A 49429-nucleotide genomic window follows, 5' to 3' on the forward strand; every position below is an offset into this window, starting at 1 on the left:
CCACCGCCACCCCGGGTACAAGGGCAGGTGAACGCCTTCACCACGCACGAAGGTCTCGAACTCCTCCGGCGTAGGTCGCGCTCGACTGTCGATGACCTCCAAGGCTGATCAGCAGGTCGCGGACTATGCCATGCGGGCGTTTCGACGGGGATGGCCGTCGCGGCCAGGGCGAGCACACCGGCCGCCGTCAGCCGCAGCAGGCCGCGACGGCTCAACCCCCGGCTTGCGCCCGGCACACGGATTCAGCGCGGGTTCGGCTCCGGCGGGCGATCACAGCCACCGCCCGGTGCCGCTGCGAGCCCGCCGGGTTCACCACCAGCCGCCGTGGTGGCCAGCCGCCGCTGGAGGTCGAGCACGGCCTTGGCCCTGGCGAACTCCGCCGGGGCGAACGGCAGCAACGGCCGGGTCACCACCACCACACCGCCGTCGGTGTCCACCAGCCGCAGCACCGTTCCGTCGATGCCTTCACCGGCCCTCTTGCCGCGACGCCCGGCGGGCTTCCGTTCGATGCCGCAAGTCCCCAGCACCGCCGACAGCAACCGGACCAAGTCCGGTTCCTCCGCGGCCGCCATCGTCAGCACGCGGGTCGGCAGGTCGACGAACTCGTGCACGTCCGCGGGTACGACCCGCACGTCCCGGCCACCGCCCAGTTCGGTGACCGTGGCGATGCCGGCGGCCGTCGCGCCGTCCGGCGCGCGGACGAGGAACTCGTCCACCACCCCCTCCGGAACCGCGAGCACCTGCAACGAGACGATGTCATAGCGGTGCGCCGCCAACGCGGCCGTCACCCCCGCCAAACTCCCCGGCACGTCACGCACCGTGGCACGCACCCGCCACGCCACCCCGGTCCGCAGCGGATCCTCGTCCGCGGTGCCGCGCGCCCGCTCCGGTCGCGGACGGCGAGTCCACCACCGGCGCCACCCGGCGGTGACCACCAGCAGCCCGCCCAACGCGAACAGCACGACCGGCCCGACACGGTTGTGGGACAACGTGCTGACGAACAGATCGGCGACCCCGGTGGCGATGAACAACGCCGCCAGCTCGATCAGCTCGCGGCTGATCGAGGTCCTCACTCGCTGGCCGGTCTTCGGCGGTACCTCGGCTTCGGTCATCCAGCCAGCGTCCGGTCTTTCCTTTACCCCGCCCTCGCCGTCCTGTCACGATTCAGTTAATCCGCCCGCCGCGTCAGCGGTGTGCGGGCGAGCCGTTCGCGCAGGCGAGCCGCGAGTTCCGCCCCGGCGGCCGTGACCAGCCGGCGCGGCCCCGCGGCGGAACCCGCCGTGGCCATCCCGAGCACGGTGCGCGCGGGCAGCTGCGGCCCTGCGAGGCCGGAGACCCGGAGGGCGAGCCGCGCATCGGCGAGCAGGTGCCCGGCATCGTTGCTTGGCCTGGGTCCGGCGGCGCAGGCCGTGGCGGGCCGCGTGGGGAACTGGTCGCTGCCCGCCTGGCCGGCCGCTTACCCGGCGGCCGCACCTTCAACACCTGTCCCAAGCCGGAATCTGCGCCCAGGCGTGCTACGCCCGCTTTGCGCGGATTTCAACGAATGAAAAGCTTCCGCAGAGTCCGAGCTGTGAACTAGCGGTTTCGCTTCGAGCTACTACAGCCCGATCCGGCCCGAAACTCCCGAAGCTGCCCCTGCCGCAAGGTCAGCCTGATGGGTTATGGCTCGGTGAAGTGGTGTCGGTAGGCGTAGCGGATGGTGCTCCTCTTCCCAGAGCGGGGCAATCTCCCAGCGGTAGACCACGACGGCAGCACGACCGTTCCGGCGGACGAGCCGGTCACCGATGTCCAGCCGGGAACCTCTGGCCCTCACGAGTTCCCACGTGCGAGAAGTGAGCACCAAGCGCCCTCCACGGCGCAGAAGCCGTGACATCGACGCCAGAGCAGCCACCCTGCCTCGCGCACCCACGGCATGGTGCAGCGAGTTGCCCACGCAGAACACCACGTCGAAAGTGGCGTCATCGAAATGGCCGGGCAACTCTTCCCAGTCCGCCCGCACTGTCCGGACAGCTGCCCGAACTCCCCGGACAACTCCGCAGTCCGGCGAACCATCGCTTCGCTGGCGTCAGTGGCGACCACCTGCATACCGAGACCGGCGAGGACAACCGCCAACTGCCCGGCAGACTTCTCGTTGGCACATCAGTACATCAGCGGAGCAAGTCCGTTCACCAATGGTTTCGCAGGGGCAGCGCGCGCCGAGCTTCGGATCCGGGCTGCGCGCGCTGCCCGTCCTCGTCGCGTTCTTGCGAGCGCTGAGCGACCGGGGCGAAGCAGCATCCTTCCCGACAGCCGCCGTTCTGTGGCGTGGTTGCGGCCTCCCGAATCAACGTGTTCGTTGCCGAACTCCCACTCTGACAGCCTAACCCGTTCGGCCGATCCAGTCGATCATCGTCCGCGCCGATCGTGGGGCATGGAAGTTGACGGCAGATGCCTTACCAATGGCTGGAGCATTGTCGCCGCGGCGCCGACCAACTCTCAACTGGCGGGCGTGCTGGCCGGATTCGTCTTCACAGCCATGATCATCTTGTTCGCGCGTTCCGGGCCGGCAAATACCAAGACGCTGGGCTTGTTCTCTGCGTCTTTCGTGGTCCTGGCATTTGACAGCTACCTCTTCAGCTTCATCGCAGGTGGAAGCTCTGACCCCCTCTGCCGGCGAGTGTGGACGGAAAGCATGGCCGCGCGCGGAATGCTCGCCGTCGGCGCCACCGCGCTCATAAGCGGCATCGCCTGGCTCCTGGCCAACTACACTCAGGCTGAGAACCTGTCGGCGCAGACCACGGAGCACCCTGGGGCCCGGGCCGTGAACTTGCAGAAACTCGCGCAGTTCATCGTGCTCGGCGTGGCGGCAGGCGTATGCCTGATCCTCGGAATGACAACGCTCAACTTCATGTACGTGGCCTTGGGACGACGACCACCCGCCCATTGGGTGTTACTGGCGTACGCAATTCCGCTTGCCGTGGTGACCATGGCCGCGATCCTGAACAGAACCAGGACGGTCCGCCTGCAAAAGAACAGCGAGGCTGACTCCAACGCGTGGCCGACCAAATCCCTGTCGGTGGCCGTATTCGGCACGGCCAGTTACGGTATTGTCGGACCCGTCTTCGTCGGTGCCATCGTCAACATCGGAGATGCGCCCTTTGCCGCCCCGTCCTGGATTTTGACGACTTGCGCCATCTCGATCGGATTCTTGACGCCGATCATTCTGATCGTTCTCCTGGTCTACGCCGTGCCGCGAACCCCACCGCCATCGAGACGGATCGGCGCGCAGAGCTCCGGGAAAACGACGTCGACTCCTTCGCCCAGTGACAATGCTCAGGATCTCCCCCACTCAGCACTCCCTGGCACGGTTGCGATACCCCTCCCCGCCGCACCAAGCCCACCTGACTGAGGCCCGCCGGACCCGACTCAACGAGCACTACCGGCCGGCTGTCGAACTCGCCCGGCTCATCCTCACTGATCCCGAGACCTGACGGCGCAGCCATGCTGCTCGAGCAGCGATGGCGTCCTGCGAGATGACCGCATGCGGAACCACGACGTCGAACCCGTGGAACCCGCCGGGCCAGACGTGCAGCTCGACGTGGCCGCCCGCCTGCCACATGCGGCTTGCGTAGGCGACGTCCTCGTCCCGGAACGTTTCGGCCGACCCGACGTCGACGAACGTGGACGGCAGGCCGGAGAGGTCGGCAGCCCGGGAAGGCGCGGCGTAGGGAGACACGTCCGGTCCTCCGCGGACGCCGTCGCCGAGGAGCGCGTTCCATCCGGTCTCGTTCGAGGAGCTGTCCCAGATACCGACGCCGCGCATCTGCCGAGCAGAAGGCGAGTCGTTGCGGTCATCAAGCATCGGTGACAGCAGCAGCTGGGCCAGGATGGCCGGGCCGTGGCGGTCGCGGGCCAGCAAGGCGACACCTGCCGCGAGGGGAGACCACGGCCATGGCCATCGGTTCGGCCAGGTCCATCGGTTCGGCCAGGTCCACCATCTCGACCAGGCCGAACCGGTTGTCCCCGACGATCATGCCGCCGCCGTGGATGTGGTAGATCGCCGGAGTCGGGGTCGCCGCGTGCTTCGGGAGGCAGATCAGCAGCGAGACATCCGGTTGCCCGGCAGGCCCCGGCACCGCCCGCTCCTCCACGCTGTAGGCGCCACCGCGCGAGAGGACCTCGTCGGTCGGGGTCTCCACCCCGGGGACGGGCTTGCGCATCTCGACGATGTTGTCCGAGCGATACGCGTCGGGTGCGCGCACGCTGGTCAGCATCTCGACGACGGGAGCGAGCTCCGGATCGAAGGGTGGCGGGGGTCCGACCGGCTGGGCGGTCGACCGGTCCGTGACTTGCGTAGTCATGTGTTCTCCTGGCTCAGACCGTCGGAACGGTTCCGCCGTCGATCACGTACTCGGCGCCCACGATGGCCGAGGCGCGGTCCGAGACCAGAAATCCGACGAGGTCCGCGATTTCCTCGGTGTTCGCGAACCGTCCCAGGGGAACTCCCCCGAGCGAGTCGTAGATGGTCTGCTTGGCTGCTTCACGGGTGAGACCGTTGCCCTCGGCGATCCGGTCCACGAACCTTTCGTAGGCCTCGGTCTCGATTCCGCCGGGGCTGACTGCGTTGACACGCACGCCGCGCGGCGCGAGCTCGTTGGCCAGTCCCTTGCTGTACGTGCGCAGAGCGGCCTTCGCCGCGGCATACGCCAGGGACGCGTCGTACTGGGGCAGTTCGCGCTGGATCGAGGTGAAGTGCAGCACCACGCCCGCCCCGGACTCGATCATCGCCGGGAGAAGAGCTCGATCGAGCCGCACCGCTCCCAGGAAGTTGAGGTTCAGCTCATTGAGCCACTGATCATCGGTGATGACCGCGAATCCGCCGGCCGGCGTCGACGCACCTCCGACGACGTGCACCAGGATGTCGAGGGCGCCGCCGGCCTCGGCGATTCGAGCGGCCACCGCGTTGGTGCCTTCGATCGTCATCAGGTCCGCTTCGATGAACCGGTCGGGGTGCTCGTACCCGTCGGGCATCGTTCGCGCCGTCACGTACACGTCGGCACCCAGCTCTCGCAGCCGCTCCACGACGGCCTTGCCCGAGCCCTTCGAACCGCCCGTGACCAGGGCCCGGCGACCGTCGAGACGGTCACGATTCGTACTAGGCATTTCTCTCTCCAGTGAAGTGTTCGGTCAGGCTGTGTGGTTGGCGATGACGAGTTCGGCGATGAGGTCGTCCCGCAACGCGAACCGGTAGTCGAGCTCGGCGACACCACCCGGGAAAGTGCCCTCGAGCCGCACGATCACCACCCAGTGGGCGTCATCGACGCGGCGAGCGCCGATCTGCTCGGTCGTGTACTCGAACTCGGACCCGGCGTCCCGCAGGAACGCGCGGGCTTCCTCTTTGCCGCGGAAGGTCTCGCCCTGGTCGACGAGCACCGCGTCCTCGGTGAGGAACGACGAGGCGGTGTCGGCGTCGCGGGCGACGTGGGCGGCGAAGAACTCGCGCACGGTGGCCGGGAGCAGATCGGACGGGAGATCGGTGTGCTGTGTCATGAGCCCATCGTGTGATCTCGCGGCGTGGGAGGGTCAAGCCGTGGACTCTCCCCCAGGGAGAGAGTCCAGAATGGAGACGTGCTGAGCATCGGGGAGTTCTCGCGGCTGACCCACTTGAGCGTGCGCACCCTGCGCCGGTATCACGACGCCGCCCTGCTGGAACCCGCCGTGGTGGACGAAACCACCGGTTACCGCTACTACGGCCTCGACCAGATCCCGGCCGCGCAGGTCATCCACCGCCTCCGCGAACTCGACGTCCCCCTGAGCGACGTCCAGCGAATCCTGCGGACCCCCGACCCCGGTGTCCGGGCGGCCCTGGTCGCGGACCACCTCCAACGCCTCGAGGACGAACTCGACCGCACCCGGGCCGCGGTCGTGTCGCTGCGGCGCCTGCTCCAGCCCGACCCCGCACCGATCGACGTCGAACTGCGTGCGGAACCCGCCCGGACGGTCGCGGCGGTGGAGGCCGTAGTCGGGCATCGCGACGTCACGACCTGGTACGCCGGCGCGATGGCCGAACTGCAGGCGGCCGTCGGCACCGCCGTGACCGGACCGCCGGGCGGCTGCTACGACAACGCCCTCTTCGAACAGGAACGCGGTCACATGCTCGTCTACCTGCCCACCGCTGCGCCACCTCGCACCGGACGCGTGCACCCCGCCGTTCTTCCGGCCGCGGAACTGGCCGTCACCACCCACGTCGGCGAGCACGACGGCATCGAGGTCACCTACGGCGAACTCGGGACCTGGGTGGTGGAGAACGCGATGTCGGTGGCCGGACCGGTGCGGGAGGTCTACCTGGTCGGCCCTCGTGACACAAGCGATCCCGCTGCGTGGCGCACCGAGATCGGGTGGCCGGTCTTTCGGGTCAGCTGAAGCGGCCTGAGCGGAGTCCGGTCCGGTAGCCTGAGGTCCGCGTTCACGAAGTGAACAGCCGTACCAGACTTCCGGCGGAGGCCCCCGTGACCAAACCGACGCGGTCCTCGGACGCCCGCGCCGACCAGGCCGACATCCAGGCGGTGAGCCGGGTCAGCCAGATCCTGTCGCTGTTCGACCCGGCCACCCCGGAGGTGACGGCCGGCGAGGTCGCCGAACGGCTCGGGCTCAACCGCACCACCGCCTACCGGTACTGCACGTCGCTGGTCGCGGCCGGGCTCCTGGAACGCAGCGCCGACGGCGGCTACCTGCCCGGCGCGCTGCTGCTGCAGCTCGGCGCGTTCGCCATCGGGCACCGCCGCGTGGTCAACCTGGCGCCGCGGCACATGCAGGCGCTCTCGCGCGCCACGCAGACCAGTGTCGTGCTGAGCCTGTGGGGGCTCACCGGCCCGGTGGTCTCGCGGGTGGAGGAGAACCCGTCGACGATCGTCATCGTGTCCGTGCGGGTCGGCAGCCACCTGCCGCTGGACACGGCGCAGAGCAAGGTGTTCCTCGCCTACCACGCTGACCAGCTGTCGATGGAACGCCTGATCGGCAACCTCTCCGGCACCGCGCGCGACGAGCTGCGCGCGGACGTCGACCGGGTCCGCGAGGTCGGTCACTGCTCCGCGATGAGCACGCCCGGCATCGTCGCGGTGGCGGCGCCGGTGTTCGACGAGTACGGCATCTGCGCCACGATCGCGATCGTCGGCCCGGACAACACCCTGTCGATGGGCGACGATACCCCCGAGCTGCGGGTCGTGGTCGACACCGCGCGGGAGCTCACCCAGGAGCTGGGCGGCCACTACCGGCCCGACGACCTCCGGCGGGCGGTGTAGGGCAGACCTCGGTCCGGTCCATTCAGGACAGGGCGGGGATGGTGCTGTCGTCGGCCATGTCGACGTCCTTCGTCTCCGGGCCGAGGAAACCGCCGAGGCTGATCAGCACGCCGGCCAGGGCGAGCAGGATCGCCGGGGCCACGTGCGCCGGCACGACGCCGTCGAACCGCTGCAGGTAGAACTGGTAGAACGCGGGTGCGATGAGGGCGAGGCTGTAGCCGACGCCGTAGCCGGTCGACCGGATGCCCGCCGGGAACCGCTCGGTGAGGTACGCGGCGATCGGGCCGAACGTGCCGACGGTGAACACGCCGATCAGAACGCCGAAGCCGAGTGCGGTGCCGAAGCCGCCGTTCGACGTCATCAGCAGCAGATAGGACCCGGATCCGAAGACCAGCACCGCGAGGCCGTAGCCGATGTAGAACCGGCGCCGCCCGATGCGCTGGGACAGCAAGCCGAACAGCGGGTAGGACAGCGCGGCGGAGGCGTTGATGACGAGCATCGTCATCGTGACCTCCTTGCTCGAGAGGTCCAGGTGCACCTTCAGCTGGGCGGGGGTCACGGCGGCTTCCATGTTGGTCGCCAGCCACGTGCCGGTCATCAGCACGAACACCTGGCCCAGCGCCCGCGGGTACTTCTTGACCAGCCGGACGAACGGGAGCTTGTGCTTCTCGCCGGTCAGCTGAGCCGGGGGCTCGTGGACCTGCTTGAGGTAGTAGCGGAACAGCACCGCGGCCAGCAGCGCGCCGACGAAGAACGGGATCCGCCAGCCCCACTGGACGTACGCGCTGTGCAGTCCGGCGGCGGGAAGCAACTGCAGCATCAGCAGGGTGATCGCGGCGATGACCGCGTACGCGGCGGGCGAGGTCGACGTGATGATCGAGGCGTAGAGCCCCCGTTTGTGCTTCGGGCTCCACTCCATCGCCAGCGGCACGGCCGTCGTGTATTCGCCGCCGAGGAAGATCCCGTCGACGAACCGCAGCGCGATGAGCGTGCCGACCGACCACATGCCGATCGTCTCGTGTCCGGGCAGGCACGCGGTCAGCAGCGTGATGGTGCCGAACCCGCCGACCGCGACCAGCGTGGTCCGCTTGCGCCCGACGGTGTCGGCGAAGTGGCCGAAAACGATCGCGCCGAGCGGCCGGCCGATCAGGGTCGAGGCGAACACCAGGGAGGCCAGCACCGCGGTCGTGCTCGCGCCGAGGTTCGCCGCCTGGAAGTACGCCGTCGCCGGCGCCAGCACGACGATCGGCAGGTAGATGTCGAACTGGTCGACGAAGTAGGCGAGCGTCCCGCCGCGGACCGCGGCACGCACCTTGGTCATGTCCGGGCCGTGCGGGGTGCCGGGACGGGCGGCCGCCTCCGCGGCAGTGGGCGGTGTGGACATCAGTGTCCTCCGTTGCTCCGAACTGAGTGTTCACCAAGTGAACGGAAGACACTCTAAATATGCGTTCGGCGATGCACAAGAGCGGTCACAGGCTTGACAAGCGGTCTTATAGTGAACTTTGACTTCATAATGCGAACGGAAAGGCCGCTCATAAGCCCGCGCCCTGCCATCGCCGCCGTCCTGGACGGCCTGGTCGACATGCACGTCCACTCCGGTCCGAGCCCGTTCCCCCGGCGCTTCGACCACGTCGAGGCCGCGCAGGACGGCGCGCGCATCGGGATGCGCGCCATGGTCGCGAAGTCCCACCACCACAACACCCAGATGGACATCCTCGCGATGAAGGGCCGCTTCGCCGACGTCAAGGCGCAGGCCTTCGGCGGCATCGCGCTGAACAGCACGGTCGGCGGGCTGAACGTCCACGCCGTGCGGATGACCCTGCGGATGGGCGGCAAGGTCGTCTGGTTCCCGACCATCTCCTCCGGCCGGCACCTCGACTGCCACCCCGAGGACGGCGCCTTCCCGACCACCACCGTCCCGCTGACGCTGGAGCGCATCGACATCGTCGACGGCGAAGGCGCGCTCAAGCCCGAGGCGATCGAGATCCTCGACGAGATCAAGGAACAGCAGGCCGTCCTCAACGGCGGGCACATGTACCCCGAGTACATCAAGACGCTGTTCCAGGAGGCGCACGAGCGCGGGATGAAGCGAATGGTCGTCAGCCACCCCGACTTCGTCATCGGCGCCGACCCGGCGCTGTGCCGAGAGCTGATCGAACTCGGCGCGTTCGTCGAGCACGAGGTCGGCATGTACGACCCCGAAGGCACCCAGAAGTGGGCCCCGGAGAACCTGCTGACCTGGATCGAGGCGCTCGGGCCGGAACACACCGTGCTGGCGTCGGACTTCGGCCAGAAAGCCAACCGAAGCCGGTCGACGCGTGGCTGCGGGTCGGCGAGGCACTGCTCGACCTCGGCCTGCCGGAAAAGGACCTGCGGCGGATGGTCCGCGACAACCCGGCGTACCTGCTGAACCTCGACGCCTGAAAGGACCCGCTCGTGTACGAAAAGGACGATCCCCGCTCGGCCCTGGCCACCGCGGCCCGGCCGGACAGCGGCGACGCGATCGCGGCCGCGCAGTACCTCGACTTGCGGGAAACGCCGGTCGTGCGGGCGCAGAACGTCATCCTCATCCACACCGACGCCCACGACGGCGACGACCTCGACAACGGGACCCTCGAGGGCGAGCTGGCGATCATCGTCACCGACGCCTCCCCCGCGTTCACCGTGCTGACCGGCGACGGTGCGACCAAAGTGGACTCCCCCGGGCTCGTCGTGGTCCCGCCGGGCGCGTCGCGGATCGGCGTCCACGGCGACGGGCCGCTGGTCCGCCTGGTCGAGGCAACCGAACCCGCGTGGCGGGATCGCGTCGCCAACGCGGCCGCGTACGCCGAAGAACACCCGCGTGTCACGCTGCTGGAGCGCTGGCCGGCGCCTGCCGAAGAGCGGGTCCGCTGCTACCCGCTGTCCGAGGTACCGGACGACCCGAAGCGGTTCGGGCGGATCTTCCGGACGCGGTCGTTCATGGTGAACTTCCTGCCGCTGCAGGACGGCCCGCGCGACCCCCACAAGCTCTCGCCGCACCACCACGACGACTTCGAGCAGCTTTCCCTGGCCGTGCAGGGCGAATACGTCCACCACATCCGGACGCCGTGGCTGCCCGACAGCACGACGTGGCGCGAGGACGAGCACGTGCGGATCGGCAGTCCCTCGGTGACGGTCATCCCGCCGCCGACCGTGCACACGTCCGAAGCGAGCGACCCGGGCGTGAACCAGCTGATCGACATCTTCAGCCCGCCGCGGGTGGACTTCTCGGAGAAACCGGGGTGGGTGTTGAACGCCGACGACTACCCGATGCCGTGAGCGCGCGCACCGGTGGCGGGCTGTTCACCCGCTCGCAGACTCCCGTGGGGACCTGGCTGAAGATCGCCTCGACCGAGCCGGCCGAGATCATGGCGTTCGCCGGGTTCGACTTCGCCGTCGTCGACCTCGAGCACGCACCGCTGGACCTGGTCACGGCGTACCGGCTGATCAACACCGCCGCCGCGCTGGGCCTGACGCCGATCGTGCGGGTGCCGGACAAGACGCCGTCGACGATCCAGAAGATCCTCGACGCCGGAGCGATGGGCATCCTCGTGCCGCACGTCGACACGGTCGAAGAGGCGGCGGCGGTCGGGCGCGCGTGCCGGTTCCCGCCGCACGGCGTCCGCGGCGCCGGCGGCACCAGCCGGGCCGGGGCGTGGGGGCTGAAGCCGAACGCCGAGTACCTGGCCACCGGCAACGACGACGTCCTGTGCATCCCGCAGCTGGAGAGCGTCGAGGCGATCAAGGCCGCGCCGGAGATGCTCGCCCTGGACACCGTGGACGCCGTGTTCGTCGGCGCGGCGGACCTGTCGATGTCGATGGGCTCGACGCCCGCGTCCCCCGACGTGCTCGACCTCGTCGCCTCGGCGATCGCGGCCGCGCACGACGCCGGGAAGCGCTGCGGGCTGGCGTTCGGCGGGGTGCCGGAGAAGGCCGCTCAGGCGGTGCGGGACGGCTGTGACTTCGTCCTGCTCAGCAACGACACGACGATGCTGGCCGAAGCCGCGCGCGGCCTGGTCCGAGCCTTCCGGGCCGCGACGGCATGACGCTGTCCCTGCCGCGCACGGCGTTGTCGCTGCCGCGCACGGCGTTGTCGATCGCCGAGCTGGACGACTTGGACCACGACGGCGTGGTGCGGTTCGTGCGGGCGCTCGAGGAGTACGGCCACCGCATGGTGTGGATCCCCGAGGTCGCCGGGCGGGAGGCGTTCACGACGGCTTCCCTGGTCCTGGCGTCGACCTCGCGGCTGATCGTCGGCAATGGTGTCGCGCGGGCTCTCGAACGCGGGGTCGGACCGCTGCCATTCCTGCGGGAGTACCTCGACGGGGTCGACAAGGTGGCGCACGGGGTACCGAAGGTGCTCGGGGCGTATTCGGCCGGGATCACCCGGCTCGCGGCCGCGCGCGTCGCCTGCGGCACGCCGTCGCAAGTCCGCGAAGCCGTGCAGGCGCAGTACGAAGCGGGCGCCACCCAGGTCGCGCTGCCCCTGGTCGGCCCGCTCGACGACACGAAGCTCGACGCCTACCGGGCGCTCGCGCCCCAGGAGGATTGATGCGCACGGCCGAGAAAGTCATCATCACCACCGCGATCACCGGCTCGGTGAACATCCCGTCGCAGAGCCCGTACCTGCCCCTGTCCGCCGACGAGGTTGCCGACGCCGCCCTGGAAGCCATCGAGGCCGGGTCGGCGATCGTCCACCTGCACGCCCGCGAGCCGGACGGCCGGCCGACGCCCGATCCCGGCGTCTTCGAGAAGATCGTCGGGCGGATCACCGCCGAGTCCGACGCCGTCATCAACATCACCACCGGCGGCGCGTCCTCGATGACGATGGACGAACGGCTCGCGGCCGCCTACCGGCTGCGGCCCGAGCTGGCGTCGATGAACATGGGGTCGATGAACTTCGTCTACTCCGGCATCGCCGGCAAGGTGACCGAGTGGAAGCACGAGTGGGAGAAGCCGTACGTCCTCAACACGTACTCGAAGCCGTTCGTGAACACCTTCGACAAGATCGAGCACACGCTGCGGACACTCGGGGAATCCGGGACGCGGTTCGAGTACGAGTGCTACGACATCGGGCACCTGTACTCGCTGGCGTACTTCGCCGAACTCGGGCTGGCGAAACCGCCGCTGCTGATCCAGGGCGTGTTCGGCGTTCTCGGCGGGATCGGCGCCGACCACGCGAACCTGGAGCACATGGTGCGGATCGCGGACAAGCTGTTCGGCGACGACTACGCGTTTTCGGCGTTCGCCGCCGGGCGCGACCAGCTGAGCTTCGGCACGCACAGCGCGTGGCTCGGCGGACACGTCCGCGTCGGCTTGGAGGACAGCCTGTGGATCGGCAAGGGACGGCTCGCGGAGAGCAACACCCAGCAGGTCGAAAAGATCCGGGCAGTGTTGGAGGACCTCGGGAAACCGATCGCCACGCCGGCCGACGCCCGCACGATGCTCGCACTACGAGGAGGAACGGCATGAGCTTGCTGACCGGCAAGGTGGTCCTGGTCGTCGGGGCCAGTTCGGGCATCGGGGCGGACGCCGCGCGGGTGTTCGCCTCCGACGGCGCCTCGGTGATGCTGGTGGCGCGGCACGAGGAACCGCTGGCGAAGCTGGCCGCGGAGCTGTCCGGCTACGACGTCGCGTACACGACGGGCGATGTGTCGTCGGCGTCCGATGTGGACGCCTTCGTATCGGCGACGGTCTCCCGCTTCGGCCGGCTCGACGGCGCGTTCAACAACGCGGCCATGGGCGGCGCCGGCCGGCTCGACCATGTGCCCGAAGCCGACTTCGACCGGATCATGGCGGTGAACGTCAAGGGCACGTGGCTGTGCCTGCGCTCGGAGGTCGCGGCCATGGAGCGGCAGGGGTCCGGTTCGATCGTCAACGTCAGCAGCATCGGCGGCCTGCGCGGCAGCCCGGGCATGGGCGCGTACCAGGCGAGCAAGCACGCGGTGATCGGTCTGACCCGCACCGCCGCGCACGACTTCGGGCCGCTCGGCATCCGCGTCAACGTGCTGGCCCCGGGCCCGACGGAGACCCCGATGCTCGACGAGCTGCGCCGCACGATCCCGGGCGGGGTGGAGGCGCGCATCGCGGCGACGCCGTTGCGGAAAGCGGGCACGGGCACGGAAGTCGGCTCGACGGCGGCGTTCCTGCTGAGCGACCGGGCGAGTCACTTGAGCGGCGTGGTCGTCCCGGTCGACGGCGGCTTCACGGCGTGAGCCACCGGGCTCCAATGGGCCCACCAAGCGGTTGGGACGACCGGGTGCGCCGACGGTCCTGCCGAGGTGCCGTATCCCCGGTAAGCTGACGTCCGATGCAGAAAACCCGCCAATCTTCCGCGCTGCCGGGCGAGCGGACGCCGCAAGGCGCGGGCTGGCTCCCGCACGGCTATCACCTCGAAAGCCACTCCCACCGCGACGGGCAGCTGGTCTACGCGGCGGCCGGAGCCTTCGCCACCACCACCGAGTACGGGACCTGGATCGCACCCGCCGACCGGATCACCTGGACACCGCCGGGTTTCGAGCACTCGCACCGCTTCTACGGCCGGACCGATGCCCGCATCCTCGCCGTACCCGCCGACGAGTGTGGCGATCTGGTCGAGCACCCCTGCGTGTTCGCGGTGTCGCCCCTGTTGCGCGAGGGCATTCTGGCGCTGACCGGCGACCGGACGAAATCCGGCGACGCCGCCCGGCGGCTGCGCGCGGTGGTGCTCGACGAACTCGGCGAGATTCCCGAGCAGTCCTTCCACCTGCCCGAGCCGCGCGACGACCGGCTGCGCGCCGCGACCGATCTCCTGCACGCCGATCCCGGCCGGAACACGACCCTGGCCGAACTGGGGCGGACCGTCGGGACGAGCGAACGCACCCTCAGCCGCCTTTTCCGCACCGACCTCGGCATGAGCTTCCACCGCTGGCGCACCGTCCTCCGCATCCACCACGCCCTCATCCGGCTCACCGACGGCGACTCCGTGACCGACACCGCGATCACCTGCGGGTGGTCGAACCCATCGACCTTCATCGAAGCGTTCACCGCCGTCGTCGGGCAAACCCCCGGGCGCTACCAGGCCGGCCTACGCGACCGCGGCCCGTAGGAACATTGGCGGGTTTCCGTTATCGCACGTCAGGTTATCGGTGGACGGCAATCGCCGGCCCGGCCACAGTGGCGATCATGACTCGAACAGGAGAAAACACCACCGCGGTCATCGTGGGCGGCGGGGTCGCCGGGCTCGCGCTCGGCACCTTCCTGCTGCGCAGCGGAATCCGGTGCGTCATCTTGGAAAAGCACAGCCGCGAGCACGTCGAGAACCGGCAACGGGCCGGGGCGCTCGACGCCCGCGGGGTGCGCACGCTGCACGAATGGGGAGTGGGAGAGGCCGTCGAAGGGCCCGGTCACGATTCCTCCGACGAGCCGATGCCGCTGATCGTCGACGGTGAAGAGCGCGAATGGAAGATGGACGACTACGAGGACGCCGAAGGTGCCTTCCTCCCCCAGCAGGTCCTGGTCCGAAACCTGATCAGGATATTCCTGCGTGACGGTGGCGACCTTCGTTTCGAGGCCGAGGACATCTCGCTGGACGGTCTCGACACCGGGCATCCCCGGGTGCGCTACCGGGACGCCGCCGGCTCGGCCACGGTGATCGGCTGCGACTTCGTCGCCGGTAGCGACGGCCACCAGGGCATCAGCAGGACAGCCATCCCCGACGGCTTCCTGACCTGCCACACCCACGAGTTCGGCTACGCCTGGCTGACCGTCATGACGGAGGTGCCCGCCGATCCACCGGCGGTGATGGCGGTGCATTCCACCGGCTTCGCCGCACAGATCACCCGCGGCCCGAACGCGAGCCGTGTCTACCTGCAGTGCCCGGTCACCGACACCGTCGAGGACTGGCCGGACGAACGCGTTTGGAGCGAGCTCGGAACGCGGTTCGGCCGACCTGTGCCGAGGGGTCCGATCGTCAGCAAGCAGGTCGTGCCGCTGCGCGGTGTGGTGTTCAGCCTGATGAGCTACGGCAGGCTCCACCTCCTCGGGGACGCCGCGCATTTGATTTCTCCGATGAGTGCGGAGGGAATGAGCCTCGCCCTGCACGACGCCGAGAAACTCGCCCAAGCGATCATCCACCAGGTCGAAAAGGACGATGGAAACCTGCTGGAGAGCTACTCGAACACCTGCCTGACCCACACGTGGGAACGACAGGCAGCCGCGGTCTCGATGACCGACACGATGCACGACTCCGGTGACACCACCTACCGCGGAGAGTTCCTCAAGCACGTCGCGCGAGCGAACCTGGAAAACCTCCTCCGGCCACGCAGGCCGAAGAACTGACCCCGCGCGCGCTCGCGGAGCTCAGGCCGGCCCGGTCCCGTTCCGTCGAGCCACTCGCGCAGCGGGTCGCTACAGCCAGTCGTGCTCACGGGCGTATCGGGCCGCTTCGTGGCGGGTGCGGGTCTGGGTCTTCTGCATCGCGTTCGACAGGTAGTTGCGGACCGTGCCCTCCGCGAGGTGCAGCTGCCCGGCGATGTCGGCCACCGAAAAACCCTCGCGGGTCGCGCGCAGGACGTCCAGCTCGCGGTCGGTCAGCGGGCAGTCGTCGACGACGGCGAGGGCCGAGACGTCCGGGTCGATCCAGCGCTTGCCCGCGTGCAGAATCTTGATCACCGAGGTGATGTGGGCCGGTTCCGCCGCCTTGCTGACGAAGCCCTGGACGCCGAGCTTCAGCGCCTTGCGGAGCACACCGGGGCGGGCGTGGCGGGTCAGCATCAGGATCACCTGCTCCGGCCGGGCCCGGCGGATCTGCTCGACCGCGCCGAGCCCGTCCACGCGGGGGATCTCGAGGTCGATGACCAGCACGTCCGGCCGGTGTTCGAGGGTGGCCGCGATCGCCGTCTCGCCGTCTTCGGCCTCGGCCAGCACCGTGATCTCGCCTTCCAGCGGCAGCAGCGCGGCCAGTGCCTTGCGGAGCAGGGCTTCGTCGTCGGCGAGCACCACCGTCGTCATCTTCGGGCCTCCTTCGGCGCTTTTGGGGGTCCGGGTGGCGAAGCCCCCGGCCCGGGGCGAAGCCCCCGGCCCGGGGCGAAGCCCCGGTTGTCACGGCGCGGGGAAGGCCGCCGCGGTGCGGAAGCGGCTGCCGGAGTGCGAGACTTCCAGCTCGGCGCCGTGCTCCGCCAAGCGCTGCCGGAGCACCGCGAGGCCGCCGAGCTCGAGCGGGCCGGTGTCCGGGGCGCCGTCGTTGACGATCGCGATCCCGCGCCGGGTGAGCGTGATTCCCACCTGGCGGGCTTCGGCGTGCCGCAGGATGTTGGTCGTCGTCTCGCGCAGGACCTGGCCGAGTAGTTCGCCCGCGGCGGCGTCCACCTCGGACTCGCGCGTGACGCGGACGTGGATCCCCGCGGCCTCGAAGAGGTTCTTGGCGTTCTCCAGCTCGGCGGACAGGTTCAGCCGCCGTTGGGCGTAGGCGAGCTCCTTGGTCCGGACGATGGTTTCACCGACCAGGTCGTGCACCTCCCGCAGTTCTTCGCGCGCCCGGTCGGGTTCGCGGTCCAGCAGCTTCTCCGCCAGCGCCACCTTCAGCTTCACCACGTGCAGGGTGTGCCCTTGGATGTCGTGCAGGTCGGACGCGAAGCGCACCCGCTCCCGGGTGACGGCCAGTTCCGCTTCGCGCTCGCGAGACTGCTCGAGCTCCGCGATCAGGTCGAAGAAGCGCTGGCTGACGAACATGAACGCGGTCGAGAACAGCATCGCGAACGCCGGGACGGCGGCGAACTGGAACAGCCGCCAGCCGATCCGGTCGTCGTGCACGAGCGCGTTCGTCGCGCCCAGCGCCGCGATCAGGACCGCCAGCCCGCCCAGCGCGGCGAGCCGGTGGCGCGGCAGCGGCGGGATCAGGTACGAACCCACGACGGACAGGCCGAAGAACGCGGCGGTGTCGTCGGTCAGCGCCCCGGCCAGCCAGACCACCGCGGTGACGACCAGGCTCGGGCGCGCGACGCGCAGGTAGTCGCCCGCGGTCCAGCGCTCGGCCGTCGCCAGCGCCGCGACCAGCCCGACGACCTGGATCACGACGTGCCACCAGGACCGGGCGGTCAGGAACAGCAGCAGCACGCCGACGATCACCAGCGGCGGGACGGTCGTGATGAGGTTCAGCCGGCGCAGCCGCTCCTGGACACCCCCACCGGTCCAGGAGCTCCTGCGCGCGATCATTGGTACCTCCACGTACCCGAGCGTAACGGGATCCGCGGGCGCCACCAGTGACACTGCGTCATGTATCCGGGTGACGTCGCCACACTGCCGGGCCGCGTCGAGCCGCGATGGAATTCGGGGCATGTCCACGACACCGGTCATCGACGTCGATCGCCTCACCCTCACCTACGACGGCTTCCCCGCCGTGAAGGACCTTTCGTTCCAAGTGGATCGCGGGGAGCTGTACGCCCTGCTCGGCACGAACGGCGCCGGCAAGACCTCGACCCTGGAGACGGTCGAAGGCCACCGAGCGCCGACGTCGGGTGCCGTGCGGGTGTTCGGGAAGGACCCCCGCGACCGCGCCGCCGTCCGCCCGCGGCTGGGGATCATGCTGCAGGAGAGCGGGTTTTCCGCCGACCTGACCGTGCGCGAGACCGTCGGGCTGGTCGGGCGGCTCACCGGGCGGCACGACGACGTCGGGCGCGTGCTCGGCGTCGTCGACCTGACCCGCAAGGCGAGCACCAAGGTCGGGCAGCTCTCGGGCGGGGAGAAACGGCGGCTCGACTTCGCCACCGCCGTCTACGGCACGCCCGAGCTGGTCTTCCTCGACGAGCCCACCACCGGCCTCGACATCCAGTCGCGGGACGCGCTGTGGGACGCCGTCGACCGGCTGCGCGAGGACGGCTCCACGGTCGTGCTCACCACGCACTACCTCGAGGAAGCCCAGCAGCGCGCCGACCGCATCGGGCTGATGCACCAGGGCGCCCTCCACCGCGAAGGCACCGTCGCCGAGCTGACCCGGACGCTGCCCTCGACCATCCACTTCGGACTCCCGGCCCACGCGCCGTCGCCGCCGCTGCTCGCCACGCGGGGGGTGGACGGCAAGTTCCTCGTCGAGACCTTCGGCCTGCAGAAGGACCTGCACACGCTGCTCGCCTGGGCGCAGGACCAGGCCGTGGAGCTGCTCGACCTGCAGGCCGGGCCGACGCGGCTCGACGACGTCTTCCGCGCCATCGAAAGCTCTTGAGAGGAGGACCCATGTTGACGATCGCTCGCGGCGAGCTGATCCAGCTCTTCCGGAACCGGCTCGTGCTGGTCACCGCCCTGGTGCTGCCGGCCGCGCTCAGCGCGTTCTTCATCGCCCGGCACGACGTCTTCACCGAGGTGGGGAGCCTCGGCTACCTCGCGACGCTGACGTTGTTCTTCGTGCTGGGCATCGGCCTCTACACCACGACGGTGACGACGCTGGCCGCCCGCCGCCAGAACCTGTTCCTCAAGCGGCTGCGCTCGACCGCGGCCGGGGACGCCGGCATCCTCGGCGGGCTGCTGCTGCCGGTCACCGCGATCGCGGTGGTCCAGATCGCCGTGCTGTTCGCGGTGCTGGCCGTGGTCACCGGGAAGCCGGCGAACCCGCTGCTGCTGGCCGGGGCCGTCGTGGCCACCGTGGTGATGATGCTCGCGCTGGGCCTGGCCACGGCCGGGCTGACGAACTCGCCGGAACACGCGCAGGTGACCACGCTGCCGATCAGCGTCGGCGTGATCGCGGTGGCCGGCTGGGTCGGCCTCGCCGGCACCGGCGAGCTCACGCTGCTCAAGCGCCTGCTGCCCGGCGGTTCGGCGGCCGAGCTGGTGCTCGACGCGTGGAACGGCGGGAAGCCGGCCGCCGATTCCCTGCTCCTCTTCGCCCCGACCCTGGCCTGGGTCTTCGTCGCGGTCGTGCTGGCGACACGCCTCTTCCGCTGGGAACCGCGCCGCTGAGCGCGGTGCGAACGAAAGGAATTCCGATGCATAAAGCCTTGCTGGTGGCCGCGATCGCCGTGCTCGGCGCGACGACCGCCGTCCCCGCGGCCTCCGCCGCACCGAACACCGTGGACTGGGGACCGTGTCCCGCCGGGGCGTTCCCGACGCCGGACCTGCAGTGCACGACTCTGAAAGTCCCGCTGGACTACCGGGAGCCGGGCGGGCGGACGATCGACGTCGCCGTGTCACGCCTGCCGAGCAAAAACCCGGAGAAGCGGCGGGGCGTGCTGCTGACCAACCCGGGCGGCCCCGGCGGCGGCGGCCTGGACTACCCGCAGCTGCTGAAGCTCGTGCGGATGCCCCAAGAAGTGCTCGACTCCTACGACATCATCGGGTTCGACCCGCGCGGGGTCGCGCACAGCACGCCGGTGACGTGCGACCTGACGCCGGAGCAGATCGCGGTCGGCAACCTGCCGTACCCGAAGGGCCCGGCCGACGTCGTCAAGCAAGCCGCGATCGCGAAGCGGGAGGCCGGGCAGTGCGCCGGGTCGAAGACCGGATCGATGCTGCCGTACGTCACCACGGCGAACACCGCGCGGGACATGGACCGCATCCGGACGGCGCTCGGCGAGCCGAAGGTGTCGTTCCTGGGCGCGTCCTACGGAACTTACCTGGGCGCGGTGTACACGACGTTGTTCCCCGAGCGCAGCGACCGGATCGTCCTGGACAGCAACCTCGGGCCGGGCGGCTACGACATCGACGCGATGCGCGGCTTCGGGCGGGGCATGGAGGACCGGTTCCCCGACTTCGCGGCTTTCGCCGCGGCGCACCCGGAGTACGGGCTCGGCACCACGCCTTCGCAGGTGACGGCCAAGTTCCACGAACTGGCCGCGAGGCTGGACCGCGCGCCCGTCGAGGGCATCGACGGCTCGGTCTTCCGCGGCCTGACGTTCGAAGGCCTGTACGTGACGGACCTGACGCAGCTGGCCAAGGACTGGCAGGGGCTCGACCAGGGCCGGGCGCCGAAGCCGCCGGAGGCGCCGGTGACCGGCGTGGAAAACCTGCTGGCGTCCCGGTTCGCGGTGATCTGCGGCGACTCGGCGTGGCCGCGCTCGATCGCGAGCTACCAGCTCGACGTCGCGGTCGACCGGGTCCGCTACCCGCTGCTCGGGGCGGCGACCGCGAACATCGCGGCGTGCGCGTACTGGGCCCCGCCGGCCGAGCCGCGGGTGCGGATCACCGGCCACGGCCCGGCGAACGTGCTGATGGTGCAGAACCAGCGTGACCCGGGCACGCCGTTGTCCGGGGCCCGCAAGCTGCGCGCGGCGTTCGGCGAGCGCGCCCGGATGATCACGATCGACCAGGGCGGGCACGGGGCCTACCTGTTCACGCCCAGCGAGTGCGGGAACTCACTCGTGACCGAGTACCTGGTGAACGGGAAGCGGCCGGACGACACCTTCTGCCCCGCGGGAAGCTGACCGTGGGCGGCGGTGCCACCCCGTCCCCTGGGGTGGCACCGCCGCTTCGGCCGAATTCACCCGAGCAGGTCAAGAGCAGATCGGCTGACGGGAGACGTCAGCCAAGTAACGCGTCCACACGGCGTCCTTGATCTCGCTGTCCGAGCCCATCTCCGCGCAAGCCGCCTTGATCGGGTCGGCGCCTACTTCCTTGAGCTGGTCCACAACCCAAAGATCAACACTTCCGGAACCACCGGCGACAGCAAGTAGATTGTCCGAATGTTCTTCCATGTATTTGCGCGTTTGCTCAATACGAGGATAGATGGAACGACTGAAAGCGATATTAGAATTCGAACCGGCATGCACACTGTTGAACCTGCCGACCTGGCTCGGGTTCGCAATATCCCACAATTCGACAGTCGCTCCAATTCCATCATTGTACGCGACCGCGAGCGTGCGACCGTCGTTGCTGAACGACACTTGATCGATTCGCTCTCCGCGAGGCATGGGAACTTTGATTTCCTCAACAGGGCGGGCAGGACTACTGACGTCGAAGAGCGTCACCATGGTTGACCCGGAGGAGCTTACAGCACTGACGGCGACGAGAGTGTTGCCATCTGGCGAAAACGCCACTTTCTCAAAGGTTTCCCTTTCAGTGGGCGGCACCAGATCGGCAATTCGTTGCGGATGCGACAGGTCAGAGACATCCCAAAGGCTATCGTTATGCAAACCGGTGGTTGCCAATATATCACCACGTGAACTGAACGCAAGGCCGTCGACACCCACAAACATTCCCATCTCTCCCCGCAGCGGCAAGGGACTGTATTGAACTCCGTCGCCCGCTACCCGGAAAAGGATGACCGGCGAGTCCGGAAATACCCCGTGCCGATCGTTTCCGCGAGGTCCTGAAGCGATCGCGAAGAGACGAGCGTCGGCCCCGATGGCAACTCTGTCGATGGGCGCGATGGGCGGCGGAAGTGTCACACTGGAGACAACCTGGGGATGCCCGAGAAAGTCGCCTTGCCAGATAGTGACTGTTTGGTTTTTGGTACTCAATCCCGCCAATACGCTGCCTGACGTGTCGAAGGCCAAGTCGGTCACATCAGCCACTTTTCCCGCCAGTGTTTCACTATCGGACCCCATAGAGGGCCCTTCCCAGTACGACTTGACACCAGGAATTCCGAAGGGCCCACCTGTGGCAAGTACGCCGATACCGTACTGACGCGTTGGCGAAAATGCGATCGGCGACAACGAATCGGAACCCGTCTGGAAGCTGTACCGCAGGTCCTGGTCGAGCTGCTCTGTCAGCACAGTCCGCGCATCGGAGTCACCGAGTCGCGCGGCCAGGATGGTCAACTGCATCGCCACGCGCGGCGCGCTCGACCTTAAAGCGTTCGCCTCGGCAAGCACGGACTGGGCGCGAGCCAGGCGGCTCTGACGATAAACAACGACAGAAGTTGTCGTTGTTGCAACGAGAAGTAGCGCTAAGATTATATTGAGTCGCCTTTGCCGGCGACGGTGTCGCGCCTCCAGCTCTCGCTGGCGGCCTTCACGCTCATTACTCGCGTCAACGAACGCAATCTCGGAATCGTTGAGGTCATGGCGGTGCGAGCTGTCGCAGAACCATTCTTGAACGGCCGCCAGGCGACTTCCCCGGTAGAGGTAGTCGGAGTCGCGGTTCTCGCCTTCCCAAAGATCGACGGCTTCGACCAGCTGCTGCCGGGCAATCAGGCGTGCGCGATCCTCGGCAACCCAGCTTCTCAGCCGCGGCCACGCGGTCAGGAGAACCTCGTGGGTGATTTCAACGGTGTCGGTCTGCTGGGTGAGCAGCCGACCATCGGCGAACACTCTCAAAACGGTGCGAGCACTCGGCGGCTCGAGTCCGGCCACCAGCTCCTCACGGAGCCTGCGGTGCCGAGTGTCCTCGGATCCATTGGTGCTGACTTTCACCAGACGCAGCAGAAGTGTCCGGGCCGTGACCTGGTCCGCCGATCCGAGACTCAGGAAGGCTTTGTCCGCCGTCGTAGCGACCGCATAGTGGATCCCGCCACTGGCTAGGTAACCATCGACCGTCAGCACGGACCCTCGGCGCTCGCGCCACGTCGCGCGTAGAGCGTGAGCCAACAGCGGCAGACGACCGACCTCGTACCCGCTCGCTGCATGGTCTTGGTTTACGCCGAGATCGTCAAGAAGCACGTTGATCAGCCCGGCTTCAAAGCGCAGACCGACGTCACGAGCCGGGAAAAGTATCGCCTCACGAAGCTCGTCGATCGACATCGGGCCCACCAGGGTTTGCCGGGTTTGCAGCGCATCCCTCAGCTGGGGATACGCAGCACATGGGCTGTAGAAGTCCGATCGAAGTCCGCACACCACGATCGCGGCCGGAGCACGCCCTTCATCAGCCGTCGCCAGTCCGGACAAGGTTTCCACGAAACGTCGCCGTTCGTCCTCGTCGACCCCTGCGCTGAACACCTCCTCGAACTGGTCGACAATCACGACGAGCCGTCGGTGTACGTCAGCGGTGTCTTCGTCGGTGCCCACAGCGTTGCGCACCATCGAGATGCAGATCCGGGGATCGCCCGCCATGGCCGCTTTCAAAGCGATCGGTTCAAGACCACAACTCTTGACCAGATGGTCACCGAGGGCAGACATCGGGCTGTCGGTCGGCGTGAACACCACGACCGGCCAACGCCGCGATCCGGGTAGGGCACCGTCAGCCAGCTTCCGCACCAAGCCGGCCCGCAGCAACGACGACTTGCCCGCTCCGGACGGAGCGACCACGATCAGCATCCCCCCGGCCTCTGTGTGCTCATCCAACCGGCTCACCAACTGCGCCGTCAGCGCGTCCCGCCCGAAGAACCAGCGGGCCTGGTCGACACTGAACGCAGTGAGCCCGGGATACGGGCACTCCTCCCCTACGGCCGTCTCGGCGCGGTGAGTACGGCGAGCGGCACCGTCCTCGTAGTAGATGTGCTGCTCGATGCCGCCACTGATCACGCGAGCCTGGATCACCGAGCCGCTTACGGTCTCCGCGATCACGGTGTTGTGCGTCTCGCCGCCGTCTTGGGTCGTCATCGCAGGGCCCCAATCGCTTGTACGACTGGCCCAACGCTATCGCGCCGTCCATGGGAATGCGCCGAGCTCGCGAACTCCACGGCCGTGAACCCGCTACGCGGTCACTCGTCGGTGACATCCATCGCCCGCTGCACGGCGCCGGCGCCGGGTGCGCGGAAGTAGTCGAACAACGGCATGAGGCGATTATGGCGAAGCGGCTGGTTCCGGGGCACGCGACGCGCCTGCTCAGCATCCGAGGTTCTCCGCCACGGGTCGCTGCGGGTCGTACGCGGCCCAGCCCGGATCTCCGCTGGCGGCGAACGCGACCCACGCGGAGTGCACGCGGGTCGCGAGGCCGTCCGGAGCGGGGCCGGGGCCGAGCAGGCCGGTGTCGCCGTGCAGCCACGGCCGGTCGGCGGTGTCGAAGACGAAGGGCAGCTCGACGGTGTGGGCGGCGCCGAGCCGTCCGTTCAGGGCCGTCGAGCGATACCCGAACGAGTAGAGGTGGGTGCGGCCACCCGAAATCCTTGCGTGGGCTCGAACCATGCGGGCCGTGCCGGCGCCGAACAGCGCCTCTCCGAGCACCGCGGAGCGCAGCTCGCCCGGTGTGGCGTCCGGCAGTGCCGCACGGTGTGCCGCGACCGTGGTCTCCGGGTCCGTGGACACCCTGGCGGCGACGGCGAGCACGTCCGCTTCCGTGGCGAACTCCAGGTTGCCCTGCGGTACGACGTAGAGGTGCCCCTCTTCGGTGTTGGTGCCGATCAGCAGGGCGACGTCGCGGGCGGGACCGTCGGTGAGACCGTCGGCGGGCTGGACCGCGAGGACCACGCTGAACGGGCTGAGCCCGGCCAGCGGGTCCATCGCGGCGCTGGTGCGCAGGTCGAGGCCGGTCAACGAGGGCAAGACCGCCAGGAGGCGCTCGTCCGGGATAGCCGCGAACGCCTCGACGGTCGGGGCGACCCCCAGCGCGGCGGCCGCGGCGGCGGTGACCCGGTGCGCCTGTTCCGGGGTGAAGGCGCCGGTGCCGCTGCCGCTCTGGATGATCGCCCGCCGGAACAGACCGCCGGCCTCCGGCGTCGCGAGGAGCGCTCCGACGAGGGTGGCACCCGCCGACTGGCCGAAGATCGTCACGGTGCCCGGGTCGCCGCCGAACGCCGCGATGGTGGCGTGCACCCAGCCGAGCGCGGCGAGCACGTCGAGCAGCCCGCGGTTGGCCGGAGCGCCTTCCAGGTCGAGGAAACCGGGGATGCCGAGGCGGTAGTTCACCGTCACGAGAACGACGCCGTCACGGGCGAACGCACTGCCGTCGTAGAGCGCCGCGCGGGTCGAGCCGGTGACGAATCCGCCGCCGTGCACGAAGACCATGACGGGTCGCCTGCCATCGTCGGCGGCGGGCGTGCGGACGTCGACGGTCAGGTACTCCTCGCCCCGGACCCAGCCCGGCCCGAAGTAGGGGGTCATGTCGAGCCTGCCGAAGTCGCGGGCCGGCTGGGGCGCGGTGGGCGAGGGCTGTGTGCCGTCGCGGACACCGGACCAGCCCGGGTGGGGCGTGGGGGCGGTGAACCGGCGAGCGCCGGTCGGTGCCGCCGCGTAGGGGATGGCGCGGTAGACCTCGCCGAAGTCGTCGCGGACGCCGCGCACGGCGCCCGCCGGGGTCTGCACGACCGGGTACTCGGTCACGGGAAACGCTTCCTTTCCGGGGGTTTTCAGGAGATGCGGGAGAAGGGCGCCCACTGCTTGATGGCGAACTTCGACCCGGTGCGCTCGACCTCGGCGGCGCCGTGCCCGCCGAAGTGCGCGGGGAAGACGAGCGCGTGGTTTTCGGCGGCGTGGCCGAGCAGTTTGTGCCGGGTGGCCCGGGACTCGGCCGGGTCCTCGCAGAAACAGGAGTTGGTGTCCGGTTCCAGGATCTGCAGCGGCGTGTGCACCAGGTCTCCGACGAACAGGGCCCGGTCGCCGCCGGAGTCCAGGGTGAGCACGGACGAGCCGGGGGTGTGCCCGGGAGCCGGCTCGAGCCGGAGGTTCTCGTCGATCCGGTAGGACTGCTCCCACAGGTGGGTCAGGCCGGCCTCGTGGACCGGGGTGACGCTGTCCTCGAAGACGTTCTGGTTGCCGCGCCCCAGCACGGGCTTCCGCTCGTTGGCCGGGTCCCAGAACTCGAAGTCCCGCCGCGTCATCAGGTACGTGGCGTTCGGGAAGGTCGGCACCCAGGTGCGGCCGTCGAGGCGGGTGTTCCAGCCGACGTGGTCGATGTGCAGGTGCGTGTTGACCACGATGTCGACGTCCTCGGGCCGGACCCCGGCGGCGGCGAGGTTGCCGAGGTAGCCGGTGTCCCGGCGGCTCCACACCTTGGCGTACGGCCGGTCCTTGTGGTTGCCGACGCCGGTGTCGACGAGGATCGTGCGCCCCTCGCTGCGCAGCAGCCAGGACTGGATCGCCGAGTGGCACTCGTCCGTCTCCGGGTTCCAGAAGTCGGGCGCCAGCCGGCCGCGATGCTCGTCCCACGAGCCGTCGGGGCTGTCCGGGAAGAACTGGCCCGGGGTCAGCTCGACCGAGCCGTAGTACTCCTTGATGCGGGTGACGGTGACATCGCCCAGGGTGATCTGCTCCGGGTGCTGGTTCATGGGGTCCGTCCTCGGGTTTGGGGGCAGGTGGCCGAATGAGACCGAGCCTGGACACGGGGGCGCGCACGAACCACTCCCGGGGCGTCCTACCCCTCGCAGGGTGTGGCAGGGATCGGGGCGCGCCCCGGATACTGGGGCAATGGACGGACCTGGCCCGCTCGGCGACTTCCTGCAGGCCCGGCGGGCGCGGCTGCGACCGGAGGACGTCGGTCTGCGCGACCTCGGGCCCCGCCGGCGCGTGGCCGGGCTCCGGCGCGAGGAACTGGCCCAGCTGGCGGGCGTCAGCGTCTCGTACTACACGCGGCTGGAGCAGGGGCTGTCCCGCGGGGCCTCGGCCGAGGTGCTCGACGCAATCGCCCGCGCTCTGCTGCTCGACGAGCACGAGCGAGGGCACCTCGACCGGCTCGCCGGCGCCGCCCGCCGCACTCCCCGCACGCGCCGCTCTCGGCCCGAGAAGCTCGCCGGCGAGACGCGTGACCTCCTCCGCGCGGTGGACGGCGTCCCGGCGTTGGTGCTCGGCCGGCGTACGGACGTGCTGGCGTGGAACACCCTCGGGCACGCCCTGCTGGCCGGCCACCTGGACTTCCACAGCCCGGACGACCTGGCGGGGCGGCCGAACATGAGCCGGATGCTGTTCCTGGATCCACACTGCCGGGAGCTGTACACGGACTGGAAGCGCAAGGCCCGCGCGGTGGTCGGCAACCTGCGGATCACCGTCGGCCGGCACCCGCACGACCCCCTGCTCGCGGAGCTGATCGGCGAACTGACGATGAAGAGCCCGGAGTTCGTCGCACTCTGGGGCGACCACCGCGTGGCCCCCTGCGACGCCGCGTCCTACGAACTGCACCATCCCGTCGTCGGCACGGTGACCGTGACCCAGCAGACACTGTCGATCACCCGCTCACCGGAACAGGTGCTGATCGTGTGCACCACCCCCGCCGGCTCCCCCTCCGCGGAGGCGCTCGCCCTACTCCGCCAGACGAGCGGCGACCGCTGCTTCGTGCACGATTCCGGCAGCTGTCACCGATGGGCCCGGGAACTTCGTGATAGCGCCGGGGACACCGCCTCCGTTCGAGTGGGCGAGAGAATCCGAAAATTAGCGGCATCCGCCTGCGGTCAATACTCGGCTCCATGTCGACACCCTCGCCTGGCACGCTGGAACACCAGGAACTCGGCGGGACTCACGCGACCGTCGGCGTCGGTGTCGGCGATGGCCAGGAACGCCTCGGCGAGCGCGCCGAGCCCGGCCTGCGCAGCATCGGGGTCGTCGGCCAGCGAACCGGTCGACGCGATGAACTGCTCGCGGGAGATGGCGTCGCCCCCGCCGGGGATGTGGGGCAGGTGCAGCTCACGCCAGATGCGCAGGTAGGCGTCGATGATGGTCTGCTCCTGCGGCGAGCCGGGAGCATGGCCGAGGGCTTCGGCGGCACGCCGGCCCGGTGGTCGGGTGAAGTCGGTTCGATCAAGGTGCGGCGTTCGGTGAGCTGTGCGTGTCCAGCGGCTTCGCGCATGGACACGACCGGGGCCACGCAGGCGTCGCTCCCTCCGCCGTCGGATGCCACGGCACCCAGGGGCACCGCCGACTCAGCGGTGCCCCTCAATTCGAACGGGCTGCCAGCGGTGTGGCCGGGACCGCCGGCTCGCTGACGAGGGACCGGAGGTCATCGTCCCTGGAGTCGGACCGAGGCGCCGGGACGGTGGCCTCCTCGCCTGTGAACACCTCGCCCTTGGGCACCGGCAGGGGCAGCACGCCCGCCGCATAACCCGCCTGCATGTACACCTGCGTGTCGTGCAGGATCCGGTTCATCAGCGCGACCGCGTCCTCGTCGGGGTCGGTTTTCCGGGTGGCGGCGAGGAAGGCCGCCCACCACGGCACCTGCCCGCCCAGCGTCGACGACGCGTTCACGTCGATCGGCGCGAGGACAGTGGCGACGGCGCCGCCGATTTCGGCGGGTGTCGGCGTGGTGGCGCCGTTGAGCGCCGCGTCGATCAGCTTCGCGAGGAGCGGGTTGTCCTCGACGCTGACAGCCAGTCCGGGGTCGCGGGCCACGGTCTGGTCGGCGTTCGTGTCGGAGGCCGGCGGGACGCGGCTGACGTACGTGACGCGGTGGAGCACGCGCCACGGCTTGTCGTCGGAGCCTCGCACGCCCCGAAGCGCGACGGCGTCGGGGTCGCTGCTGAGGTCCAGCCAGTTCTGGTCCACCACCTTGTCCAGCAGCGTGCGCTTGTTGCCCGCCGAAGGCGGCAGGTAGAACGTCATGAACCGGTAGGTGTCGACCTTCCCGGGACACGGTGTGTCCGTGTAGGTCTTCGCGACCGGGTCGTACCCCTGCAGCATCGGGTCGCAGTTGTTGGTCACGGTCAGGGCGAGACTGTCCGTGTCGGCGCCGGTCTTGCCGATCTGGACCTTGATCTGACCGCCGAACAGCGCGTCGACCGTACCGTAGCCACCGATCTGCGGCGTCTTCAGCTCGAACGAGACTTGGATCCCCGTGAGATGGGTGTAGTCACGGAGGCCGATGTACGTGCGCTCGTGGGTGGCCGAGAACTGCTCGGTCTCCGCGCGCAGTCCACCGCTCGCCGTCCACACGTACCGATTGGCGATCCCCCGGCTCGGCTGGGCGAACCGGCCGCTGTTGGCCACGTCGTAGAACGGGCTCCCCGCCCGGTCGGGCAGTTTCCGCCCGCCCAGCGGCGTCCGGCCCAGCGACTCCGCGTTGAACTGGGTGAAGTAGGTCTGTGCCCTGCTGTCGGCCCTTGCTATGTCGGCCGCGAGAGCGTACGCCTCCTCGGGTTTGAAGTAGCTGCCCCGCGCCTGGTCGGCGCCGGGGTAGTCGAGGTCGTTTTCCAGCCCCACCTTGCCGTCCAGCGTCCCGTTCTTGACGTAGCTGGTGTCGATCCGGAACATGATGATGTTGCGGTCCCTCGTGTGCAGGTTGGGCCGCACCACCTTGCCCACCATCGTCCCGGTGCCGCGCAGGCGGGCGGCGTAGACGTCCGCGGTGAGCGACTCGACCACCGCATAACCGAAGTTGGTCGGCTGGTACCGGCGTCCCACCGCGAGGTTGACGTAGGGCTCCCCGGTCTCCCAGGCACCACGCAGGCCGAGTGAGTCGGAGACGGTCTTGGTCCACGAAGACACGTACTTCTCGTCCTCCTGGGTCGCCAGGTCCAGGAGCGACTTGTGCTGCACGCCGATCTTCAACTCGCCGCGGTAGCGTTCGACGGAGTCGTCACCGGACTTGGTCTTGACCTTTCCCAGGATCAACCCGGCCCTCACGTCGACGCTCGTCTTGAACGAGCGGTAGTCCGACGAGGTGAGGGTGAGCGTGGTCGTGTCCGCCTGCTCCAGCTTCACCGTGGTGGCGTCCAGGTAGGAGTTGTAGCCGAAGACGCTCAGGTACAGCGGGCGCGACAGGTTCTCGCTCGGCACCGGTGGGGCGCCCTCGATGTAGCCGACGAGCGTGGGGTTGGTCTGCATCGGTCCGATGTAGACCAGATCGAGTTCGCCCAGGCCGTAGCCGGTGAACCGGTGCAGCGCCGGGGTCGTGGCGAAGTACGCCCGGCGCAACGCGGAGTACCGCGTGCCGTCCGGGTAGGTCCCCACCGCGGAGTACTCCACCGCGGCGGTGTGCCCGCGCAGCGTCTTCTGGAAGTCCGTCACCGGGCCGTCGTACACGTTGCGCACCTGCGGTCCCTCGTCCGCGACGGGGGCGAGAGACGGGACGTAGACCGGATTCGTACTGCCGGCCATCGTTCCGTTGGCACCGCCCGCGGTCGCGTCGTCGAGCGTGCCGTCGAACGGCCAGTAGGCGTTCAGCCCCGGCTCGTCCGCCGTCAGTCCGCGGTACATCGTGTCGGCCAGCTGGTCGGCGGTCCGTGCCATCCCCCACAACCGCACCTCGGCGAGGTTCCCGGTGAAGCCGCCCGCGATGGCCTGCTGGTCGAGGTAGCCGCCGATGGTGCACTGCTGGGCGGCTTTCAGGTATCCCCGCTTGTCCGCCGCCGGGGTGGTCACCCCGATCTCGACACCGTTGCCGTAGCAGGTGAGCGTGGCCAGCTCGCCGAGCGCCGCCCACAGGTCGTCGTGGGTCAGGGCGAAAGTGTTGTGCGACACCGTATCGGTGGCGGTCTTCCCTTCGTCCTCACCGAACCACCACGCCGCGGACACGCCGTCGTCGGTGTCGGCCTGCTGAAGACCCCTCCTCGCCTTCCGCACCCCCGTGGCGTCGAGCGCCACCGACCAGAACCGCAGTCCGGTGATGGTGCCCCGGAACGGACGCTGCGACTCGATCGCGAGGGGCCCGGTCGCCGGATCGGCCGGCCTGCCGAGCCCCACGCAGATCGGGGCGTCCGACTGGACCGCCTGGGCCGCGGTGCCGTCGAATTCGACGTGCTTCATCCCTGAGAACGCGCCGTCGACGTACATGGTCGCAGTGCACCGCGTCTTCGCACTCTCGGTCGTGACGGCGAAGGTGACCGCGATGTGATGCGGTTTTCCGTCGGTCACCTTGGTCTTCTTGCTCTCCACGGAGAACGACTTGCGCTTCTCGGATCCCCCTTCGACCATGAAGTAGCAGAACGGCTTGCCCTGGTGGTCCACCGCCAGCCGGAACGCCGGTTTGCCCTTGTCGTCCTCCCACTGGGAGACGACGGTCTGGCCGAAGTGCGCAGTGTGCTTCATCTGCACCCATGCCTCGATCGTGGCCTGCTCCCCGATCGTCAGCCCGGCCGGCGACGAGCACACGCCGTACTCCAGCCCGTTCCCGAACCCCGACGGGTTGAGCGACAACGCACCGGGTGCCCGGTAGACCGCCGCCAGGTGGTTCCAGTGCGTGGACAGCAGGAAGGCACTCGCCTCGACGGCCGGCGTGCCGCCGATACCGGCGACCATGCTCAGGAAGACACCGCAGGGATCCGCGGTCACGGTCTGGCTCGTACTGGTCTGCAACTTGCCGTCGTACGTGCCACCGGTGGCGAGCGCGCTGTTCTTGTAGGGGCCGGTGGTCGCCTCGTCGAGCTTCCAATAGCAGTAGAGGCCGTCCAACTGCCCCGGCAGGGAGGTGCGCATCGTCGCTTGCAGTTCGGCCTGGTCCCGGGCGGCGTTCCAGTACCGCACCTCGGCGATGCTGCCGAACATGCTGACGTTCGTGGTGTCGGCGGTCCCGATCGTGACGGTCGGCGCGTCGGTTCCCCTCGGGTACAGGGTGACGCCGGTCGTCGTCTTCGCCACCTTTCCGTCGACGTAGAGCGTCAGCGTCCACTTCTGGTCGGCGAGCTCACCGACGACCGCGACGTGCGACCAGATGTCGGCGGGTAACGCGTCCGGACCGGACAGCACGGCCTCGGCGGCGGCGCCCACGGTGCCGACCCGGTAGCCGAAAACGGGGGTGCTCGTCTTGTCGAGCGCGAGCCGGCACTGGGGAACGGCCGGTACCGCGATATCCACCACCTGCACGACACTGCCGTACCCGGACCCGCTCGCGGGGCACGGCGGACCGGCGGGCCGTACCCAGGCCTCCCAGGTGAACCCGTTCGTGGCCGCGGGCCCGAACTTTTCGGCGGCCGAAACGGTGACGTACGCACCGATGACCCCGGTGCCCGGGGTGTACGGCCCATAGCGCAGGGCCGGTGCGCCGGTCGTGCCGAGGACGTACGACGGGGTGACGCCGGTCGGCGCCGGCTCTTGCGGACCTTCGTAGCTGATCACCCGGGACGCGCTGCCCGAGGTGGGGCACGCCCAGGCCTCGATGGTCCAGCCCCGGCCGGGCACCAGCCTGCCCACCGTGCTGGGCACCGTCACCCCGCTGGCGCCGTCGAGCTGCAGCGCGGACGGCGTCTTCGCGTGCTGCCACTGCCCGTTCCGGCCGGCCACCACCGCCGCCTTGGGGGTGTTGACAACCGACGTTCCGGTCGTGCCCGGCGGAATCCACGGCATAACGGCGGTCAACGCCTGCATCGACCGGCCCGGCGGCTCCGGGGCAGACGATGCGACGGAGCGCTGCTGGACGATCGCCGCGACCGGCGAACCGGCGCTGAGCGTGCCGGCCGGGGCCGGGACCAGCAGGTCGAACAGGACGCAGCCGCCACGCAGGTTTAGCGGCGCGGTCGCGTCCTGGTTCGCCACGGCGCCCTCGACCTGGTCGGCCGAGACGAACGTGAACACACCGGCCAGCGCCTGGCTGTCCTTCAGGGCGGCGACCAGGCCGGTTTGGTCGCGAGGCACGTCGGGGACGGTGATCGGCGACCCCGGCACCGTGACGGAGATGTTGCAGCTCGCGGGCTCCCCGTTGGACGCTGCCTGCACGCTGACCGCGGACGCCCTGTCCGGCGCGGCGAAGAGCAGGATCGTGCCCGCCGACGTCGAGAGCGAGAAGATCGGCGTGTCCCCAGCGGCGGCCTCGTACGAGTACGCCGCGGATGCCGCGTCACCGGACAGGATCGGCGCGAGGGCGGCGGTGCCGGTGGGCACGTCCGCCCACGTCTGCTGGGCGGTGCCTGCGGTGCCCAGGCTGAACGACACGGTCAGCGTCGTCGTCTCGCCTTGCACGGGGCCGACCGTGACCGTGGACAACGGCGTGTCCGGCCGGTGGGAGACGAGGGTGAGGACTTCGCCACCCCCGACCGGCAGCCGGGTCATCGGCAGCTTGCCGCCGATGTCGAAGAACTCGACGTCACCGGACTGCACCGCCGGGTCCGCCGGGTCGCCGGACGTCACCCCGTCGAGCACCCGCACCATCGTCGCCGCGTCGCGGGGCACGCCATTCCACGTTTCGGCAGGCAGTGCCGCGCCCGGGCCGTAGTCGACGGTCACGGTGCACAGGTCCGGGCTCGGGCCGTCGGCGACCGCGACCGCGAGTCCGTTCAGCAGGGTTCCCGGCCGGCCACCGATCAGGGTCGTCGTTCCGGGGCTCCCGACGGTCGCGGTCCACGGCAGTGCGGCCTCGACCCGGGTGACCGTCGGGTCGTACTGGGCGACCAGGAACTGACCGCCGGCCGGCTTCGCGCGCTGTCCGGCGAAGTAGCAGTGCACCAGGCCGTCCGCACCGTTGAGCAGGGATGGGGTCGCGGACGGTTGCGGCCGGCCCAGCAGCATCGAGACGATCGTGCTGGTGCCCGTGGCCAGCACCGCCTGCTCCGGCACCGGGTAGTCGGCACTGCCGGTGCCGGCGACGAACTTGCCGTCCGTGAACGTGCCGTCGACGGGTTGGCAGGCCGCCGGCGGGCCGGCCGGGATGGTGCCCTGCGGCAGCACGCCGAAGTCGTAGACCGCCAGCGCCTGGGGCAGGCCGGCCGCCTCGTTGGCGACTGGCACGGCAACGGCGAGCCGGGCGGCACGGCGCAGGTGCGTCGTCGTTCCACCGCTGACCGCAGCCTTCTCCAGCTCCTCGAACACGGTCATCGCGACCCCGTTCACCGGCGTCAGCGGCACGGTCGTGGTCGGCGTCACGGCCGCCGTCAGCGGGAAGCTGAGGGTCTTCGCCCCGCCCGCGGAGAAGTCGACGCCGCCGGAACTGTCCTTCGGGTACGACACGATGCTCAGGTTCTGGTTGCCCGGGTCGCTCGAAAGCCCGGCGATGTGCCAGCGCATCCGGTCGGGGTCGTCCGTGGGCACCAGCGCGACGTCGAACCCGCCGGACACCGGGATGGACAGCGGCAGCTCGATCGTGGGCTCCAGGAACGGCTCCCCCACCAGGTTGCGCGAACCGAGCGTGTCACCGGGGCCCGCGGGCACGTCACGACGGCCGCTGCGCTGATAACGCACCTCCCAAGCCCGCCGCAGCGCCCAGGTGCCACTGCCGTCGGCCGCGGCTTGTGTCTCGACCAGGATGAAGCGGTCGAGGTAGAGGCTGCCGGTCTTGGACCGGCGGAAGACGGACACGTAGTCGCCGTCCGTCACGACCCGGAAAGGGGCGTCGGCGGGCGCGGGCTTCGCGGCGATCGGCGGGACGGTGATCAGGTCCGCGCCGCACAACCGCAGCTGCGGCTCGCGGTCGGCCGACTGCCGCGACGGGTCATCGGCGTGGCCGGCCTCCACCATCGGCAGCTCGTTCCAGCCGAGCCACTCGGCAGGCGAGCCGGTGGGCGCGCCCACCGCGAGGACGTTGAAGTACAGAGTGTGCACCCCCACCCATTTCTGCCGGGCGAAGAGCAGGACCGTGCCCCGCACCGTGATGCTGACCGGATCGATGAGGGTAATACCGTTGCAGTCGTCGGACGGCCACGTCTGATCGTCATTCGGCACGGCTTTGTCCCGTCTGGGCTGGGGGTCAGGAATCGGCCAGCTGGAGGTAGCGGAGCGTGGTGTAGCCATTGGGGTCCGAATAGATCTGGGAGGCCAGGACCTTGCCTCCTGCCGCGACCCCGAGCAGACCCTGCAGCTCGATGTCCGTCGGACTGACGACGGTGATCACGTGACTGATCGGCGCGGTCTCGTTGCCGCCCATCGCGGGACCGCCGGCCGGGTTCAGGTCCATGACCTGGTAGACCAGCCGTTCGGTCTGCGTGATGGGAGTGCTGGTCGTGAGGTTGTTCAGCCGGGCGACTATGAACGCGTTGGAGCCGGCCGAGGTCGCGAGCCGGCCGCGCACGTTCGCGTCGATCGCGTAAGTGCCTGCGTGCGGTAGGTGGACGATGAGTGGCGTGTCGGTCCAGGCGTTCGGCAGCAGGGTGATCTGCGTGGCCAGGGCGGCGACGCCGTCCTTCGGCGCAACCTCGGCCGGTGCCGGGCCGACGTCACCCCCCACCGCCGCGGTCGTTCCGGACATCACCAAAACCGCCGCCAGAACAATCGAACCAGTGCGCAGGAACCGCATGCTTCCTCCACGGACACGATGGGCAGGACATCCCCTCGAGCAGTTGTAGCGCCCCTGGACCGGGGAAGTAAAGCAGGCAACCCGAAAGAGCTATAGAACAATTTTCGAATAATTATCAAGGACAAGATCAGCCGATTGTGCATAGTTTCGTCCGGTCGACGGACGGTTCCCGTTCACGGCCGACGGGACGTCCGGAGAGGTGGCACGCCCCAGCCGACGGCAGGCTCCCCGGGTGGGCACCACACGGGCACGGAAAACTTCATGACAAAAACTGGACATTTACGGAGCTGACCGAATTATTGGGTAGACTTGTTCGCCAGCTTGGCCGGATCCGCGATCCGGCGGGGTTGATTCCTGACAAATGGAAGCCATTGAAATTTCTCCTGCGAATCGGCGAAATGGTTCACCGCTGTCGCCGAGCGCTCGAGGCCGGCCGGCCCGGATGTCCCGGCGGGGTTCAGGGGGCGATGCCGACGGTGTGCCCGGCCGTTTCGCCCTGCGGTGCGCCGCTGACCAGCGCGGTCTTCACGATCGTCACATCAGTTGTTCGCGGGCACGCCGGTGGCGCGGCGCATGAACGCGTCGAAGGTGCGGTTGGGCTGCGCGCCCGGCCCGGGCAGCGGCCGGACACCCCCGGCCTGGGGACGGCTATGGGCGACGCCGTGCTGGGCGGGGTGCTGGCGGGCGTGGTGCAGCGGCCCGGCGAGAGGTGGACGATCGACCGGCCGCCGAGGCGGCGATGTCGCGGGCCACGTTCCTGCGCCGGTTCACCGCTCGGACCGGGACGACGGTGGTCACGATGGAGCCGGAGCCTGGGCCCAGCATTTCCGGTCTGGCGTCAGCCGCCGGCATCTGTCCCGGTTACCGGACGCACCGGAAGCGCTCGGCCGAGAACACGGAATCGTGTCCGGCAAGGTCCGCAGTGTCGACGAGTTCGTCGCGATCGAAGCAGCGGCTGCGGCCCCGACCACCCGATCGCTCGTCAGCGGCTGAGGCGGAGCGAAACCTCCTCGCCGAACATGCCTACGCGTCCGGAGTCAGCTTGATGCGCTGCAAGGCCGCGACGGTCCGCTCGTAGCGCATCGCGAGCGGATGACCGGAGCCGGTCCGGGCGTACGGGCGCAGGATTGCCAAGCTATCGCCGAGCGCGGCGATCGCACCTGCGCGGTCCTGCCCGCTCATCCGCGTCGCAGCCGTTGCAGACATTTGCGCCGCCAAGCGGGGTGCGTGCACGCCTGCGTTGTATTCGAGCAGTTCCCGGTCGATGACCGTGGCTTCGGCGGCGGCCGCGACCGCCACGGCCATGTCGTTTCCGATCGCGGCGCAGTTCGCGAGACCTCGCAACGCGGCGGCGAGGTCCGCCCGGTGTCGCCGGGGATTCGCCGCGGCGAGCTTGCGGTAGCGAGCCACGCCATCCCTGATCAGCTTCATACCGAAGTCCAGGTCTCCCAGTTCGACGTGGAGCCGCCCGACCAGGCCCAGGTCCCGCGCGAGATCCGGAGCATGCCGATCCGGGTTGCGCGTCATCAGCTCGCGCCGCAGCGCGAGTGCGCGGTTCGCCGGGATGATCGCCTCGCTGGTCGGGTGTGCCGCCTGCCGTACCGTTGTCGCAACGACGAAGTACGAATTGGCCAGATTGCTTCGGCAGAGCTCGGCATCGGGATCGAAAGGCGCGGTTTCCCAGGTCCGGATCGCCGAGCGGGCGGCGACGAGGGCCTCGGCTGGCCTGCGCATTTCGAGCAGGGATATCGCGAGGTTCGTCAGAGCCCAGGCCAGCCGCATCGGGTCCCCACCCCCGTCATCGGCCGCGAGCGCGCGATACAGCGCCACGGTTTCCTCACTCACGCAGAGCCCCTCGTGGTGGAGTCCGACGTCGTACAGGCGGATCCCCAGCCCGATCAGGTCTTTGCCGAGGCTGGGCAGTTCACGAGCGGATTCCGCCACGACGGCAGCCCGGCGAAGGGCAACGCATTCCCTGGCTTCACGAAGTGCTCCGTGCGGATCCCCGGCAGCGGCGCGGCAGTCGGACGCCACGTGCAGCGCGTCGGCCAACGTCGTGATGTGCTGATCCGACGCCTCGGCGAGCCGCCGGGACAAGGCGACGGCCGCGCGCACCAGCCGAAGCGCCTTCTTCAGGTCACCGAGCAATTTCGTGCGATAGGCGAGCCGGCAGAGTTCGACGGCGAGCAACGGTTCGAACTCCACCGGCTCCCGCTTGACGAGCCTGCGGTAGCAGACCACCGCCTCGCTTCCGGCGTGCACCGCGGCCGAAAGCCGGCCGAGGTCGCCGTAATCCTGCGCGAGTACTCCGAGTGCGTCGGCCAAGGCAGCTTCCGGGGCTCCGGAATCGCGGAGTTCGTGAACGAGGGCCGCCAGTTGTGCGCAGCTCGTTCGCCGGAACGAACGCGGAACCGGGATGCACAGGAGATCGTCACCGGCCGGGGTGGGGATGAGCTCCGCCAACGCGGCGTCGAGCTCGGCGGTCGGGACCGCGTCGGCCACCAATGCCCTGATCATCACCGGGGCGAAGGTGTGTCCGCGCACCAGGCCGAGAACCGTCTCCAGGCGGTCGGGATGACTGCTGACCGCCCACGCGAGCGTCGACGCGAGGTCCGCCGCGCCGTCACGGTCTCCCGACAGGGCGACCGACAACTCGGGTTCGCAGGCCAGGGTCCTCAAGATCAGGTGTCCGAGCAGCAGCCGTGGCACGGCATCGGAGATGCCTGGTGCGTCGGCCGGGAACCGCTCGTCGACCCAGTCGCGAATGCCGGCGAGCACGTCCGAAGGCGTGGTCGCGAACCGTCGCAGCCGAGCCAGCGACCGGGCCGGCGGCTCGAGGGCGTGCACCGTGACGATGTCACCGATCGCGAGTTCACTCCTGACCGAGGCGGGCAGCCGCGGATCCGCCTCCGCCGTCCACCCGGCCACTTGAATGCTCCACAACGCGGTCATGAGCTCCGCGACCGACATGGTTCGCGCGGCGAGGGAACCGGGCCGGTCAAGCACGGCGAGCATCGCCCGGCACAGGAGCACGACGATCGCGTCGTGCACGTCGCCGGCCGGAACGAACGCTTCGGACGGCGGCGGCACGTTCCATGCGGCCGCGTAAGCCCGTACTGCTTCCTCGAACCAACGGAGCCGGTCGGACGCCCGACCGATCGGGCCGAGGCGGACAACCAGGGCCCGGCTCACCGCGGACCTCGCCGCGTCCAGCACATCGACGTGGCTCCGGAGCCGGTCTGGGTCACGCACGCACAGCACCAGCCGTACCCGGACCCGGGCGGAGGCGAGACTGTCGACCAGCTCGGCCAAGTCCCGGCGACGGTCAGCGTCGGTCACGACGACGAGGCAGGGTTCACCGCATTCGTCGATCGCTTCGACCAGGCCGGCCACTCCGGCAGCGCGGCCGCAGTACCACTCCGGGGGGAGTTTCCTGGCCAGTTCGATCGCCAAGCGCTTCTTTCCGGCCCCGTCGAAACCGGCCACGACAGCGATCCAGCTTTCGCCGCCCTCGTCCGTGCACCACCGGATCAGCGTCCGCAGCTCGGCGCTCCTTCCCCGGAAGGGAGCCGGGCAGTGCGCCGCCGAGAGCCATTCCATCAGGCACGACGCCGATCCCGCGCCACGGCCGGGTGCCGGCGGTTTCGGCAGTCCGAGCAGCCGCGGCAGGAGCCGCTCCCGGGTCAGCCGAGCGGCACGTGCGCGCAATCGCACCTGCCGCAACGCCAGAGCGATGTGGGCGAGCACGGCGGCGCCGAGCGCCGCGAAGATCCAGGCCGCAGGATGGTCGCCGGTGACAAGGTTCGTCATCAGGCCGATGACGACGCCGAACACGATCGGCGCCACCGAGTCCACGGTACCCGGCCGGGCTCGTACCGTTTTTTTCACGCGGGCATTATCACGCAGCCATGATGGTCTCGTACGCAGCCAGGGACTCGCCCCTGCATCAACTCGGCCTCACAGATCAGGGACTCTGATCAAGCTCCCCCTTTCGCCGAACCGGGCTTCCACGTCCATGATCATCCGCGCGCCATGGTTTGGGGCACCGGGTTCGGGGTACTTGCGCAGTCCGCGCTCATTGATCACCCCAGACCATCGAGGACGAGCATGCCTGAGCCGACAACGCCCGAGCCGCTGCCGGCCGAGCTGCGTGCGCTGGCCGCCGACGCTGAAGCGCTCGCGGCGCGCACCGCGGAGGTGGCCGCCCGGCTGGAGACCGCACCCGACGGGCACCTGCAGCGCCTCGCCCGGCCCATCGCGAAGGCGACGCACGACCTGAGCGACTACGCCGAAGAGGTTTCCCGGACGGCCGAAGACCTGGCCCGGGTCAGGGTGGCCCGCGACCCCGGCCTGTGCGACGTTCCGTGGGGCGTCTGCCCGACCCACGGCGTCACGCTGCACTCGAGCGGAGGACGCGCCTGGTGCACCGATCCTGGCTGCGCCGGCGCGTGGGACTACGACCGGCTTCACACACCATGTGCGGAGCCGGTCACCGCGGTGGTGACCGATCAGGACGGCGCGACCGCGAGGCTGTGCGAAGCCCACGCGCGGGACGCGAGCGACCGGCTGGCCGACTGCACCGTCTCCCGTCTGGATCACCAGGACTCCGACGACTGAACCGGCACCGCCATCGCGGCTCGGCGCATGCTGTTCTCCAGCCTTGTAGTGACAAGCAGTGGCACGGTGGCCGGGGGACGCGTGGAATCACTACGCTGCTTGAGCTGGCCTCTGCCCTCGGTCAAGTCCGCCGTGAACGGTCGGTGCCGACGCAGGCCGATGCCGCCAAGAACCCGTCGTTCAAGGCAGGCGACCCCGGGCTCTTCCACGCTCCACGACCAGCGACCTGCTCAAGGCCCAGCACCAGCAGCGCCCGCCGGGGACTGTCCGCCGGCCTCTTCGGCTGCTTCGCGCGCCGCGCTTGCCGGTAGACCGCCATCGGACTGCTGCGGCAGCAACTGCGCGACGGCGTCCGGGTCCACTGTGTGGTGCAGGAGGCCGGTTCGGCCGTCAATGTCATCCCCGATCGGGCGGCGGCCGAGTGCATGATCCGCTGCGACACCATCGCCGAAGTCGACGAGGTGTGGGCGCGGGTCCGCCGGTGCTTCGAGGTCGGCGCGCTCGCGGCCGGGACCACCGTGGACTTCACCACCCAGCCGTCGCTGTACCGCGAGTTCCGGCACGACCCGGACCTGGCCGCGCTGTTCGAGACCCACGCGAAGACGGTGGGCCGCACGTTCCCGGACTACCCGGACAAGCTCTTCGGCTCGACCGACATGGGGAACGTCTCGCAGGTGATCCCCGCGCTGCACCCGATGCTGTCGTTCGACCTCCCGGCGGAGGACGGGAACCACACCGCCGCCTTCGCGGCCGCGGCCGGTGGCGCGGAAGGCGACCGGTTCGTCCGCGACGGCGGCCTGGCGATGGCGCTCACGATCGCGGACGTCGCGCGGTCCGCACCGATCCGGGCCCGGCTGACGGCCTCCGGGAACTGAGGGAGAACGACCATGGAACCCACTAGGATCGCCACGGCCCCGGCGGAAGCGACCGGACGGGGCAACCGCCGGGCGCTCGTCGCCGGCAGCATCGGCAACGCCGTCGAGTTCGTCGACTGGGCGGTGTACACGACGTTCTCGTCCGTCTTCGCGCACCACTTCTTCCCCCCGGGCAACGACAGTGCGGCGCTGCTGTCCACTTTGGCCATCTTCGCCGTGGGTTTCGGCGTGCGGCCGATCGGCGCCGCGATCATGGGCGCCTACGCCGACCGGCACGGCCGCAAGAAGGGCCTGGTGCTCACGATCGGCCTGATGGCCGCGGCGACGTTCGTCATCGGGGTCTCGCCGTCCTACGCCCAGGCCGGCCTCGCGGCGCCGATCATCCTGGTGCTCGCGCGCCTGGCGCAGGGCTTCGCCGCGGGGGGCGAATTCGGTGCGGCGTCGGCCTTCCTCGTGGAGTCCGCCGGCCCCGGTCGCCGCGCGTTCGCGGGCTCGTGGCAGCAGGTCTCGGTCGGCGCCGGGATCCTCGTCGCCTCGGGCATGGGCGCGATCGTGACGTCGGCGCTGCCCCGGCAGGCGGTGGACAGCTGGGGCTGGCGCCTGGCGTTCGTGGTCGCCTCCCTGTTCGGGCTCGTCGGGCTCTGGCTGCGCCGCTCGGTGGCGGAAACGGCGTCGTTCCGCCACGTTCGCGGCGACCGGCGCAACGCCCTCGTGACGATGCTCCGGCAGCACCCGAAGGCGGCGCTGCGCGTCTTCGGCCTCAACATCGCCGGCGTCGTGCTCTACAACATGTGGCTGACCTACTTGCCCACCTACGCGGCCGTGTCCACGCACATCCCGCTCAACCAGGCGCTGCTGGCCAACGTCATCGGGCTCGTCGTCTTCGTGGTCCTGCTGCCGTTCGCCGGGATGCTGTCCGACCGGCTCGGCCGCAAGCCCACCCTGGTGACGTTCGCCGGCGGGTTCCTGCTGCTCGCGTGGCCCGCGTTCCGGCTGCTGAACGGGGACTTCCGGCTGCTGCTGCTCGTCCAGGTCGCCGGGCTCGTCCTGCTGCTCGGCTATTCGGCCAACGTCGCGGCCGTCATGGCGGAGCAGTTCCCGCCGGAGGTCCGGGCGACCGGCATCGGTCTCCCCTACGCGTTGTCGGTCGCGGTGTTCGGCGGCACCGTCCCGTACCTCACGACGTGGCTGACCACCCACGGGCTCGGGAGGTGGGTGTGGCTGTACTGCGCGATCGCCGCCGCGATCGGCCTGGTCGTCTACCTGACGATGCCCGAGACGAAGGACAAGGCCATCGACTGACGGGTCAGTCGATCGTCAGCACGACCTTGCCGAAGCGGTCCGGGCTCACCAGCCGTTCGTGGGCCCGGGCCAGGTCGGCCAAGGGGAACACCGAGTCGACCACGGGACGCACCTTCCCGGCGGCGAGCCAGGCGAGGACGTCGGGGACTTCGCGGAGGTCCCCGGCGTGCGCCCCGCGGAAGTCGATCTCGTGGCGGTAGAGGCTGTACAGGTCGATCTCGGCGCGTGGACCCGAGTGCGAGCCCATGCCGATCAGCCGGCCGCCGGGGCGCAGCGCCCGGATGGACTCCTGGATCGTCGCGCCGCCCGCAGAGTTGTGCACGAGGTCGACGCCCCGCCCGTCCGTCAGCGCGCGGACCGCCGCGCCGAATCCGGTCACCTGCCGGTAGTTCACGACTTCGTCGGCGCCGATCCCCCGCAGCAGGTTTCGCTTGTCGTCGGTGCCGGTCGTGGCGATGACCCGCGCGCCGAGGGCGTGGGCGAGTTGCACCGCGGCCGTGCCCACGCCGCTTCCGGCGCCGACGACCAGGGCGGTCTCGCCGGACCGCAGACCGCCGCGCGTCACCAGCATGTGCCACGCCGTGAGGTACGCGAGCAGGCTCGCCGCCAGGTCGACGTAGGTCAAGGACTCGGGCGCGGGGACGGCGTTGCGGGCCGGGACGGCGAGGTATTCGGCGTACGTGCCGTCGGTGTGCTCGCCGAGGAACTTCAGTTCGCGGCAGCGACTGTCCACATCGGACTTACAGGCGTCGCACGCGCCGCAGCCCAGCATGGGCAGCAGGACCACGCGCTGCCCCACCTCGACGTTCGTGACCGCGCTGCCGACCTCCGCGACGTCTCCGGCGCCTTCGACACCGAGGATGATCGGGAACGGCGGTTGCTCGGCGAACTTTCCGTCCCGGACGAGCACGTCGGCGCGGTTGAGCCCGGCGGCCCGGAGCCGGACCAGGACCTCCCCCTCGCCGATCGGGGGACGCGGCACGTCGTCGATCTCGACGACTCCGGCTTGCCTGACGATTGCGGCCTTCATCGTGCTTTCCTTTCTCCAGTGAGCGTTTCGACCTGCCCGGTCGCGGTGACCCGGCCACTGTGGTCACGAACGGAAACCCTGCCGCTGGTGGCGCGCACCACCAGACCTTGGTGGTCGAACAGCGGCGCGACGACGCGGTAGCCGATCGCGGTGGGCGTCACCCCGGTTGCGCGGACGGCTTCCGCCATGGCCAGCGCCTGCAGCGGTCCGTGGACGACCAGCCCCGGGTAGCCCTCGACGTCGCGGGCGTAGTCGCGGTCGTAGTGGATGCGGTGGGCGTTGTAGGTCAACGCCGAGAAGCGGAACAGGACGATGGGATCGACCGGGAACGCCCGCTCGTCCGCTTCGAGCGGCACCGGGGTGGCCGCCGTCGCCGAGGCCGGCGCGGACGCGGCGTCGCGGTAGACGATGTCCTGCTCTTCGACGACCTTCACCTCGCCGTCCTGGCTGATGGTGTGCCGCACGACGACGAAGGTCAGCGGGCCCGACCGCCCCGTCTTGTCCGTCGTCGACACGACTTCGGTGCGCCGGGTCGCGACCCGGCCGACGACCAGTGGCCCCGTCCGCGTGACCCGGCCCCCGGCCGCCATGCGCCGACGGCCCGGCGCCGGGACGATCCCGCGCACGGGGTGACCGTCCGGCCCGAGATCGGCCTGGTGCGGCCGATCGAGCAGGTAGACCCAGTGCCACAGCAGCGGCAGTCCGTCGTTCTCCAGGTCCGGCAGGTCGACGCGGAGCAGCCGGGCGAGGGCCACGGCGGGCTCCGGTTGCAGCACTTCGGTGTGCTCTGTCACGGGGTGACCTCCTCGAATTCGGTGCGGAGGACGTCGTTGTGCTCGCCGAGCCGGGGCACCGGGCCCAGCACCGGCTCCACTTCGTCGATGTCGACCGGAGGCAGCAGCGCCCGGACGGCACCACCAGGGGCCCGGACCCGCTGCCAGCGATCACGCGCGGCGAGCTGCGGATGGTCGAGGAGCTCACCCGGCCGGCGCAGGCGGGCGCACGCGATCCCGGCGTCGCCGAGCAGTGCGACGACTCGGTCGGCGTCGAACGCGGCGAACGCCGACTCGATCAGCGGATCGATCAGGTGGTCGTGGGCGACGCGTTCGGGGTTGTGGGCGAACCGCGGGTCGGCAGCCAGGTCCGGGCGCCGGAGAACGTCCCGGCACAACCGGACCCATTCGCGATCGCTTTGGACGGCCAGGAAGACCTGGTTGCCGTCTCCGGCCTGATAAGGGCCGTATGGGGCGATCGACGCGTGCTTCGCCCCGGTCCTGCGGGTCTCCGAGCCGCCGTAGACGGCGTGGTACGCCGGTTGGACCATCCACTCCGCCAGCGCGTCGAGCATCGCGACCTCGACGGTCGCGCCGACGCCCGTGGCGGCTCGGCGCAGCAGCGCGGTGAGGATGCCAGAGTAGGCGTACATGCCCGTCGCGATGTCCGCGATCGAAATCCCGGCCTTGCTCGGCTGCTCCGGCGTGCCGGTGGCGGTGACGAGCCCGGCTTCGCACTGGATCAGCAGGTCGTAGGCCTTCTTCGCCTGGTACGGGCCGCCGGGGCCGTAGCCCGAGATCGAGCAGTGGACGAGGCCGGGGCGGGCGGCCCGCAGGGTCGCGGCGTCGAGGCCGAGGCGGCCTGCCGCGCCCGGCGCGAGGTTCTGGACCACGACGTCGGCGGCCGCGATCATCGCGTCGAGCACGCGGCGGTCGGCCGGGTCCTTGATGTCCAGCTCGATCGACTCCTTGCCGCGGTTGAGCCAGACGAAGTAGCTGGAGTCGCCGTGGACCGTCCGGTCGTAGCCGCGGGAGAAGTCCCCGGTCCCGGGGCGTTCGACCTTGATGACGCGGGCGCCGAGGTCGGCGAGCTGCCGGGTCGCGAAGGGAGCGGCGACCGCCTGTTCCAGCGCGACGACGGTCGTGCCTTCGAGTGGGAGCATGGAAAGCCTTTCGTGGCCGCCGTTTCAGGGCCGGAGGATGGCGCGGGCCCGGTCGAGTACCGGCTTGTCGATCATTCGCCCGTCGGGACCGGTGACCGCGCCCGCCGATCCCTCAGCCGCCTGAAGGACTGCACGAGCCCACGCGATTTCGTCCGCGCCGGGGGCCAGACCCCGTGCCGTGGGCTCGATCTGGGCCGGGTGGATGCAGAGCTTGCCGCGGAAACCGAGGCTTCTGGCGTAACGGGCCGACGCGGTCACTGCGCCGGCGTCGTGGATGACCGTCGAGACGCCGTCGATCGGCGCCGGCAAGCCGGCCACCCGGGAGGCGAGCACGATCGTGCTTCGCGCGAACAGCATCGCTTCGGCGGTGTCGTCGGCCCCGAGGTCGGCGGCCAGGTCCAGCGCACCGAACCCCAGCCGGGTCACCCCGGGCGCGGCGGCGACGTCGTGCACGCGGTGCAGCCCGGCTGCCGTCTCGACCAGCGCCACCACCGCGGTGTCCGGTCCCAGCCGGGCCGCCAACGCGGCCAAGGCCGCCGGGTCCTCGGCCTTCGGCACGAGCACGCCGAGCAGCCCGCTCGCGCCGGTGACGGCGTCGACGTCCGCGTCGAACCAAGGCGTGCCGGCGGCGTTGAGGCGGACCCACGCCTGGCCGCCGCCGGTCAGCCAGCGGAGCGTTTCTGCACGAGCAATGTCCTTGTCCTCGGGGCGCACCGCGTCTTCGAGGTCGATCACGACGGCGTCCGCGCCCGAGGCCGCCGCCTTGGCGAAGCGCCCTGGGACATTGCCGGGCACGAAGAGCCAAGTGGCCGCGGAGCTCATCGGACGGGGTTCCGCTTGATGAGCTGACGCGCGATGACGGTCCGCTGGATCTCGTTGGTGCCCTCGCCGACGATCATCAGCGGCGCGTCGCGGAAGTACCGCTCGACGTCGAACTCCGTCGAGTAGCCGTAGCCGCCGTGGATCCGCACCGCGTCGAGCGCGATCTTCATGGCCGTCTCGGAGGCGAACAGCTTCGCCATCCCCGCTTCCATGTCCGCGCGCTCGCCGGAGTCGTAGCGCCGCGCGGCGTACTGGACGAGCTGCCGGGCCGCGGTCAGCCCGGTCGCCATGTCGGCCAGGTAGTTGCCGATCGACTGGTGCTGCCAGATCGGCTGCCCGAAGCTTTCGCGTTCCTGGCTGTAGCGGATCGAGCGAGCGAGGGCGGCGGCGCCGACGCCGAGGGCGCGCGCCGCCACCTGGATGCGGCCGATCTCGAGCCCCCGCATCATCTGCGCGAACCCCTCGCCTTCGACGGTGCCCAGCAAGGAGCTGCGGGGCACGCGGAAGTCGGTGAAGGACAGCTCGCAGCTTTCCACGCCCTTGTAACCGAGCTTCGGCAGATCACGGGACACCTCGAAACCCGGCCCCTTCTCGACCAGCAGGATGCTGATGCCGCGGTGCTTCGGCTCGGCGTTCCGGTCGGTGCGGCACAGCAGCGCCACCAGCTGGGCGCGGCGGGCGTTGGTGATCCAGGTCTTGGACCCGTTGATGACGTAGTCGTCCCCGTCCTTCCGGGCCACGGTGCGCAAGGCCTGCAGATCGGAGCCGCCGCCGGGTTCGGTGAGCGCCATGGTGGCCCGGATCTCCCCGGTGGCCAGCTTCGGCAGGTAGTGGTCCTGCTGCGCCTGGGTTCCGTAGTGCAGCAGCAGCTTGGCGACGACGCTGTGCCCGCCCATGGCGCCGGCGAGGCTCATCCACCCCCGGGCGAGTTCCTCGGTCACGGCCGCGTAGCACGGGGTGGACACGCCGGCGTCGTTCCACGGCTCCGGGACGGCGAGCCCGAAGATGCCCATGCGCTTCATCTGCTCGATCAGGGCTTCGGGGTAGGTGTCGGCGTGCTCCAGTTCTCGCACCACGGGCTCGACCTCGCGGTCGACCCACTCGCGGACGACGTCGACGATCGCGGTCTCGTCTGCGCTGAGTTCGTACATGGCTGTCATCCTGACTCGTTATGACGAGTCGTGAGAAATACCGATTCGTGATATCCCTAGACGCGTCCGGCATACCGGCAGGAGGACGCGTGGAACTCAAGCAGCTCTTGGCCTTGGTGACCGTCGGCGACACCGGGAGCGTCACCAAGGCGGCGCGCCTGCTCCACGTCGTGCAGCCCGCGGTCAGCCGGTACATCCGCGCCCTCGAGGACGAGGTCGGGGTCCCGCTCTTCGAGCGCAGCCGCCAGGGGATGACCCTCACCCCGGCGGGCGAAGTCCTCGCCGAGCGCGCGAGACGCGCGCTGCTCGAACTGGACCGGGCCCGCGCCGAGATCCGCCCGGACCGCGAGCACGTGCGAGGCATCGTGACGATCGGGCTGCTGGAGAGCACCGTCGAACTCGTGGCCGCGCCGTTGGTGGAGGTGCTGGGGCGCCGGCACCCGGGCATCGACGTGCGGATCCTGAGCGCGTTTTCCGGTCACCTGCGGCAGTGGCTCGACGACGGCGAGGTGGACATGAGCCTGCTGTACAACGTGAACTCGACGCCGTCGATCGCCGTCACCCCGTTGCTGCGCGAGGCGCTGTGGGCGATCGCTCCCCCCGGCGCGGAACTCGGCCGCGAAGCGCTCACCTGGGACCGGGTGTGCGAGAACCCGCTGATCCTGCCGGTCGCGGGCCACGGCCTGCGCACCCTCGTGGACGAAGCGCTCGGCACCGCGCCCACGATCGTGTGCCAGACCAACTCGATGCCGGTGCAGAAGAGGCTGGTGGCCGCCGGCACCGGGTGGAGCGTCCTCCCCGCGGCGGGCGTCGCCGAAGACGTCGCAGCCGGGCGGCTGCGGGGCGGCCCGATCGTCGATCCCGCGATCTCCCGCACGATCGTCCTGGCGTTGCCGCGAGCCGGCCGCATCCCGCCCGCCGCCGAGGTCGCCGCCACCGAGATCGTCCGGGTGACCCACCGCCTGGTCGAGGACGGCACCTGGCCGACCGCCAGCGTGGCTCAGGCCGGGTGACCGCACACCGGACGCTGCCGTCGAGGATCGCGACGACCTGGTCGCGGCCGACGGCCACATCCACCCCTCAGCCGGCCGGACACCGGAACGACTCAGCCGTGTCCGCGGAGCCGGACAGTGAAGTGCCGTGCTACCCCATGATCTGCGTCGTGCGTGATGATCCGCCCAGGAAAGCGACGGTGCCGTGGCCCTCGACACCGACCGCGTCGGGGCCACGGCACCGACGGCAGCCACACGATCCGCGGAGGCTGCATCCCCGCGAAGTGAACCGGCCCCGTTCGCCCCGCCGAGCGGACGCTCGGCGGGGCGAACCCGGTCAGAGCCCCAGTTTGGCGCCGAGGGTGTCCAGCGCCTTGCTCACCAGGGCCTGGGCGTTGCTGTTGAGATTGACGTTGGTGCCGTTCACGACCCAGGACGAGCCGGAGAAGATCACCACGGTCACGCCGTTGTCGACGCCGCCGGTGGTGCCGCTGCTGGGGATGCCCAGCAGCGAGGCCGCCTTCACCGACGCCTCCCCCAGCTCGCGGGAGTCGTTGTCCGAGGTCGTCTGGCTGTTGCCGGTCTGCGTGTCACCGAAGATGGCGCCGATGACCTTGCTCTTGTAGAACACCAGCGCGAACTGCCTGCCCTTGATGCCGTGTTCCTTGTAGAAGAAGTGCGGGCAGGGGCTCTTGCGGTCCCAGCAGTCGTCGCCCAGCACGTAGAACGGCACGTGGTGCGCGGCCAGCTGCTTGCCGTTGCTGTCCTGGAAGGTCGTCTGGCCCTGGTGGTCGGGATCGGGGTCGCTGCCGTCGGTGTCGACGGCCAGGCCGGAGCTGTAGGCGTAGACACCCGGCGTCACCTGGTACACGTTCACGTTCTTCGCCCGCGTCATGGTGTTGATGTGGGCCTTGGAGTTGACCTTGTTCGCGGTCGTGCTGTTCTTCTTGACGCCGGCCAGCACCTGGGCGGCGGTGTACGAGGGGGCGGCGTCCGCCGTGGCGGCGTCGGCGGTCTTGACCGCGAACGGTGCCACGAGCGTCAGAGCGGCGGCCACCACAGCGGAGCGGCTACGGGATGACATGAGCGGGACCCTCCTCCAATAGTTAGGAAAGTTACCTAACAGAGGGAACCACCCGGAAGTCCGGTGACGGAACACTTTTACCCGGATTTTAGCCAATCGTCCCGGTGTCCGGGGCACACGACCGGCCCGCCGGGTGACCTGCAGGGATTCCGGCGATTGCCCGATAAGCCGCGAACCGTGGCCGTTCGGGCACTCCGGCACCGACGCGGACACCGGCGGTGGCGGCATTGCTATTCTCCCGCCGAGTGAGCTCGGAGGGGGACGTGCGCCGGGCGCCGACCCGGTCCACGAAGAGCTGCGGAAAGGTCGTCCGGTGAGCAACCCGCTGGTCGCGGAAACCAAGGACTCCACGAAGGCGTATTCGGGCATTTCGCTGCTGGAAACGGCGAACGACCTGAAGTCGGCCATCGAAAGCGGCGACTGGGCGTCCGTCGCGATGGGGGCGGTCGGCACCG

At 69.7% G+C, this 49429-nt stretch carries 41 protein-coding genes; 19 read left to right on the forward strand and 22 right to left on the reverse strand.

Translation table 11 applies throughout. The annotated features are described in order from the left end of the window. The 3 genes from C2L58_RS51515 to C2L58_RS23005 form a co-directional block, all read right to left on the reverse strand. Positions 1-236: twin-arginine translocation signal domain-containing protein (locus tag C2L58_RS51515; RefSeq protein WP_369904231.1), on the reverse strand; the 236-nt coding region annotated here is incomplete at its 3' end. Between the two features lie 6 nt (positions 237-242). Then, a complete protein-coding gene (locus C2L58_RS22995; protein WP_233225868.1) occupies positions 243-1112 on the reverse strand; it encodes a hypothetical protein in 870 nt (289 codons plus the stop codon). A 485-nt stretch (positions 1113-1597) separates the two neighbouring features. After that, positions 1598-1999: a class I SAM-dependent methyltransferase gene (locus tag C2L58_RS23005; RefSeq protein ID WP_233225869.1), complete on the reverse strand. Its 402-nt coding sequence runs from the start codon at positions 1997-1999 to the stop codon at positions 1598-1600. A 411-nt stretch (positions 2000-2410) separates the two neighbouring features. Between C2L58_RS23005 and C2L58_RS23010 the strand changes: the two genes are divergently transcribed. After that, complete coding sequence (locus C2L58_RS23010; protein WP_103339688.1) at positions 2411-3388, forward strand: hypothetical protein; 978 nt, start codon at positions 2411-2413, stop codon at positions 3386-3388. Between the two features lie 27 nt (positions 3389-3415). On the opposite strand, the gene C2L58_RS50555 is transcribed toward C2L58_RS23010, so the two are convergent. The 4 genes from C2L58_RS50555 to C2L58_RS23025 all read right to left on the reverse strand — a co-directional run bounded on the left by C2L58_RS50555 (position 3416) and on the right by C2L58_RS23025 (position 5529). Beyond that, positions 3416-3898: an alpha/beta hydrolase fold domain-containing protein gene (locus C2L58_RS50555; RefSeq protein ID WP_233225870.1), complete on the reverse strand. Its 483-nt coding sequence runs from the start codon at positions 3896-3898 to the stop codon at positions 3416-3418. Further along, on the reverse strand, positions 3834-4253 hold the full coding sequence (locus C2L58_RS50560; RefSeq protein WP_233225871.1) for a hypothetical protein: 420 nt from the start codon (positions 4251-4253) through the stop codon (positions 3834-3836). The genes C2L58_RS50555 and C2L58_RS50560 overlap by 65 nt, the downstream gene beginning before the upstream one ends. Positions 4254-4353: 100 nt before the next feature. After that, complete coding sequence (locus C2L58_RS23020; protein ID WP_103339689.1) at positions 4354-5142, reverse strand: SDR family oxidoreductase; 789 nt, start codon at positions 5140-5142, stop codon at positions 4354-4356. 24 nt (positions 5143-5166) lie between these two features. Beyond that, on the reverse strand, positions 5167-5529 hold the full coding sequence (locus tag C2L58_RS23025) for a nuclear transport factor 2 family protein (protein WP_103339690.1): 363 nt from the start codon (positions 5527-5529) through the stop codon (positions 5167-5169). A gap of 78 nt (positions 5530-5607) precedes the next feature. On the opposite strand from C2L58_RS23025, the gene C2L58_RS23030 reads away from it, so the two are divergent. After that, positions 5608-6402 (forward strand): MerR family transcriptional regulator, encoded by a 795-nt coding sequence (locus C2L58_RS23030; RefSeq protein WP_103339691.1) that lies wholly within the window; start codon positions 5608-5610, stop codon positions 6400-6402. An 86-nt stretch (positions 6403-6488) separates the two neighbouring features. Next, positions 6489-7280 (forward strand): IclR family transcriptional regulator, encoded by a 792-nt coding sequence (locus C2L58_RS23035; RefSeq protein ID WP_103339692.1) that lies wholly within the window; start codon positions 6489-6491, stop codon positions 7278-7280. A 22-nt stretch (positions 7281-7302) separates the two neighbouring features. Here the strand turns inward: C2L58_RS23035 and C2L58_RS23040 are convergent, their stop codons facing one another. Beyond that, on the reverse strand, positions 7303-8664 hold the full coding sequence (locus C2L58_RS23040; protein ID WP_103339693.1) for an MFS transporter: 1362 nt from the start codon (positions 8662-8664) through the stop codon (positions 7303-7305). Between the two features lie 129 nt (positions 8665-8793). Here C2L58_RS23040 and C2L58_RS23045 point away from each other — a divergent pair, with 129 nt between their 5' ends. From C2L58_RS23045 to C2L58_RS23080, 8 genes are all read left to right on the forward strand, one after another. Next, positions 8794-9690 carry a DUF6282 family protein gene (locus C2L58_RS23045; RefSeq protein WP_233225872.1) on the forward strand — a complete coding sequence of 299 codons (897 nt, stop codon included), beginning with the start codon at positions 8794-8796 and terminating at the stop codon, positions 9688-9690. 26 nt (positions 9691-9716) lie between these two features. Next, positions 9717-10580, forward strand: coding sequence for a hypothetical protein (locus C2L58_RS23050; protein WP_103339694.1), 864 nt, complete (start codon positions 9717-9719; stop codon positions 10578-10580). Next, a complete protein-coding gene (locus tag C2L58_RS23055) occupies positions 10577-11347 on the forward strand; it encodes an HpcH/HpaI aldolase family protein (protein ID WP_103339695.1) in 771 nt (256 codons plus the stop codon). Before C2L58_RS23050 ends, C2L58_RS23055 begins: the two co-directional genes overlap by 4 nt. Continuing rightward, on the forward strand, positions 11344-11853 hold the full coding sequence (locus C2L58_RS23060; RefSeq protein ID WP_103339696.1) for an LLM class flavin-dependent oxidoreductase: 510 nt from the start codon (positions 11344-11346) through the stop codon (positions 11851-11853). The genes C2L58_RS23055 and C2L58_RS23060 overlap by 4 nt, the downstream gene beginning before the upstream one ends. After that, complete coding sequence (locus C2L58_RS23065; RefSeq protein ID WP_103339697.1) at positions 11853-12773, forward strand: 3-keto-5-aminohexanoate cleavage protein; 921 nt, start codon at positions 11853-11855, stop codon at positions 12771-12773. The genes C2L58_RS23060 and C2L58_RS23065 overlap by 1 nt, the downstream gene beginning before the upstream one ends. Next, complete coding sequence (locus tag C2L58_RS23070; RefSeq protein ID WP_103339698.1) at positions 12770-13516, forward strand: SDR family NAD(P)-dependent oxidoreductase; 747 nt, start codon at positions 12770-12772, stop codon at positions 13514-13516. The genes C2L58_RS23065 and C2L58_RS23070 overlap by 4 nt, the downstream gene beginning before the upstream one ends. Before the next feature lie 95 nt (positions 13517-13611). Next, complete coding sequence (locus C2L58_RS23075; RefSeq protein WP_103339699.1) at positions 13612-14388, forward strand: helix-turn-helix domain-containing protein; 777 nt, start codon at positions 13612-13614, stop codon at positions 14386-14388. Next, positions 14292-15620 carry a 4-hydroxybenzoate 3-monooxygenase gene (locus C2L58_RS23080; RefSeq protein WP_233225873.1) on the forward strand — a complete coding sequence of 443 codons (1329 nt, stop codon included), beginning with the start codon at positions 14292-14294 and terminating at the stop codon, positions 15618-15620. Before C2L58_RS23075 ends, C2L58_RS23080 begins: the two co-directional genes overlap by 97 nt. A gap of 69 nt (positions 15621-15689) precedes the next feature. Here the strand turns inward: C2L58_RS23080 and C2L58_RS23085 are convergent, their stop codons facing one another. Both C2L58_RS23085 and C2L58_RS23090 read right to left on the reverse strand, forming a co-directional pair. Then, positions 15690-16292: a response regulator transcription factor gene (locus C2L58_RS23085; protein WP_103339700.1), complete on the reverse strand. Its 603-nt coding sequence runs from the start codon at positions 16290-16292 to the stop codon at positions 15690-15692. A gap of 90 nt (positions 16293-16382) precedes the next feature. Continuing rightward, positions 16383-17507: a sensor histidine kinase gene (locus C2L58_RS23090; protein WP_103339701.1), complete on the reverse strand. Its 1125-nt coding sequence runs from the start codon at positions 17505-17507 to the stop codon at positions 16383-16385. Between the two features lie 109 nt (positions 17508-17616). Here C2L58_RS23090 and C2L58_RS23095 point away from each other — a divergent pair, with 109 nt between their 5' ends. Genes C2L58_RS23095 through C2L58_RS23105 form a run of 3 tightly spaced genes read left to right on the forward strand, consistent with a single transcriptional unit; the run spans position 17617 to position 20692 of the window. Next, a complete protein-coding gene (locus tag C2L58_RS23095) occupies positions 17617-18501 on the forward strand; it encodes an ABC transporter ATP-binding protein (RefSeq protein ID WP_103339702.1) in 885 nt (294 codons plus the stop codon). 11 nt (positions 18502-18512) lie between these two features. Next, positions 18513-19232: an ABC transporter permease gene (locus tag C2L58_RS23100; RefSeq protein WP_103339703.1), complete on the forward strand. Its 720-nt coding sequence runs from the start codon at positions 18513-18515 to the stop codon at positions 19230-19232. Between the two features lie 26 nt (positions 19233-19258). Next, on the forward strand, positions 19259-20692 hold the full coding sequence (locus tag C2L58_RS23105; RefSeq protein WP_103339704.1) for an alpha/beta hydrolase: 1434 nt from the start codon (positions 19259-19261) through the stop codon (positions 20690-20692). Between the two features lie 69 nt (positions 20693-20761). Here C2L58_RS23105 and C2L58_RS23110 read toward each other — a convergent pair whose 3' ends face one another. From C2L58_RS23110 to C2L58_RS23120, 3 genes are all read right to left on the reverse strand, one after another. Continuing rightward, on the reverse strand, positions 20762-23746 hold the full coding sequence (locus C2L58_RS23110) for a WD40 repeat domain-containing protein (RefSeq protein WP_103339705.1): 2985 nt from the start codon (positions 23744-23746) through the stop codon (positions 20762-20764). A 225-nt stretch (positions 23747-23971) separates the two neighbouring features. Continuing rightward, entirely contained in the window at positions 23972-25405 is a 1434-nt protein-coding gene (locus tag C2L58_RS23115) for a carboxylesterase/lipase family protein (RefSeq protein WP_103339706.1), read from the reverse strand. A gap of 26 nt (positions 25406-25431) precedes the next feature. Continuing rightward, a complete protein-coding gene (locus tag C2L58_RS23120; RefSeq protein ID WP_103339707.1) occupies positions 25432-26349 on the reverse strand; it encodes an MBL fold metallo-hydrolase in 918 nt (305 codons plus the stop codon). Between the two features lie 139 nt (positions 26350-26488). Here C2L58_RS23120 and C2L58_RS23125 point away from each other — a divergent pair, with 139 nt between their 5' ends. Further along, positions 26489-27718 (forward strand): helix-turn-helix domain-containing protein, encoded by a 1230-nt coding sequence (locus C2L58_RS23125; RefSeq protein WP_441296312.1) that lies wholly within the window; start codon positions 26489-26491, stop codon positions 27716-27718. Between the two features lie 228 nt (positions 27719-27946). Here the strand turns inward: C2L58_RS23125 and C2L58_RS23135 are convergent, their stop codons facing one another. The 3 genes from C2L58_RS23135 to C2L58_RS23145 all read right to left on the reverse strand — a co-directional run bounded on the left by C2L58_RS23135 (position 27947) and on the right by C2L58_RS23145 (position 39011). Further along, on the reverse strand, positions 27947-34594 hold the full coding sequence (locus tag C2L58_RS23135) for a LamG domain-containing protein (protein ID WP_103339708.1): 6648 nt from the start codon (positions 34592-34594) through the stop codon (positions 27947-27949). A 25-nt stretch (positions 34595-34619) separates the two neighbouring features. Further along, positions 34620-35165 (reverse strand): hypothetical protein, encoded by a 546-nt coding sequence (locus tag C2L58_RS23140; RefSeq protein ID WP_103339709.1) that lies wholly within the window; start codon positions 35163-35165, stop codon positions 34620-34622. 1023 nt (positions 35166-36188) lie between these two features. Further along, positions 36189-39011 carry a hypothetical protein gene (locus C2L58_RS23145; protein ID WP_146073648.1) on the reverse strand — a complete coding sequence of 941 codons (2823 nt, stop codon included), beginning with the start codon at positions 39009-39011 and terminating at the stop codon, positions 36189-36191. Between the two features lie 261 nt (positions 39012-39272). Between C2L58_RS23145 and C2L58_RS23150 the strand changes: the two genes are divergently transcribed. From C2L58_RS23150 to C2L58_RS23160, 3 genes are all read left to right on the forward strand, one after another. Next, positions 39273-39782 carry a hypothetical protein gene (locus tag C2L58_RS23150; protein WP_103339711.1) on the forward strand — a complete coding sequence of 170 codons (510 nt, stop codon included), beginning with the start codon at positions 39273-39275 and terminating at the stop codon, positions 39780-39782. A gap of 365 nt (positions 39783-40147) precedes the next feature. Further along, the gene (locus tag C2L58_RS23155; RefSeq protein WP_199191397.1) at positions 40148-40657 is read left to right on the forward strand and encodes a hypothetical protein; all 510 of its coding nucleotides are present in this window, start codon (positions 40148-40150) and stop codon (positions 40655-40657) included. 12 nt (positions 40658-40669) lie between these two features. Beyond that, on the forward strand, positions 40670-41959 hold the full coding sequence (locus tag C2L58_RS23160; RefSeq protein WP_103339712.1) for an MFS transporter: 1290 nt from the start codon (positions 40670-40672) through the stop codon (positions 41957-41959). 4 nt (positions 41960-41963) lie between these two features. Here C2L58_RS23160 and C2L58_RS23165 read toward each other — a convergent pair whose 3' ends face one another. Genes C2L58_RS23165 through C2L58_RS23185 form a run of 5 tightly spaced genes read right to left on the reverse strand, consistent with a single transcriptional unit; the run spans position 41964 to position 46898 of the window. Further along, complete coding sequence (locus C2L58_RS23165) at positions 41964-42989, reverse strand: zinc-binding dehydrogenase (RefSeq protein WP_103339713.1); 1026 nt, start codon at positions 42987-42989, stop codon at positions 41964-41966. Then, positions 42986-43783, reverse strand: coding sequence for an FAS1-like dehydratase domain-containing protein (locus tag C2L58_RS23170; protein ID WP_103339714.1), 798 nt, complete (start codon positions 43781-43783; stop codon positions 42986-42988). The genes C2L58_RS23165 and C2L58_RS23170 overlap by 4 nt, the downstream gene beginning before the upstream one ends. Further along, complete coding sequence (locus tag C2L58_RS23175; protein WP_103339715.1) at positions 43780-44925, reverse strand: CaiB/BaiF CoA transferase family protein; 1146 nt, start codon at positions 44923-44925, stop codon at positions 43780-43782. The genes C2L58_RS23170 and C2L58_RS23175 overlap by 4 nt, the downstream gene beginning before the upstream one ends. 24 nt (positions 44926-44949) lie before the next feature. After that, positions 44950-45747: an HpcH/HpaI aldolase/citrate lyase family protein gene (locus tag C2L58_RS23180; RefSeq protein WP_103339716.1), complete on the reverse strand. Its 798-nt coding sequence runs from the start codon at positions 45745-45747 to the stop codon at positions 44950-44952. Next, positions 45744-46898, reverse strand: coding sequence for an acyl-CoA dehydrogenase family protein (locus C2L58_RS23185; protein ID WP_103339717.1), 1155 nt, complete (start codon positions 46896-46898; stop codon positions 45744-45746). Before C2L58_RS23185 ends, C2L58_RS23180 begins: the two co-directional genes overlap by 4 nt. Before the next feature lie 89 nt (positions 46899-46987). On the opposite strand from C2L58_RS23185, the gene C2L58_RS23190 reads away from it, so the two are divergent. Then, a complete protein-coding gene (locus tag C2L58_RS23190) occupies positions 46988-47911 on the forward strand; it encodes a LysR family transcriptional regulator (RefSeq protein WP_103339718.1) in 924 nt (307 codons plus the stop codon). Between the two features lie 316 nt (positions 47912-48227). On the opposite strand, the gene C2L58_RS23195 is transcribed toward C2L58_RS23190, so the two are convergent. Further along, positions 48228-48974, reverse strand: a complete 747-nt coding sequence (locus C2L58_RS23195) for a glycoside hydrolase family 75 protein (RefSeq protein WP_233225874.1) — start codon at positions 48972-48974, stop codon at positions 48228-48230. Positions 48975-49429: the final 455 nt, after the last annotated feature.

It is taken from the genome of Amycolatopsis sp. CA-126428 (genome assembly GCF_002904335.1).
Taxonomy (GTDB): Bacteria; Actinomycetota; Actinomycetes; order Mycobacteriales; family Pseudonocardiaceae; genus Amycolatopsis.

What these genes read in the sequence shown, in the direction of transcription:
- C2L58_RS22995 (WP_233225868.1), bottom strand. Translation starts at nt 1,112, where the DNA reads ATGACCGAAGCCGAGGTACCGCCGAAGACCGGCCAGCGAGTGAGGACC.
- C2L58_RS23010 (WP_103339688.1), top strand. Translation starts at nt 2,411, where the DNA reads ATGGAAGTTGACGGCAGATGCCTTACCAATGGCTGGAGCATTGTCGCC.
- C2L58_RS50560 (WP_233225871.1), bottom strand. Translation starts at nt 4,253, where the DNA reads ATGCTGACCAGCGTGCGCGCACCCGACGCGTATCGCTCGGACAACATC.
- C2L58_RS23020 (WP_103339689.1), bottom strand. Translation starts at nt 5,142, where the DNA reads ATGCCTAGTACGAATCGTGACCGTCTCGACGGTCGCCGGGCCCTGGTC.
- C2L58_RS23025 (WP_103339690.1), bottom strand. Translation starts at nt 5,529, where the DNA reads ATGACACAGCACACCGATCTCCCGTCCGATCTGCTCCCGGCCACCGTG.
- C2L58_RS23040 (WP_103339693.1), bottom strand. Translation starts at nt 8,664, where the DNA reads ATGTCCACACCGCCCACTGCCGCGGAGGCGGCCGCCCGTCCCGGCACC.
- C2L58_RS23045 (WP_233225872.1), top strand. Translation starts at nt 8,794, where the DNA reads ATGCGAACGGAAAGGCCGCTCATAAGCCCGCGCCCTGCCATCGCCGCC.
- C2L58_RS23060 (WP_103339696.1), top strand. Translation starts at nt 11,344, where the DNA reads ATGACGCTGTCCCTGCCGCGCACGGCGTTGTCGCTGCCGCGCACGGCG.
- C2L58_RS23065 (WP_103339697.1), top strand. Translation starts at nt 11,853, where the DNA reads ATGCGCACGGCCGAGAAAGTCATCATCACCACCGCGATCACCGGCTCG.
- C2L58_RS23070 (WP_103339698.1), top strand. Translation starts at nt 12,770, where the DNA reads ATGAGCTTGCTGACCGGCAAGGTGGTCCTGGTCGTCGGGGCCAGTTCG.
- C2L58_RS23075 (WP_103339699.1), top strand. Translation starts at nt 13,612, where the DNA reads ATGCAGAAAACCCGCCAATCTTCCGCGCTGCCGGGCGAGCGGACGCCG.
- C2L58_RS23085 (WP_103339700.1), bottom strand. Translation starts at nt 16,292, where the DNA reads ATGACGACGGTGGTGCTCGCCGACGACGAAGCCCTGCTCCGCAAGGCA.
- C2L58_RS23095 (WP_103339702.1), top strand. Translation starts at nt 17,617, where the DNA reads ATGTCCACGACACCGGTCATCGACGTCGATCGCCTCACCCTCACCTAC.
- C2L58_RS23100 (WP_103339703.1), top strand. Translation starts at nt 18,513, where the DNA reads ATGTTGACGATCGCTCGCGGCGAGCTGATCCAGCTCTTCCGGAACCGG.
- C2L58_RS23105 (WP_103339704.1), top strand. Translation starts at nt 19,259, where the DNA reads ATGCATAAAGCCTTGCTGGTGGCCGCGATCGCCGTGCTCGGCGCGACG.
- C2L58_RS23110 (WP_103339705.1), bottom strand. Translation starts at nt 23,746, where the DNA reads ATGACGACCCAAGACGGCGGCGAGACGCACAACACCGTGATCGCGGAG.
- C2L58_RS23120 (WP_103339707.1), bottom strand. Translation starts at nt 26,349, where the DNA reads ATGAACCAGCACCCGGAGCAGATCACCCTGGGCGATGTCACCGTCACC.
- C2L58_RS23125 (WP_441296312.1), top strand. Translation starts at nt 26,489, where the DNA reads ATGGACGGACCTGGCCCGCTCGGCGACTTCCTGCAGGCCCGGCGGGCG.
- C2L58_RS23140 (WP_103339709.1), bottom strand. Translation starts at nt 35,165, where the DNA reads ATGCGGTTCCTGCGCACTGGTTCGATTGTTCTGGCGGCGGTTTTGGTG.
- C2L58_RS23150 (WP_103339711.1), top strand. Translation starts at nt 39,273, where the DNA reads ATGCCTGAGCCGACAACGCCCGAGCCGCTGCCGGCCGAGCTGCGTGCG.
- C2L58_RS23160 (WP_103339712.1), top strand. Translation starts at nt 40,670, where the DNA reads ATGGAACCCACTAGGATCGCCACGGCCCCGGCGGAAGCGACCGGACGG.
- C2L58_RS23165 (WP_103339713.1), bottom strand. Translation starts at nt 42,989, where the DNA reads ATGAAGGCCGCAATCGTCAGGCAAGCCGGAGTCGTCGAGATCGACGAC.
- C2L58_RS23175 (WP_103339715.1), bottom strand. Translation starts at nt 44,925, where the DNA reads ATGCTCCCACTCGAAGGCACGACCGTCGTCGCGCTGGAACAGGCGGTC.
- C2L58_RS23180 (WP_103339716.1), bottom strand. Translation starts at nt 45,747, where the DNA reads ATGAGCTCCGCGGCCACTTGGCTCTTCGTGCCCGGCAATGTCCCAGGG.
- C2L58_RS23185 (WP_103339717.1), bottom strand. Translation starts at nt 46,898, where the DNA reads ATGTACGAACTCAGCGCAGACGAGACCGCGATCGTCGACGTCGTCCGC.
- C2L58_RS23195 (WP_233225874.1), bottom strand. Translation starts at nt 48,974, where the DNA reads ATGTCATCCCGTAGCCGCTCCGCTGTGGTGGCCGCCGCTCTGACGCTC.